Here is a 42,616-nt window from a genome sequence, read left to right as displayed (position 1 = left end):
GGAATAACGCTGCAAATATACACATTTTATGAGGGAATCCTGCAACTTTCCCACAAATTTTATAAAGGAGCGCCCACTTTTTAACTGATTTTAAAGGATGATATCCCTATCTTATGGGGACAGTATCAGTTTTGAAAACGGACATTAAAGGGGTAGGCTTCCACATTCCATAAGAAAAAGGGAGGGGATTTGCGGCAAGCATTCCCCGATATATTAAGGTGTAAATTTGCAGGATATGAGCTTGAACAAAAATACAAACAAAAAACATCGTAAAAGTTTAAAGACTACTAAAAGATTCTCTTTCGCTTGAAAATTCCTTTTAAAATGCCTATATTTGCAATGCCATTAGAAATGACGGCAGACATAATTAGGAAGCAACTATGCTTTGTTCCATCTGAGAACCTGGACAATTCACAGTACACAGGAACGACAGCTCTAATTGTTTGTCTAAATATGTATTCACGTATCCATCCCGCTTCTGTGGGATGGGTATCTCTATACATTCATTGATGCAAACAGGGGGATAATCCTTATACAAAGCAAGTATCCCCTTACTAATCATAAAAAATCACCCAGAAGAAGGTTTTCTCGAAACTTTTAGTTAACTTTGCAACCGAATTATCAACCCAGTCTGAGTAACATGGATTCATATTCTGGAATCATCATAGAAGAAAGCAGAAGGTCTGAGCAATTTTCAGACTTTACTCCCATACCTTGCAAAGGATTCAACATTCTTTGCAAGGCAAAGCGCTATGGCAGATGGTGGGTGCTCAAAGGCCTGAAGAAGCCATATCGCCAAGACGGAAACTACAAGAACCTGCTGCACAAAGAGTTCGATATTCTCATATCCCTGCAGCATCCCAACATCGTATCAGCCTACAGCATGGAAGAAATACCGGAAATGGGTACCTGTATCGTAATGGAATGGATAGATGGTATCACGCTGGAACACTGGAGCGGTAGGAAGGCTGAGGGAGAAGACATCTTCCTCCAGTTGCTTGATGCTGTGCATTACATCCACGCCAAGCAGATAGTACACAGAGACTTAAAACCTTCAAATATCATGATTACCCATAACGGAAATCATGTAAAGCTCATCGATTTCGGACTTTCAGATACCGATGACTTTACCATCCTCAAACAGCCTGCCGGCACACCGGGCTACATCTCACCTGAACAGATTGTATCCCAACAGGCAGACATCCGCAACGACATCTTCAGTATCGGTTGTATCCTGGAAAAGATACTTCCAGGCAAACCCTATACTGCCATCATCAAACGATGTAAGGCTCCCATAACCCAGCGATATGCCAATATTGACGAACTCAAAGCCGATTTCATAGCTCGCAGAAACAGCCATCTATCCGGTATCAAGCGTATCGCAATCGCAGCTTTGGCTTGTATCATCTTATTTGGTTTCATCAGTTATCCTTTACTGCATCACCAGGAGAGGAGCATAAACACCACCCCTGAACATACCGAAGCCAAGAAGGATACATCCATCCGCCAGCAAACCAAGAAGCCTGCCCCACTTTCCAATGGCCAGAAATCCTTGCAGCCAACAGCTACCGAGCCATCTTCTGCATCACAGGCACAAGCCGCCGAACTCCTATCCGAAGGCAAAAAGACTATCGACAAGATGTGGAAGGAATCCGGCATAGACACCATCCGGTCTGTTGTGAAAAAGAGCGAGGCATACTTTCAGTTTGTAAATAAGAGTAATGAATTCATCACAACGACTTATCCACAGACATTCTCTAAGGACATAGACGGCAAGAAGGCAGATATCATCTATGAACTGTCCTCTTATACCACTGAGAGATATGTGAAGCCAACCCTGTCGAGTTTTCAATCTTCCAAATAATGCTCTACGATGATGCCGTTCTTCTTACCTATGACGTAAGTAACCGGTTCATCATCTCCATGTTTCCAAGCATGGAGATAAGCAGGCTCATGATTGATAAAATGATGGCACTCAAAAGTATCATCTTTCGCCAATCTGGTATTTTCTGATGATACCACCTTGAAACTTCCGTTTCCCTGATACCTGATGATGCAGGTTCTGTCAGGCAGCCAGGAAAGTTTGAGCATCTGTCCCTCATAAAGAACATCGCATGAGATTTCCTTGCCTATAACCATCTGGCTCTGCTGCTCTCCCATCCCTTGCGACAATCCAAACTCCTCAAAGTCCGCATAACCGAGAAAATTCGCCAAAACATTCTTGGTAAACTTGCTGGCAGAAACCCCTTCGCTCACGTATCCCCAGAATCGTCGCAGCGTAGAGGCACTCACCCTTTGCTGGGTACGTTCCTCCACCTTTTCGCTCAACCAAGCGAAGTCGCGGGGCACAACCATCTTGCGTCCCACCATTTTTTCTATCATTTCACGTAATATCTGTTCCATGCTGCAAAGATACTGAAACAAATCCAACCAACACACAAAAAAGTCAATATTTCGACTAAAAACGCCCTATATTTTGAACTTGGAACGGAATGGAACGCTGAAAAAGCAGAAAAAACACCTATTTTTGCAAAAAAATCAGCTCACAATGAACAACTTTAGAAAAAAAATGGTATATTTGCAGTGCTGTTCTAAACAAGCAGCAGACATGTTAAGGAAACAACCATGCTTGGTTCGTACTGAGAATCTGGACAATTCATTGTACACAAGAACGAAGACAGAAGTTGTTCACCCAACCGTGTATTATTGTATCCATTCCGCTTCGGCGGGATGGGTATCAACATATACACATTGGTGTGAGCTGATTTTCATTCTTTGTGTACAGGTAGTCCAGAACCTTCAGAACAGAATGAAATTGGTTCGCACCTTTTTTGTGCCTAAGAATGAAATAACAAACAAGTAAATGATAAACATCATGGAAAGAACTAACATTTATATATCCGATACTGATGATAAGATAATGCTGAAAGTATTATCTAGTATAAGTAGTATTATCTTCAATGAAAAAAAATACGAGGATATCCTATTGAAAAGTTACCAGGAAATGGAAGAGCAATGTAATTGGGAGTATCCTGACGGTCCAACAGATAATGGATGTGCCGTTAAATATATTGATGCCCCACAAAATTACCAAGACTATAGTATCTTAGGATTTGACTTACCTACACTTATACGAACAGACCAAGATAAGCCTATATCAAATATTGTCATGGTAGTAAGCCAAGACCCAAGACGCACAGAACGGTATAAAGGAAAGCTGTCTTTGTCATCTTCTTTTGGCTTTCATGACAAAAGCTATCGTACCAATACTCGCAAGGGATTTATGACACCAGTCATATTTCAGGCTCTTGAAACAGCTCCTGGAACTGCGATTTATATGACAGATTGCAACAAACTGTTTACAACAGACAAGAGAGGCATTCTAAAGACTGAAACTCGAAAATATCAAGAAATTCTCCAGAAAGAGATAGAATTGGTAAAACCAAGTTGCATCATTTCTCACGGAAGAACTGCTAACGCAATTCTAAGCAAAATAGTGGGTTCTATAAACTGTGAACTCTATTATGTTCCTTACATAGGGAATTCCTACATGAAAAAAGAGAATCGTGAAAAGGCTATAACTGATTTTGTCCATGCATTCAAGAATAAGAACAACAAATAATTCACCAATAGTTCGTTAATAATTCAATAATGTGCTAAGCAGCTATACGCTGTAAGCACGAGAGATCTTTGAAAATCTTGCTAATTAAAGTTCGGTTCGGGGTGTACCCACTTGCTTTAAAAATTCGTTTCACCAGATAAATGTTGGTCATCAGTGACTTGAATGAAGACATAGAATATTCCATTCCCATCTCCTTCATAGTTACCTTGGCAACATTTAGTGATGTGAACGAAGCATTGAAAGCAAAATCGAGTTTCCACTTATCGCGAGCCTGGCAGTCCATAAGACCAGTATATCCTTTGGCGTCACGAAAGCAAAATTCGATCTGGAACCTGGTTCTATAATAAAGAAGTACCTCTTCACCCGAAAGTGAGGTGTCTGTAGAGAAGAATAGTTTCTTCTTGCCATTCGGCATCTGCCAGATGACAAGTCTAACTTTACACCTGAGTGCCTTGGAATAGGCTATCAAAGTATAAGCTGTTCCTTCTATATCTTTCATCTCCATCTTCTCCATTCGAGTGAGGTCAAGATTCTTCATATCAATCTTGCCATCCTTGGTCTTGGGGCGACCACGTTTTCCAGTACGTGGACCAGCATAGACATAAAAGAGACAAGCATTGTCACGAAAGCGGCTTATCAAAGAGAACCCTTCTTTCTTTATCCCATTAACAAATGTACTTGTAGAGAAGTAAGCATCTGCAACTATGAGGGTTGAGAGTTTGAGAAGTTCCTTGCGGTAACGCTTAATGACGCTGATATAGAAATCTACCATAGTCTTGTTTCTAAGACTCAGTTCTTTATTACTTAGCGACTGGTGGGCTCTTAACATCATGCAGTCTTTGGTATCAATATCAACGAGGCCAATACCCATGATTTCGAGACCATGTTTAACAGACTGTGCACATCCCGACCAAAAACGACCGATATGTGGAGTCTTCTTGCCAGCTTTGCTGATGTAGCTGGGATCAATGGCAATAGCCCATCTTCCCTGTTTAGCAAAGAAGCGCTTGGCAAGTGATACATTAAGTTTGAGCCAGTCAATGTTTTTCGACTTTTTTAAGCCGAATGCGTTGCGATAGGTTTGCTCAACATGCGAGCCATACCTCCCCATTTGGGTGAAATTTATCTTTCTTGGTATTACCATGAACAAAATTATCACCTCGATGAGTATTTTCTCGAAACTTTTTGTTAACTTTGCAGCCGAATCTTCAACTGCATCTTTAAAGATATCCATATATTGGTCAAGTCCTGTATTCATATAATTTTGCGTTTGTCGTGATTTGCAAAGTTACTGAAAATCAGCGACTTGACCAACTTTTTATAGTTAAGTTTTCATAAGCATTTCTTAATATAAGTTATTGATTTACAGACGATTAAATATTAATTTAACGCAGTATTGATTCACAAGAATATGAACTATAATAATAAAAATGAATACGGTTAACGAAATTTAGCATGAATATGCATTTTCGTAGGCACATAGAGGATCTTTAGGACTGATATCTCAGCCCCTAGCCGACAAGGCGTTCCTTCAGGCGGAGAGATGGTTTTATGGCTTTACAGACTTATATCCATCTATATATATTTTCTCCTGTGTAACAACAGCGAAGGCTTGTCTGATGAGTTTGTTGGCAACAGCGACAATAGCCACTTTTCCTGGCTTCCCATTTGACCGCAAGCGTTCAAAGCATGCTTTGCATTCTGTGTTGCACCGCAATGATGCCATAGCTCCAATATAAAGCTGACTACGCAGATAAGCATCTCCGTTACGATTAATGTGCCCTTTGACATTGACTGACGTACCAGACTGTTGGTAAGTAGGTGACAGCCCTAAATATCGGGTAAGTTGCTTAGCATTATCAAAGTAGGTGAATCCACCTGTGGCAATGATGAGTGCAGCTGCAAGGGTTGCTCCTATTCCTTTTATGGAAGTGAGTAAATCCATCTGCTTCTTGTATTCAATCTCTGCTAAGGAAGTTAGCTCTTCCTCCATTTCTTCGATTTGTTTCTCTAGAAACTTGATAGTCTTCTCCAAGACTTTCTTGCACTTGGAATCAATGAATGGCAGGATTTTAAGTGAACCTTCAAGGTTTCTGTTAGCGGTAAGCTGCTTCTTCAGTTGACGTAATACAGTGCGCTTTTGCTTGAGTAACAAAAGGGAATCACTACGGAGCTTAAATGGTGCTGGTTGCATTCTCTCACCATACAAGGCAATGAGGCGGGCATCTATCTCGTCTGTTTTGACAACAGAGAGCATGACACGTGCAAAGTTCTTTATCTTCAGAGGATTCTCCAGGCTGACAGTAAAGCCTGCCTTGGAGAGCAAATAGACAAGCAGCATACTGTAGTTGCCTGTTGCTTCCAACACACAATGGTTCTCTTCAGGAGAGATGGTTCGGATAAACTCTCGGATACCCTTTGTGGTATTCTTGAAAGTTTTGGTTTCACTGCTTTTGGCAGATGAATAAGCAACAACGAAGGTTGCTTTGCTGACGTCAATTCCTACGTAAGTCATAGTCATAATATTTATAATTAAACAAACATCGATACATCATGAGCTATCATTGCGAATACGGGGTCTATGCCCTTTGAACTATCCAGGTTCTGATGTAAGGGTGTGGGGACGGAACATATTCTACGGCTTGCAAAGCTAATGAAAACTCGGTCTTATTCCACACCCTGATGTTGAATTTCTATGCAAAGATAATAAAAAAAAGTAATATACAATGAAAAAATCTTTTATCATTATGCTCTTCTTTGCGATAGCATCGGGAGCTATAGAATAAAATGAAATTAATCTCGACAAGATATTCACGAAAGATAATCTGACTGAGTTGCCACAATTCACTGGCGGTAAAGCTTGCATTCATCCCATTTGCAATGGGAGGTTGATGATAATGGATTACTTTTAAAAACAATTTTATTAATTTTAAATATCATTAATTATGAAAAAGATTTCTGTTTTTTTTGCATTCATGCTAACATTGCTGTTCTCTGCATGTTCTTCTTCAATGTTCGACAAACTGGTAGAGGCATACGAAAGTTCGACCAAAGAACTCGCTTCTGCATCCAGCAACGATGACTGTGACAGAATACATGACGAGCTGATGGAAAAGTTATACAAGATTTCACAGGATTATCCTGATTGGGAAGAGATCATCCAAAAAGAGGGTGAAGACAGCGAAAATGTCAAAAAGGTCACCAAGGCATACAAAGCTTGGAACAATACCCTAGAAAGTGCCACCACCGACAACCATTACATGTTTATGACATACTGCAACATCCCTAATGCCATCGAGCAAATTACCGGAAAGGGAGCATCGAAGAAGACCGAGGAGACCAAAGAAAGCGAAGACACCTCTAACGATCTCTCTTCGTCATCTTCAGATACCAACATCGACGAGATGCTCGACTCCTACGAGGAATATGTCAACAAACTCTCAGACTTCTATGCTAAGTTGAAAGACATGGAACCAGGTTCTGAGGAGTATATGTCTACTCTCGGCGAAGCACAGGAGTTGGAAGGCAGCTATCAGGATTTGCTTGAAAAATGCAAAGATGCCAAAGGCAACTTTACCAGTGAGCAATTACAACGCTATGTCGAGATCACCAAAAAGTTGACCGAGGCAATGAAATAATATCCGACTATAGCAATATTACAACATTACTCATTCATACAACATCTTACATCAATACATAACATATGAAAAAGCTTTTATATTTATCCATGCTGGCCATAACTATTTTGGCCAGCTGTAACTCTAAAGAAAAAGAGGACAAGGCCTTTGCCCGTGTATCAACCTCGAACAATCCTCAGGAGATGAGAGCTTACCTTGACAATTACTTCGAGGAGGCATCTCCAGAACACCTTGTCAAGATTCGCAAGAACTTAAGAGTATGGGTAGACGATTCTACCGCCTATGCCAATATCTGCAAGACCAAAGATCTTGCCACCAAGATTTCTTTGGAGAATGAATACATGGAAAAGTTCAAAGATGGCGGCAACCATAAAACGGAGATTAGCAATATGCTTGCCAAGGACCAAAAGGCCAAAGAGGAGTTAGAACTCAAAGAGCAGAAAGCACAAGAAGAGTTGGAGCTACAAGCAGAAAGACAAGCCAAATACAAAGATTTTAAAGACAATGTAGTAGACTATATCTTTGGTTTTGGCAATGAACCAGTTTTTGTATATTGGGCATTTAGTGCTCCCGATATAAATGGCTGTGGAAAAGGTGTATTTATTAATAACCTTAAAAGTCTAAAAGAAAAGTTCACCTATAAACTTGCCGACAATGGAGATTTGCAAGTCAAAAGCAAGAACGGCTCTGCCAGCATCACTTTCCTGAATGACGGTTTGTATCGCGGACAAGATTATTTTAAGAGAATATACGCTCCTATTGATTATAAAAACTGTAAGAAATACTTCTAAAAGACATAGTATATTACAGCGTTATAAACAAAACATTTAGTGAATTTCGCACTTGCTTGTTGTATTTGCGAAAATAAAAACAAATTATAAATTTAACATTTAAAAATCATGGAAAAAGAAAAGATTAACCAGTTCATCATGATAAACGGAAAGTTTTTCCCAGAAATGATGATTGAAGATGTGAAAAAGAAACTTGAGTCACTTGACGAGAGCAAAGAGAGTATGCTGATGGCTACGGAATGGAAGAATCCTACAGTTGCATTTTTGTTCGCTTTCTTCCTTGGCGTTTTGGGTGTTGACCGTTTCTGGCTTGGCGAAACAGGTTTGGGTATCGCTAAATTCATTACTTGCGGAGGAGCAGGTATTTGGACACTTATCGACTGGTTTACAGCAATGAACCGTGCAAAGAAGTATAATTACAACAAATTGATGATGAATTTTTAAACATTAGATTTGAGGAAGAGCAAAATAGCTCTTCCTCAAAAACGAAAAGCAAGACAACAATGAATGACAAAATCAATATGCTATTAATGACATATAGCAAGTATTTTCCTGATGAAAGTATGATGATGATCCGGGACAGATTCGAAGCTATGGATGAATCCAAGACATCTATGCTGTATACATTAGGCTTAAAAGATCCAACTATGGCATTAATACTTTCCATTGTTGCTGGCGGATTAGGAATTGACAGATTTTATATCGGTGACACAGGTCTTGGAATAGCAAAACTGCTTACTTGTGGAGGTTGTGGAATCTGGACGATTATAGATTACTTTTTAATCATGAAAGTAACAAAGGAGAAGAACTTAGAAAAATTCATAACAGTCATGTAATGACTAGGCAAGAAGCTTTCACCCTATTGGGAGTTTATATATTGGGAATGGTGTGGATTATACTGAACAACATCTATGATATAAGTTTAGTGCTATGCCCTACTAAAATTCTCTTTGGTATTCCTTGCCCGGGTTGCGGAATGACTAGAGCCGTAAAGCTTTGTCTTGAAGGTGAGTTATTGGCAGCAGTACGGATGAATCCTAATATCATACTAGTTTGGATTATTCTTCCCATTGCTCCTTTCATCTTAATCACACAATTAGCAACAAATAAAGATTATATAGCAAGGATAAATGCCTGTTTAGATAAGAAGGTTTACCTCGTCATAATCCTAATCGCTGAAGGAAGCATATGGATATATAACATTGTCCGGCATATATAAGCGGATTTGACTGCATACTGCTTTATAAATATCGAATATAATAAAATAAAAAACTGAAAGATTATGAAAATCAAGAGTTTATTTATCATTGCCTGTGCAATGATGTTTACATTGTCCTTGTCAGCACAGACAAGAAAAGGTACTACAACCAAGAGACCAACTACTGCGTCAAAAAGACCTGCACAACAAACAGCTTCTAAGCCGATATTGGTGGACTTAGGTTTGCCAAGCGGTACCAAATGGGCTGATAGAAATATTGGTGCAACAAGCGTTACTTCTGTTGGTGGCTATTATTCGTATGGTGAAACTGCAACCAAACAGATTTATACGTCAGATACATACACATTCAAGTCTGACATTACAAATATTGCAGGAACAGAGTATGATGTTGCAACAAAAAAGTATGGCAAGGGATGGAGCATTCCTACCGCCGAACAGTGGAAAGAACTGTTTGAGAGCTGTACCCTTGACTATATGGTAATCAACAAACTATATGTTGCGAAATTTACAGGACCAAATGGCAAATCCATTTACCTTTACTTCCCGCCTAATGATATATATGCTAGGGTTGGTAACATGGAATTATCCAAAAAAGTTTCGGCTGGCCTTTTGGCATTTATAACGGAAAATGAGACTTTCGTTAATTTATCACAACTAGCACAATACAACGGAATGACCGTAAAAGCGACGGAGGCTATATATAGAACTGCCAACAAGGAATCCCTTGCTCAGATATTAGCAATAATATCCGTAGACAAAAACGGGAAGGTTAATCCGTCCCTAAAAAACGCAACCGTTCAGAATAGTGATCAAGCGATCTATGGCATTCTAGTGCGTCCTGTTTTTAATAGTCCGAAAACAGAAAGTACTGAGGATACAGAACAAGATGAAATAGAACTACCAGAATAAGAACAATATGAAAAGAATACATTATAATATCCTAATAATCTGTTTTGCGCTTTTTAGTTGTATGAATATAAAAGCGCAGAACGCTTCTTCTGTCAAGTCTGCCAAGACTGCTGAGCTCCATGCTTTGCTGAAAACAAAGAAATGGACAATCTCTGATATAGCGAGATTTATTCCATATGACATCTCAATGGTTGACGCTTCTTTCAATACATGGCTTAAGAGCAAAGAAATAGTTTTCTACAAGGAAGTCAATGGGCAAAAGAAATTGGTTCTTCCTGAAGAAGTAGACAATGATCTGAAGGCAGACTATAAAGACAAACTTGGAGTGGAAACTCCTGCCAATTACTTTTCAGAATGGAAGAACTTTTTTGCAAAACGTTGTTATGCTCACGGTACTGCAGAATATGTTCTGGCTAAATATCAAAACAAGGAGATAACTTTTAAGGAATGTATTGATAAACTGAAAAATGCAGAAGACCAAAAGAGTTATGTGTCTTATATGAAGAGTTTTGTCTTCTATGCTATGCAGCAAGAGCCTACAGCATGGGATGATCTTAATGGAGCATTGAAAGACGTTATTGCTAAAAATAAGAAGACCGGTACTTGTCTTGCTTTCATGCTTTGCAGAACCAATAGTGACCCTAAGCAATGGGTGTCAATTATCAAACAAGTTCCCAGACCTTCAAAATTCTATAATGGTAGTAGCGATGATTCGTTTAGAGAAGATGCCACTATAATGACCACTGCATTGAATAAAATTGAGCCTATTAATTACAAGGATGAATATGGAGGTTGCCTTTCTGGTATAAATCTTTATTTAGACGGAAGAGTTATTATGCGCCGTACTAATGCAAATATACCTATAGCCACTCTTCATTCTGTACAAGAAGAGACGGATTGTCTGTCTGCATACAAAGGTCAAGACTACACGTTCCTATATAATCCAAATGGAGAAAATCTTTATGGATTTTTACAGGAAAAAGGAGGATGCTATCTGAAGTTAAAACCAGTAAAACCTACGCTATGGAGTGCAAATACAAAACGTTTGTCCAGTGAGCAGTTCGAATTAGTGGCTGGTTATAAGCTCAATAGTGCAGGAGATGTTATTGGAGAGTCGTATATAGGAATGTCAAAGCAGCGATTGTCTGAAGAACTCAAAAAGCCTCTCATGGGTTATGAAGATCTAGTCAGTCTTGGTGCTCAGGCTTCTGAGTATAAGAGACAAGAAGAGATAAACAAGGCTGACAATGAGTATATGTATAAGGAGGTAACTCAGCTCAGAAAGAAATATGGAGACAAACCTGTTGATGCGATGATAAAAATAGAGCCTTATGTTGGAATGCCAGAAGGAATTTTGAATGATTATATTGGTACAATAAAAGGTATCAAAGTAAAATTGTTTGAAAGAGTGTATCATTCAGTATGGAACAAATACCAGCTCTGTGGATTGTTACGCAGCTTGGGTAACAATATTACTGTTTGGTGTCTCAACGGAGTGGTTGAACATGTTTATCACGACGGAAGATTATAAGTTCAGAGACCTGTTGCAAAATAAAATGGCAAAGAATATGGCTTATAACAGTTCATAGCTATATAGGAAATACACATCACATTCTATAATCAAGCGCCAATACTTTTTTAAAAGTATTGGCACTTTTTTTTGAAATTTTCCCTTCATATTACTATATTATAAAGGTATAACCAAAAAGAAAGAATAAAATGGCAAATAAAATGTCTATATGTATTATCAAATACACATATACTCAATATGTAGGGGTGGATATCGAAAAATATACTCGGGGACTATTCGAGTATGTGAAGGAAGCGTTTGGGGAGTTTCGACCACAAATGTCAGAACCTGGAACTATACCTGATATGCCAGACTATCTGGACATCGTGCTCTGCAAAAAGGACGGAAGTATCTTCTACGAGATGGATATCCAAAGACGTGCCATCAACATCCCGCTCGACTTTCAGATGGAAGGATTGGTCCTGGAAATCAATATCACCAACTGCAATGGTACTAAATTCAAGAAGAAACACCAATATCATCCCTTAAAGTATCGTAACGGAAAAGGGGAACTTAGACAACTCAGAATCCACAAAAATATAGTTAGAAGGGGAACTACAAAAAATCAGATAGAACCCGATGAAGATGGTCTCCCTGAACTTAGATCTCAGATTCTCAAGTTTCATAAATTCTTAAAATAACCATCCTATGACATACGAAGAATTCAAGCAATTGGCTGAGCATCCACAGCATCGGGATGTTCCTGCCATCTTCAAGCTCGAAGTTTTAGAAACAGAAGAGCTGGAGGAGAAAAAGCGTTCACATTATCCGAAATACAAGGTGAACACCTATTGTCCGCAAGCCTTCACCACAACTCTGGAGGAGGCTGAGAGACTGATGCACCAGGATGTCCTTTACCGCAAAAAGATGAAGGAGGAAGACGACTATCCGCTGGATACCTTCTGCTATTATATCTCGGAGATTCCAATGGGACTGTTGCACTACGACCGCGAATGTCTTTCTGAAAGAGTGTATGACGGTGAGGGAAAACTGATCGACCAGTCTTACTGCTGTTCGCGTTTCAGCATTTACTATCCCGGAGTCTGCGATTTGCCTGCATACAACCGTCATCCTGACGAGACCTTCCGAGGCAGAAACGCAAAACAGATCAGATTCCAGAAAGGTGACATCGTGGAAGTATATCGTGGCGATGAGGTAAAACTTGCCATCGTCGTCGGTACTCCGCTTACCACCGAATGGATCTGGGAGAGAAACCAGGCTGTCAAGGATAAAAGGGGATTGGATGAACTACCATACGATGAAACGGATGACAGCTATACCGTGATAGATGGTCCCGGCTATGAATACCACGACCAGGTTCCGTCGCTGTATGTCTTCGCCCTTCACTATCATGTGCCGCTCTATCTTCAGAGACGATTCAAGGGGTATTTGGAAAAGGCTGAGAAGAAGCAGAAAGAAGAGGAGGAGAAAGACAAGATCTTCCGCCAGGTCATGAATGCAGCATCCGCAACAAGGAACAGATAGAGAAGTCTGAAAAGTGCGGTTGCTTCAGCTGCTGCGAAATCTTCTCGCCATCCGAAATCACGGATTACTTCCCTGATGAGCCGCCTACAGCCGAATGTCCCTTCTGCCATACCGACTCCGTAATAGGTGATGCCTTCAGCTTCCCTATCACCAAGGATTTCTTGAAGAAAATGAAGAAGAGATGGTTCTAGGCGATTTTTCAACGTTTTTCACCGACCTGCCTCCTATCCATGGGGGCAGTATCAGTTTTGAAAACGGATATTAAAATACCATTTATCCAAAGAGATCATTCATCCTTACCTCACTATTCACCAATCCACTATGCATATTCTGCTTCACCCCATAAGTCGTGATGAAAGTATGCAACAATGCCTTCTTCGTCTTGGTCGCCACAGAGAAGGAAGACATCCTGTCACGCAGCCGCTGCTCATAGCTGGCATCTATCACAAACTCATCCTTGGCATATTTCATCTCACAGATATTGATAGCTCCATCAGCACGGTCTATCAGCATATCTATCTGACCTCCTCGCCATTCTGCACCAGTAGAATCTACAAAAGGACGGCAGGACCAGGAATAAACATTCGCCAAAACACCAGAAATACCCAATGCCTTCTTGATCTGTGGGATATGATGTAGGCATACCTGTTCGAAAGCATAACCGCTCCAGGCTGTTCTATTTCCCGAATTGCGCATGTTACTCCAGAAGTTCTTATCCTGCCCACTGTTATTTGCCACAAAACGGGTATAGAACAATGAGTATAAGTCAGTTAACTGATATAGGGCATCCCTTTCACTCTTTCCTATGGTAGCATATTTCCTGATAAAATCGCATTTCTTCAGATTCTCCAGGATTTCTGATAACTGTCCACCGCCTTTCAGTTTCAACTCCTCCATCAATTCCTTACGGGTCATCCCCTTCATTTTTTCAGAAAGCACCTCTACTATCTTGCGATAATGCTTGGAGTCATTAAAGAGAGAACGGAAGAGGAAATCGAATTCTCCACGTAATGGCGAATCCTGCGAGAAAAACAGTCTGTCGATGCACACATCTAACGGCACACCACGCTCCAGCATATCAAGATAATAAGGAATACCCCCCAATATCATATACACATCCAATACCTGCTGGCGGGTAAGAGCAAGGCCTTTCAATTCGTTTAAGAACAGTTCTGTCTCGCCCAGAGAGAATGGAGCCAGATAGATCTGCCGGGTAACGCGACCATACAATCCGCCCTTATCGCCTATAAACTTAGCCAACATCCATGTGGTGGAAGAACCACAGACGATAAGTTTCAGTTGAGGGACCATAGAAGCCCATGAATTCCAGAAATAACTGAAAGCTGCGATAAAATTGCTTTTGGGCGTATCCATCCAAGGCAACTCATCAAAGAACAGAACAATCGGTTCCTGCTGAGATAAGCCCGACAGATATTCACGCAAAGCAGCAAAAGCCTCAAACCAGGTTTTCAGCTTGGGCACTGTCTGCTTAGCATACTGCGCCAACGCCATCCGAAACTGCTCCAGCTGTACCGCACGGCTCACTTCATACATACCAATAAAGGAAAAGGCAAACTGGTCGTTGAACATTTTTCGAACCAGAAAAGTCTTTCCTACGCGCCTACGACCATAGATAGCTATCAGTTCTGCCTTGTTGCTTTTACAACGTTCCAGAATGAGTTTCTGCTCATATTCACGTCCTATTATTCCGTTTGCATCCATAACTTTCTGATTTTATTTCATTTATACTAAATTTTATCGGTGCAAAGATAAACAAAAAAAATGAAATCTGCAAGGATAGTACCGCCCTAACTACCTTTTTAACATAGTTAGGGCGCACCTATAAACGATAACACCGCCCTAACTACCTATTTTTATATAGTTAGGGCGGTGCTATCTACAAATATTACTTCTTTTCTTCCAGATGCTTCTTCACGGCATCCTCGATATCAGCCTTGTAATTCAAGCCGTAGAGGCGGTAGAGATCCTGCATGTGGAGCATTCGTGGGAAGAAGTTCTCCAGGTTTCGCTTGTCCTTGGCAGTCCACTGCACCTCAGAAAGGGCGGCAAGTCTTGGCAACAGCTCCCACTCCATCTTCTCGGCATCCTTTACCCACTCGGTCCAGATACAACCCTCGGCACCGATGATGTTCTGCTGCTCGGCAGGAGTCAGCTTATCAGAGCAAGGCTCCAGATCATATACCCGCTGGATGCTAGGAATACCCTCTATCTTGTTGATGCGAGGATTGCTGAAATAGAAATTGCTGATAGGAGCTACGATGGTAGGATGACCTTCACGGGCAGAACGGATGCTGGCATTCACACTGGTCCAACCGCAAACGGTGATGTCCTTGGATGGAGTTCCTTTCAGAATCTCATCCCAACCCATCATCTTTCTGCCACGGTTTCTGATCTGCTTCTCTATCTCACCCATAAACCAGGTCTGGAGCTGCTCTTCCTTTCTGTGCTTAGGAAGTTCCTGGATACCGAGATCTGCAATCTTCTTCTGACAGTTCCCGCAAACCTTCCAGCGGTTCTTTGGGCACTCATCGCCACCAATATGAATATACTCTGATGGGAAAATATCCATGATTTCATCCATCACGTCCTTGGCAAACTGAAGAGTCTGAGCCTTGCCGGCACACAACACATCCTCGAAAACACCAAAACGGGTAGCTACCTCGTAAGGACCACCGGTACAGCCCAACTCAGGATAAGATGCCAGGGCTGCCAGCATGTGACCCGGCATATCCACCTCCGGAATCACGGTGATGTATCTGTCGGCAGCATACTTCACGATTTCGCGGGCTTCCTCCTGGGTATAATAACCTGATACAGGAACGCCATCAAACTCGTTCTTGTTGGTTGGCAGGATAGTCTCCTTACGCTTGGAACCGATCTGGGTAAGCATCGGATACTTCTTGATTTCAAGACGCCAGCCCTGATCCTCGGTAAGGTGCCAGTGGAAATAATTGATATTGTGCATCGCAAAGACATCAATCAACTTCTTGAGATAAGGTACGCTGAAATAATGACGGCCTACATCGATCATGAACGCACGATAAGCAAAGCGGGGAGCATCGGTAACCTCGGCAGCAGGAAGAGAAACGCTCTTCACATTCCGGGTGATAGGCAATGCCTTCATCACACTCTGGATGCCATAGAAGATACCTACATGAGAGGTGGCTGAAATGGTGATGCCATTCTTGTTGACCACGAGAGAATAAGCTTCAGATTTAGTATCGCCAGCATTCAGCGCCAGACGGATCTGACCCTTCGCCTGCTTGTCGGTAGTCTTTACCTCGATACCGGTTACCTCCTTGATATGAGATGCCAGGAACCCGGCATCCTTCTTCTGCTTCTCATCTCCAGCAGCATAATAGATTGTAGTTTTGGCTGTGATGCGGAAAGGAGCGCTACTCATCTCCTTGACTTGCTGAGGCAATGGAACAATCTGCCAACTGCCCATGTTCACATCCTTGGCTGATAATGAAAGGCTAGCCAAAAAAGCCATAGTTAGAATGATTCTTCGTATCATAATTTTGAATGAATAGGTTTTAAATCACTGCAAAATTACGATTTTATACCGAAAGTACGGCATAATTTGAAGAAAAGCATCCTTCACTATGGCTTTTTTAACCTATTTTGGGTCTGGAAACTGCCAGATGACGGTTTCTAGAACAGATTCACGATGCGGTCGATGTCAACCGAAAGTCCCACAGAGAAGGTGCGACCGGTGGTCATCGCCGAACTCCAATAATACTTCTCTGGTGTATAATCGAAGAGATTATCTACCGTGAAGTTCAGATTGACGGCATCCAGGAATCGCTGCTGAAGCGTGAACTTCCACAACTGATAACTGCTGTCATGCTTCTCGATGTTCGTATCAGGAGAGGACAGGTATCTGCCTGACAGAGCGGCATTGATGCGATAGAACGAACAGAGCTGACGATCGTAGTCGAGACGCCAGGTTGCAGAATGCGGACGAGGCTGGGAGAACTGGGAATCTACGCTTCTGCCACCTACATGGAGATAACTGTAGTCGAGTTTCACACCTAGACCCATATCCGAACGGTACTGGGCACTGAAGTCGATGCCGCTCACCTCTACTCCATCCTCATTGCAATAACGGGAAGCCACATCCGGCTGACCGGTTCCCGGGGTATAATCGGCATAATCCTCGGTAGTGATGCGCTTATCATACTTATTATAATAGCCCATCAGAGTAAGACTATACTGACCGGTAAAGAAGCCAGCACTCTTCACCCTGCCGGTATGCTCCAGCGCCAGGTTGAAGTTGTCGCTCTTCTCCGGCTTCAAATCCGGATTGCCATAAATCATCTGCATGCCCACCATATCAAAGTTCATATACATCTCCTTCAAGGTTGGGGCACGGAATCCGCCGGCATAGTTGGCACGGATGGAAAAGCCCTTCCACTTGGTCATCAGAGCCAGACGACCGGTAGTGGCATGCTGGCTGGATGCAGAGAAGTAATCATGACGAAAGCTAGCCACGATGTTCAACCACTGCAAAGGATTGTAATCGAACTGGGCGAAAGCATCGTATGAGTTCTGAGTCTTGGATCCATTGTTGGCAAACTGATAGGTGGTGAGATAATCGTTCAGGAAATCAGCACCTGCCGTCAATGTGTTCTTGCCGAAGATATGGGAATAGAGGGCACGGACGGTGTTCTGACGATTGGTATAATCGTGATCGTGAGTGCGCTCATTATTCACGAATCGGGTCTTGTCATACTGGTCGAAGCCGTATGAAATCTCCAGATTATCATTCTCCGAGAGATTCATCACGGTCTTCAGTCCGGCAGAATAATCCTTATAGTGATCATCGTAGTTGCTGCGATTGCTGATACGGGCGAAATAGCCGCCACGACCTATCAGTTTTATCTTATCAGAAAGCTTGTAGGTAAGACGCTCCTTCACATTGAAGGTCTCTCCACCATAAATATGGAGGATGTTGGATTCTGTATCGAAAGGACTGGTGAGCTGAACCTCATCCGATGTGGTGCGCTGGATGCTGGTCTGCGAATTCCATTTTCCGGCATTGAAGCTGAAGCTTCCACCGTGGCGCCACTCCTTGTTGAAGTCGTTGTAGCGGGTATTGACATTGGCAGTCCAAGGTTCGCTGTTTTCACGGGAGATGATGTTGATGACTCCGGCTACGGCATTGGCGCCATAGAGCGCCGAAGCTGCACCCTTTACTATCTCGATACGTCCTACATTATCCAAGTTCAGACGACTATAATCAACATTATCCATGGTTTCACCAGCCAATCGCTCACCATCTACGAGGAAGAGCACGGCGTTTCCACCGAAACCATTCATGTTGAGAGAAGTCTCCTGATTCATGGCATAGCCGAATTCCAGACCCGGCATCTGCTCGGTGAGGAGGTCCTGGATATTGGTAGCATCTGCAATCTTGATATCATTGGCGGAAATCAGACGGGTTACCACAGGAGCATCCTTCAAAGCCTTCGGAGTTCGGGTTGCGGTTACCACCACCTGATCGAGGGCTGTAGCATCCGGTTGAAGACGAAGGACATGCTGCTCACCTTTTCTCTCATCCGCTTTCAGTACGAAAGTCTGAGTCTGATAGCCCACAAAGCTCACCTTCACTCTCACCGCTCCCTCCTTGCTGTAAGGAATGCGGAAATATCCGTCTTCATCAGTTGTTACCCCACCCTTTGCATGCAAAATCTGGACGGTAGCACCCACCAGAGGTGCGCCCGAATCATCGAGCACTCTACCCACGATATCTCCCTGGGTTTCAGCTTTCAGATTCAGGCACAATCCGCAAAGGATCAGGAATAGTGCGAATATCTTTTGTTTCATCGAATTATATCAAAGTTTATCCTGAAACAATCCCTTTATTTTGTACAAACAAACTTAGCAATCATCGGCATAGGCATCTTGCCATACTGTATTGAGTAGTTGACAGTCAGCGTTTTGTCCTTCAAAGTACCCTGCAAGGTTACAGTGTAGTTCTTCTCAGCACCATTCACGGTAACAGTACCAGCATAATTTTCCTGAGCAAATGCATAAGCACCATTGGAACCAGAAACCTTTACTGCAGGAACCTCTAGAGCAGGAAGAGCCATCATGCCCTCGCCGCAAGCAGGTAAGGTAACCTTGACGGTAGCATCATCAATAGCCTCAATCTTCATAGTAACATTATCGTATGTAGAAGCCTCGCCCATTACGGTCATATCCAGAGAGCTGGTGTATGAACCGGCAATCTCCTTGGCAGCTGCCACAGTTTCATTATCATCATCACTGCTGCAAGAGTTGAATGCTACACACATAGAAACCAAAGCCAACATCATGGCCATCATTGTCTTAAACTTTTTCATTTTCTTATTTTTCTTTTAGTTACAATATTATTTATTCAAGTTCAGAAGTTAAAGAAGTTAAAGGAGTTATCGCTCCCTACGGTCGCTGAGGAGTTAAGACAATAGTCTTTTTGGCGTAGTTTTTAAGCAGCAAGACATACGCCTTAACTCCTTTAACTTCCTGATATACGGAAATTCAATTATTTATCTTCCGGAACATAGATGATTTCGCCATTCTCCAGCTGGTAAGCGATGCCCACCTTCTTTCCCTTGTTGCCAGATTTCTGGCTCTGGTCTTCAGAAGGAGTATAGCGATTGATCTTCTGTCCATCCTTGGTAATGATTTCCATATTCTCCTTGCCAGGGTTCTTCACCATCGTGAAGTTATCCTTGCTGAACATTTCCGTCATATTATAGCGCGAAACGAGGGCTACCATCAGGGCGAGGGCAAATACCATCGCCACATCGAAGAGGTTGCTCACTACGCTCATCGGATCATCATCCTCGCCATCATGTGCAAGCCTATTTCTGCGTCTCTGTCTCATAAATTATATGTCTTTAGTTTTTTACCTTTAAAAGCCTTTTTTACCTTTTTACTTTTTTACCTTTTTACCTTTAAAAGCCTTTTTGCTTTTCCTCCAAAAGGTCTGCCATAAATTCGAGGTTGCTCATATCCTCTGTGTACCAGCGGTTCTTGGTCTGCTTGGTTACGAAACCGATGGCTGCAGAAAACAATCCCACTACGGTGGTAGCGAAAGCCACCTGCATATTGTAAGCCATCGAAGCAATATCGCCGGTAGAAAGACCTACCAGGGCTGGACCCATCGGAATCAAGGTACCCATCAAACCGAGCATCGGACCCATCTTCAGGAGTGTAGAAGGAAGAGAAAGATCCTTCTCAACAAACTGGGCATACTGGTCGAGGATGCGGTTCACCTGCGCCTTACTCTGACGATTGTCCATGAGTTTCTTCATATAGGAAACGATGACAGCCTGCTTGTTCTTTGGCAAGCGATCGCCCAGGGTATCGATATTATCGAGCGTCAGGTTGTTCATCTGTTCACGAATCTCCGCACCCGACTTGCGTTTTACAAGATACTGTCCGAAGAAACCTCCGAGGAGCAGCAAGGCTCTGAGGAAGAAGAAAATCAACAAAATAATCACAGGAACCAGCATGCCTGTGGAAATCCAAAACAATACGTCTGATATGTAATTCATTATACTCTATATTTTTTAATTTGATAATTGTAAATTGCCCATCCGATTGCCATTCCCACGATGACGATGGCGATGACGCCGAAAAGCGAGAGGGCATCGAAACTGTTGAATCCTGCCACGGCTGTCCTGCCATTCACCGTACCGATGATGCCCATCAATCCGAGCAGCACCTCTACCAGGAAAAGCAGTTCCAAGCGGATTGGTCGCTCCGGCAAGAGCCATCTCAAACCATAGGTGAATACCGGAGTCAAGACCAGCAGCACTACCGCAAGCACCCATGCTACCACCTGGAACGATACGCCGGGAAGCAGGAAGATGGTCATCACCAGAACACTGAACAGCACAGGGAAAACCAGCAACCCCGGGAAATACTTCAGGAAGATGAAGAACACCCATTTGCGGCGGCTCACATGTTCTGAAGTCTTCAGATCTACGTGGTGCACACAGAAAAGCATCGTGAGTGCCACGTCGATACTCAGCAGCACCGCCATATCGAGCATCAGCTTCTGGTCAGCTATCCAAGCCGCAATCTGCGTCTTCGACTGCTCGATGGCGAATGGCCAGGTCATTCCCACGAAGAAAGCTACGAGCACCGAGATGATCATAATCTCCTTCACTCCGTGGAAGGTCTGCTTCAGCACAAAACTGAAGCAAACCAATATCATCATTACTAAAACTAATGTCTCCATTTTTGAAAGTGAAGAACGAAGAGTGAAGAGTGAAAAATCATATAGTCCTTTTGGCTATATTGTTATTCTTCATCACTCATAATTCTTCACCTATTTTTATTTATAAATACTATTGAATTCTTCACTCTTCGTTCTTCACTCTTCACTCTGACTCCGTCTGCGGCGAATGAGGATAGCCAACATCACGAATGCTACGATGACAATGACACCTACTACGATGCCGCTCACCACAGTGGTGGTCTTCTGAGCCTCCTCATTCAGCGTCTCCTTCTTCATCACCATACCCTTGTCGCTGCTATTCTTCGCAGCCTCAGCATCGCGGATCTGCTCTACATTCTGCTGATATTCCTTGGCAGAAGCAGCATCGGTCTTGCTGGCGATATAGTTGCGCAGCTTGGCATTGTCGCAAACGAAACCGGAGCATGAAGGCTTATACTTGTTCACGGTCTCGGTATGAAGCTTGGCAATGTCCTTGAGCTGCTGGGGAGTAGCCTTCCACATTCCCTTGCGGGCACTCTCCATCATCACGGCGGTCATCTCCATCAGCGCTGCCGGATTCTGCTTGTCAAAAAACTCCTTGGTTCCGAGATGGTACTTGTCCTTGACATATACATTATAGATCTCGTCCCACATCTCCTTGTCGATAGCCTTTGGCTTCATCACATTCCAGCCGTAGGTATTGGTTACGATTTCGGCGAATGTGCTGGCACTGCTGGCTCCACCCTTCATCTTCTCCTTGATATAGGCAGGATTGAAGATGGTGGTTCTGCCCTCGATGCCGATAGCCTCCTTCACCTCCTGCATTCTCATATTGCTATGGTTGCGATAGTCGGCGAGATAAGCATCCGGATCCTTACCGGTTACGTTGCGCACTGCGAGGTTCATTCCTCCCATAAACTCATATACGTGGTCGAGACTCAAGGCGCCCCAAGTGTTGCTCTGTCGTGGCTGAACTACCACATCAGTACGGGTCAGCGCTGCCTCGAAAGCAGCCTTACGAACGGTTTCCCAGTTCTTCTCATCACCATAGAAGGCACCCATATTGTTCATATAAACCTCGGCAATCTGACTCTCCTTATCCCAGCGGTCGCCTGCGGTTACCATCTCCTGGATACCGGTGCCATAGTTGCCGTTTACGCCTCCAAACACTCGATACATACTCACTTTGCGAGCCTCCTTTGGCGACATACCCTTCTCTACGAGCACTCTTTCGGATTCGGTAACACCGGCTTTCACCAGGTTGTCATACTTATCACCCTTGGCATTTGCCGCCATCTCTATCGCCTTGTTGATGAGGAAGAGACGGGATGCAGCCAGGTCGCGGAGCTGACCGGAAGTCTGAACCACGACATCGATGCGGGGACGGCCCAACTGCTTGGATGGGATGAGACGCAGATCGGTAACACGACCGAAGGCATCTCTTACCGGTTCTACACCGAGCATATAGAGAATCTGAGCGATGGTAGCGCCCTCTGTTTCGATAAACTCGCTACTCCAGAGCGTATAGCTCACCTTACGAGGATATTCACCCTTATGTCGCTCACAATACATCTTGATGGTATTGTCGCAAAGTTCCTTCGCCTTCTCCCAGGCATCCTCCGAAGGTGTATTCTCCACATTGATGGAGAAGAGATTCCTACCGGTAGGCAGGGTGTTCGGATTCACAATCAGATCACCACCAGGAGATGGAGCAGTAAAGCCGCCATTCAGGGCATTCATCAGAGAAGACATCTCGTTGAGCGGACTCTGACGGAGCGCCTCCGAATACTTGCCCACATTCTGCAAGGCATGCTCTACGGTAGTGATAGCCTGAGCCAGATGAATCTGCTGACGGGTATATTTTGGTGCCTTCGACATCATCATACCCTTATCTTTAGAAGATTTCTGAGATGCTTTGCCCTTGCCGGCTTTCGCCATCTTCACCTTCTTCAAATCCTCCTGATACCATTTCTGTCCCTTCTTGATGGCTTCCATCATCTTGTCAGGGAAGCGACCGGTCTGTTCCATCTTCTCAAAAGCCTCACGACTCATCTGCGGAATCTTCTTCTTGTGAGAAACCTTGGCAGCACGGAGCTCGCTTACCGTACGGTGGTCCACCCTCTTCGGCTTCGCCTCTTTCGCTCCACCCATCTGGTCTGCCATCTGCATCATCATCTGGATAGGATCCGGAGCTGCCTGCATCGCCTCAACCTTACGCGCCATCTGGAGTTCGGCAGGAGTGATTCCTACATAACGGCAGATGTATTCATCAGAAACCGAGGCTGAACCCAGAAGCTGGGTCACGGTATTGCGTGCCTTGCTCAGATAGAGACGGTCGAAAAGCTGCTTGTGCTTCTCCACACCCTCCTGGGCACGACCTTTCAGCTTATCTACTGCCAGCATTCCGTAGGCAATAGGATCTGTAGCCATCGCATAGACACTGGTGCGGACATCATCATTATCGTATGGCACACCGAGAGTATAGAGCTTGCCGGTAATCTTCTCGTTTGCCAACTCTTCTGCATAGTTCTCTACTCTCGCAATTTCATCTGCAGAATAAGGCTTGTTCATCTGCTTGGCATCGAGCCCCAGTTCACGGGCGATTCCCATCTTCACGGTCAGCGCCTTCACCTTGAGCGACTGTTCGGCAGATGCCTTCTTCTCGTATGACTGGATGGCATCGCTCAACTGCTTATAGGTCTGTCGCAACTCGCTCTCCTTGAAAGGAGGAGTGAGATAGCTCTGGGTCTGGGCATAGGTGCGGCGCTTGGCAATCATTGCCTCGCCCACATTGCCGATGGTATATATATAAAGATGTGGAACCACACCAATCAATCGGTCACTCCAGTCGTTGCTGCCGAGTGCCACCTGCTTTCTCGGGGTATATTCCAGCGAACCGTGGGTTCCGAAATGGATAAGTGCATCGGCACTGAAACCATAACGAGCCCAGAGATAAGAGGCAACATAGGTGTAAGGTGGTGCCTGGTCGGTGCCATGCACAATCTTGAAGGAGTCGCCTCCCACGCCTGCCATCACCTGTGGAAGCAATGCTACATTACCGAACTGCAGTCTTGCCACCGCCAGCTTACCGTCATCGGTAGCCATATATTTGCCAGGGAAGGAGCCATAGAGCTGGTTCATCTCCTTGATCATCTTCTTAGACAAAGCCTTTTGGGTCCATCCGGCAAACTGCTGGGCGGTAACCAGGGCTGGATGTCCAGACTTCAGGAACTGGGTATAAGCACCCTCGGCATAGGTTCCGAAGACGGCACCCTGAGCCTGGATCATCTTTGCCAGTTCCTGAGGATTGGCAGGCAACTTGCCTACATTGTATCCTTCATTCTTCAAGCGAACCAGGAGATTGTAGAGCGATGGAACCACTTCCATTCCCGAAGCGGTAAGTGCATTCTGACCCGGACCCTTGAAGTAGAAGATGGCGATGCGCTTGCTGCTGTTCTTCTTGTTCTTCAGATTCACATAGCCCTGCACGCTCTCCACGAAACTCTCCATTCTGTCAGGGATGCCGTAAACCTCCTGCAAGCCCTCCTTGTTGATGCGCTGTCCGAAAACCACGTATGGACGGATGGCACCATCAATCTCCGGAGTCACGATGCTCTGCGACATGAAACCGCCGTTCATTCCCTGCTTGTCGTTCTCCCAATCGGTGGTCAAGCGGTTGATATTAAGAGGTGAGAACAATGGAATATTCTTCTGCTTCAGGAACTCAACGAAGTAATCGCCCAGTCTGCCATGCGCCATATTCACTACGGCATTCGCCTGAATACTGTCGGCATGATGACCGGCGATAAAGCTCTGAAGCTTATTGATGCGATACACCATGAATCCCTTCTTTTCGAAAGCTTTTTCCATATCAGGAGCCGCACCCATAAAACCGGTAAGCAAGATGGTAGGAGCACCTTCTTTATATAAACCGTTCTTTGCCAGGAAGGCATTATATTCGCGGATGCTGTTGAAGCCCAGTTCATCACCCTTCTCATCTTTCGGGTCGAAATGAGTCAGGAGATAGTCTGGTCGCTCATCCACACGTTCCGGTTCTGGAGCCATGAACTTCTTTCCGTCGATAAACTTACGGATATAAGCGAGCATACTGTGATAATTCTTCTTGCTGCCGTTCTCGATGTACTGCATCAGATAATCGGCATCGAAGTTATCTACTGATACGATATTGTTGGCAGGGTTGGTAGCAGCATGAGTCAGGGTCGGCACCTTGTAGGAAGCCTCTTCCAACTGCTTGCGCTGGTTCTCGTCGATTCGAAGACCCATACCATTCACGATAATCATATCGTAATCATCCAGATGACCGAAATCATCGGTTGTGATTTCACTCAGTTTAATCATCGCATTATCGTTGGCATGCGAAATCTGTCCCAGCGCAATAGCCTGATAGTTGAGGAAAGCGATGCGGGTAGTACCCACCCAGGCAGAGTAAGCCTTCGCCAGACCTCCCAGAACAATCACGGACAACAAGGCCAGGAAGATGTGTTTCTTTTTAATCTTTCTGATTTTTCCTATTCCTTTTTTCATATCTATTCCTTTTTTCGGGGTGCAAAGGTAAGGGTTATTGAGAAATTACACAATACCGAGAAATTGTGATTTTCACATTTTTTATACTTACAAGTAGGTATCAGAGTGAAAGGTTCTGCTTACAATCTCCTAATAAATGAGTAGCTATTTCACGGTTTTACGGAATTAAGTTTGGTAGTTTCGTATAAAAACTGTAACTTTGCAACATAAATCAAACAGAAACTTTATAATAATGAAGAAACTGATTCTTAGCGCTGCTCTTCTGGCAGCATCTCTGGCATCCCAGGCCCAGCAAGGTCCATTGTGGATGCGCTACCCTGCCATCTCACCTGATGGCTCTACCATCGCTTTTGCCTATAAGGGCGATCTCTATTGCGTTCCTGCCAATGGTGGCGAGGCACGCCAGTTGACAACCAACGCAGCTTATGACTCTCAGCCTATCTGGAGCCCTGACGGCAAGAAGATTGCCTTCACTTCCAACCGCGAAGGCAGCCTGGATGTTTACGTCATCTCTACCAAGGGTGGTGCGCCAACCCGACTCACCACCAACAGCGGCAAGGAGACTCCTATCGCCTTCAAGGACAACGACCATGTACTCTTCTCTGCCAACATCATGCCTACAGCCCAGAGCAACCTCTTTGCATCTAACGAGTTTTCGCAGGTTTACGAGGTAAGCACAGAGGGCGGTCGTCCTAAGTTGTATTCCGTTCTTCCGATGGAGAACATCAGCATCAACAAGAACGGTCAGGTGCTCTATCACGACAAGAAGGGTTACGAGGATGCATGGCGCAAGCACCATACCTCACCTATCACCCGAGATATCTGGATGCTCGACAATGGAAAATATCAGAAGCTTACTACCTTCAAGGGCGAGGACCGCAACCCGGTATGGGCTGCCGACAACCAGAGCTTCTACTATCTCAGCGAGCAGGACGGTTCCTTCAACATATACCGCCGCAACATCGCAAGCGGAAAGGATACACAGATTACGCAGCAGCAGAAGAATCCTATACGATTCCTCACCTCTTCCGATAATGGTTTGCTCTGCTATGGTTTCGATGGCGAAATCTATACCGTAAAGGAAGGTGGACAGCCGCAGAAGGTCAACATCTCCATCACAACAGATAACGATGAACCAAGCCTCATCCGCAAGGTTCAGTCTTGGGGTGCTACCGAGATTGCGCTTTCTCCAGATGCCAAGGAGGTGGCTTTCGTGATGCACGGCGATGTATATGTTACCTCTACAGAATACAAGACTACCAAGCGAATCACCGATACTCCTCAGCAGGAGCGCAACCTGAGCTTTGCTCCTGATGGCAGAAGTCTGGTCTATGCTTCTGAGCGCAATGGTGTATGGCAGATTTTCCAGGCTAAGATCAAGAGCGAGAAAGAGAAGAACTTTACTTACTGCTCTGAGATAGAAGAGGAGCAGCTTACCAAGACCAATATTACTTCGCAGTATCCTGCCTACAGTCCTGACGGCAAGGAGGTGGCTTTCTATGAGAATCGTGCTACCCTCCGCATCATCAACCTGAAGTCGAAGGAAGTGCGCACCGTGCTCGATGGCAAGTACAACTATTCTTACTCTGATGGCGACATCTGGTTTGAATGGAGCCCAGACAGCAAGTGGCTCATGTGCAGCTACATCGGTAATGGCGGATGGAACAATACAGATATCGCCGTAGTAAAGGCTGACGGAAAGGAAGTTTACAATATTACCGACAGCGGATATAGCGACAGCAACGGTAAGTGGGTGCTCGACGGAAAGGCTATCCTCTTCGAGAGCGACCGTGCCGGTTATCGCAGTCACGGTTCATGGGGTGCTGAATACGACGCCTATCTCATGTTCCTCGACCTCGAAGCCTACGACCGCTTCCGCATGTCTAAGGAGGAACTCGAATTAGCCGAGGCCAACAAGGACGAGAAGGAGAAGAAGGCTGACGAGAAGGAGGAGAAGAAGAAGGAAAACAAGAAGAAGAAAGAGGAGAAGACCGGAAAGATTGAGGTGGATAAGGTGAAACCTCTCGAACTCGACTTCGAGAACTGCCGTGACCGTGTGGTACGTCTTACCGTCAACTCATCCAATATGGGTGATGCCATCATCGACAGCAAGGGAGAGAAGGTATATTACCAGGCTGCCTTTGAAGGTGGCTACGACCTCTGGTGCCACGACTTGAAGGAAGGCAGCACTACCCTGATGATGAAGGGTATCGGTGGCGGTGGCTTCGTTGCCGACAAGGATATCAAGAACCTCTTCCTCTGCAATGGCAGCAGCATCAAGAAGATTGACCTGGGCAGCAAGGCTACTACCAACATCGACTTTGAGGCTCCATTCAACTACAAGCCTGCCGAGGAGCGCCAGTATCTCTTCGACCATGTATGGCGCCAGGTGGCTGACAAGTTCTACGATCCAAAGATGCAGGGTGTGGACTGGGAGTACTATCGCAAGGTATATGAGAAGTTCTTACCTTATATTAATAATAACTTCGACTTCGCTGAGATGTTGAGCGAGATGCTGGGTGAGCTGAATGCCAGCCATACCGGTTGCCGCTATTATGCCAGTGGCGCTTCTCTTTCTACGGCAGCTCTCGGTGCTTTCTTCGATCCTAACTACGAGGGTGACGGCTTGAAGATTCAGGAAGTTATCAAGCGTGGTCCTTTCGCAGTGAAGAAGAATGAGGTTACTGCCGGCTGCATCATCGAGAAGATTGATGGCGAGGCTATCAAGGCAGGTAAGGATTACAACGCATTGCTCGATGGAAAGGCCGGCAAGAATGTACGTCTCACCATCAAGAACACCAAGGGCAAGACTTTCGACCTGACCATCAAGGCAATTTCTCAGGGTTATCAGCAGGAACTTCTCTACAAGCGCTGGGTGGATAGAAACCGTGCCATCGTGGATAGCGTTTCAAAGGGCAGAATCGCATACGTTCACGTCAAGGCGATGAACAGCGAGAGCTTCCGGACCGTATATAGCGAACTCTTGAGCGACAAGAACCGCAACAAGGATGCCGTAATCGTGGATGAGCGCCACAATGGTGGTGGCTGGTTGCACGACGACCTCTGCACTCTGCTCAGCGGAAAGCAGTATCAGGAGTTTGTGCCTCATGGAAAGGTTGTGGGCAAGGATCCATTCAACAAGTGGACCAAACCATCCTGCGTTCTGATCTGCGAGGACGACTACAGTAACGGTCATGGTTTCCCATGGGTATATAAGGAGTTGGGCATTGGTAAGCTGATTGGTACACCGGTAGCAGGTACAATGACCGCCGTATGGTGGGAGACCTTGATGGACCGCAGCCTGGTATTCGGTATTCCACAGGTAGGTTGCCGCGATATGCGTGGTACCTTCGGCGAGAACACCACCCTCTATCCAGACATCGAGGTATATAATTCTCCAGAGGATTACATCACCGGTCATGATACCCAGCTCATCAGAGCCGTAGAGGAAATGATGAAGAAGTAAGAAAAAGGAATTATTCCGTTAAAATAAGGGATTAAAACAGGAATTATTCCGAAAAATCATCTTATACGTCAAAAGAGCGTGATCGCCAAATGAGGCTATCACGCTCTTTCTTTATTAACATAATAATATTCCGAAGATAAAAGAAAAACTTAGCAAACTTTTTTCTTTCGCTCACAATAGCGTTCGCATTGGGCACAGATATCATATCCCAGCATGGCACCCAGGATGAAATCCTCTTCCGGCGTAAGCTGGCATAATGGTTTGGTGACTATCATGCGGATAGCATCCAGGCATTCCTTCTTACCAAAGAAGAGATTCAGACGGTCGTTGCCAACCGGCTGGATGATATAATCAATATTCTGACGTTCTAATCTTGTTATGGCAAAAGACTCATATTTCTTGTTGAAGGTGTAGAGCACCAGGCGGCGCACGCCCTTCTTATATTCATATATATGATTCATCAGAACCTTCAAATCTACTGGTGTTGCGATTTCCTGCTGCATACTATCCGAATTAATCAAGTTTAAAATCAAGAATCAGAGAATTCCATCATTCTCTAATTCTTGAAAGATATATTTTAGAAAAAATTATAACGCTGGTTTGATAGCCTCGAGCCATGCATCGATGCGCTCCTCTGTCTTGTCATCCTCATTCACCTCATCAAGTGCGAGTCCCAGGAACTTGTCGCCATCAATTGCCTCACTGTCATCATAGGTGTATCCATCCGTAGAAACACCAGGCAATACGGTAGCGCCAGCATCAACGGCAGCATCATAGAGTTCCTTCATGCCGCCACAGAATGTATCAGGGTAAGACTCGCTGTCGCCACAACCAAACAGGGCAACTGTCTTGCCAGCCAAGCCGGCACTCTTCAATGTCTTTACGCCATCATACCAGTCATCCTGCATCTCGCCGGCACCCCAGGTAGAAGTACCGAGAAGAAGATTCTCATGACTTGTGATAGTTGCATCATCGATGTTAGCTACATCTACAGCTTCCACGCCCAACTTAGAGGCGATGGTTTCGGCAATCGACTGGCATGAGCCAGTAGAAGAGCCATAAATTACGATTGTTGTTTTCATTTGTCTATCTTACTTTTAGTTACATTTATTTTCGGGTGCAAAGATACATCCTTTTTCCATCATTTGCAATACCTAAAAATGATGGTTTTGCAGAAATACCTAAATATGGGGATAGATAAAAAGTTTTAGGACGATTCATCCTAAAACTTTCTTAAATATAATAGTCTATATCTTGCCGATAAAGTATAAAAAAGCATAATTTCGGCAGAATATAATATACCATATCTTGCCGAAACCATTATTTTTTGTATTTTTGCACAAAATATCAAATACAAGAAAATAATAGGAAAGGAAGAAAATATGATTGTAGGAAGAAAAGAAGAAATAGCAGAACTTGATAAGCTGTACTATAGCGACCGCCCCGAATTCGTAGCAATATATGGACGTCGTCGTGTAGGAAAGACATTCCTTATCAAACAAGCACTGAAAGATCGTATCACCTTTCAGCATACAGGCGTGTCGCCTGTTGACCAAGATAACGACAGAAACAGACTGAAAACACAACTGGAAAGTTTCTATTATGCCCTTCTCAACCAAGGATTGGAAGGTTATAAGATGCCCAAGTCCTGGATGGAAGCATTCTTCTTGCTCGAACAGTTGCTACAAGACCAAGACAATGGCGAACGACAAGTCATCTTTATCGACGAACTTCCGTGGATGGATACCCCTCGTTCCGGATTTCTTCCTGCCTTCGAGAACTTCTGGAATGGCTGGTGTAGTGGCAGGGACAATATCATGCTTGTGGTTTGCGGTAGTGCTACTTCCTGGATTCTCAGTAATCTATCAAGAAGCAAAGGAGGACTCTACGGACGCTTGACAGCAGAAATCAAGCTCTCACCCTTCACTCTGAAAGAATGCGAAGAGTATTTCGAGCATGCTAACATCCAAATGAGTCAATACGACATCCTGCAAAGCTATATGGTCTTTGGAGGAATACCTTATTATATGGGGTACTTCCAAAAAGGGTTAAGCTTCGAGCAAAATGTAGATAAGATTCTTTTTGGCAATAGACCTAGACTGAAAGATGAGTTTAACAGGCTTTTTGCTGCAATCTTCAACAATCCGGAAGATAGCAAAAAGGTAGTACGTTTATTGGCAACCCGCCATTCCGGTTTCACTCGTGAAGAAATCAGCCAAGCCACAGGTCTCCCTCTGGGAGGAGGTTTGTCTAACACCCTTGCAGCTTTGGCTGAAAGTGATTTCATCACAAACTATTCGCCATACGGGATGCCCAAAAGTACAACATACTATAAACTGATTGACAACTTCTGTCTCTTTTGGCAGAAATACGTCGAACCCCATGGAAAGGAAACCGGTTTTGTTAGCGACAACATGACTTCTGATGTATTAAAAGCATGGCATGGAGTGGCCTTCGAAGAAGTTTGCTGGCAACATTTCCAGCAAATCAAGCAGGCTCTTGGAGTTGCTGGCGTAAAAACCTCGATCTCTGCATGGAACGTGAAAGGAACAGAGGAGAAAGAAGGCACCCAAATTGACCTGCTGATCATCAGAAACGACAATGTAGTAAACTTATGCGAGATGAAATTTGCCAGCGCTCCTTATACCATCAGCAAGGAAGAGGAACAGCGCTTGCGCCATCGCATAGAATCCCTAAAAGCAACGCTTTCTCCCAAGCAGTCCATTCATCTCACGATGATTACAACCTATGGGGTGGCGTATGGCAAGCATAGTGGAATAGTTCAAAAGGAAGTTAAAATGGAGGATTTGTTTAAATAAAACGCGTAGAATCCTGCAGGCAATGATGCCGGCAGGATTCTACGCGTTTTATCAACCTCAAGATGTCATTTATTTTATCACCCAATCCTCTATGCTCCGCTGGTCTTCCGAGAAGTTAACACCCACTTTCACTACCTTCCGTCCATCATCGGCAAAAGCCTTAGCATAATCCTTATCGCTGATTTGCGCCATGGCGATGTCGGCAGACTTCTTATATTTTAACTCAAAGATAAAGATACTCTTATCCGTCTTGAGCACAAGGTCTATTCTTCTATCCGAAGTGGTATGCTCCACCTTCACATCTTCGCCAAGCATAGTGAAGATGGTGAACATCACGGCTTGATAGTGACGCGCATTATTGTTGATAATCGTATATGGGAACTTATCATAGAATGCCTTCAAGTGAGGCATAAAGGCTCCCATATCGTCATTGATGAGCACATTCTTTTTATAAGCATATACGATTGCATCAAGTTCTCCTACCTCTGAAGGGGTATAATATTGGCAAAGGCTTTCCGAAAAGCCTTGTCTAACTTCTTGATTAGGAAAACTGAGGTAATACATACCCAACAGCTTGTCATATCCTTTAATCGTAAGATAGCCACTTTGGAAAAGGACTGGCACAGGGTCAGTAATAGTCTCAGTAGGAACATCGAAGCGTTTTGCTCTAGCCCAGATATCATTTAAGTCCATCATATCCAAATTCTTCTGCTGCATCAGTTCTATTAAGAACGTAGGCGTTCCAGATGTAAACCAATAGCTATTAAACTCCTTATCGTCCAGAGCATTGATAATGCTGTAAGGATTGAAGATATCCTCGCTATTGATACTGAAATGGTAGCCATCATAATGCTGCTTGAGTTGCTCTAAGGTCTCCTCATAAGTGAGTCCATTATGTTCAGCCATCTCCTCGATACCCTCACGGAAATACTGAGTCAATTCACTCTTGGTTATACCACAACAGCTACTGTATTCATCCTTCAACGTGAGAATCTTGAGATTATTCAACTCGCTAAAGATGCTGAGCTGGCTAAACTTGGAGATACCTGTGATGAATACAAAGCGAATATTTCCCTCTTGCTGCTTCAATGGGCTGAAGAAATCTCGCATAATGTTGCGGATAGTCTTCTGTAAGTCTTCGTCACTTACAGAATCATGCATAGGTGCGTCATATTCGTCGATGAGAACGACAACTTGTTTACCTGTTTGAGCAGTAGCTGCAAGCAAAATATCCCTAAAGCGAGCCCCAAAGCCTTCACGCTCAGATTCAGGAACTTCTATTCCATATTTCTGCTCTTCAACTTTAAGGATATTGTTTAATATGATTTTAGTATTCTCCAAACTATAATACTTACCACAGCTCAGATCCAGGTGGATGACAGGATATGCCGTCCACTCCTTCTCCATCTGTTCGATGGCAAGTCCCTTGAACAGTTCTTTCTTGCCCTCGAAGTAAGCCTGGAGGGTAGATACAAACAAGGATTTTCCGAATCGACGTGGGCGACTCAGAAAATGAAACTTGGCATAATGAGCCAACTGATAGACGATAGCCGTCTTGTCAGCATAGAAGTAATTCCCCTTCACGATTTCGGAGAACGTTTGTATTCCCAAAGGATATCTCTTTGATACCATAATCTTACCCTTAATAATCCAGGTACAAAGATACAGATAATATTTCAGAAAGCAAGCGTTTTTCTTATTATTAACAATAGTTACGAGCTATCTTACTAATAAAACAATGCTTATATTCCCCAACTTTTTGGGGAATATTTCCACATTCTTTCCCCATTTTCCACACCATCTATTTCTGGCATATTCTATATAAATACCTGATAATCAAGATATACCATTTTTACTCATCGATTTGGCACGCAGATTGCGACTATGAATAGCGGGTTCGACAACGAATCCACAAAGACAGTAAGTAACATTAAATAGTAACAATTTAAAAAAGATAAGATTATGAAGAAGTTTATGTTTGCAGCTATCGCAGCTATGGTAATGGTTTCAGTATGCAACGTTTTTGCATCAAGCAGAATGGTAGGTAACGCAGAGGTAGCACCAGTTGATACCGTAGCTCCAGAAGCACCTTCAGATACATTGGCAACAGGTACTTCTATCCAGCCACAGGCAGGTGTTGAGGATTCTACAAAGCAGGAGAATGCTACTGAGGCCACAACAGAGAATGCTACAGAGCAGCAGACAACTGCCGAGTAAAAGATAAAGAACAGTTCATTTTGCAGCGTTATTCATATAATAGAATTTAGTTTTTTAAAGGTAATTAGATTTATTCAGGTTACAATAGATATTGCATAGATAGAAATTACAAGGTAGACTTTTAGGTTCGTTTTTTGAAAGTGAATCCTGCTGGCAGTGATGCCGGCAGGATTCTGTGTTATTATGCTCTAAAACAAACCATTCCGTTTCATTAAATTCAATAATTCTTTATCAGAGATAGATTCCATTTCTGATTTATCATAAATGGTCAATAGTTCTATCAAACCATCCTCTTCATTCATGATTGCCACAAAGGAAATAACTCTGGCACCACCACTTTTTCCTTTACCTTTAGAAGCAATACTCATTCTTATTTTTCTTAACCCTTTACCCAAATCTACCCCTTGAAGAGGATTAGATTGAAGAGAATGCAAAAAATCTTCGTAATCTTGCTTGATAGACTTATAGCGCTTACTTAATTTCTTCAATCTACGGGCAAACTCAGGTGCAACCTCTATCCTATAACTCATTAAGCAAATCCTCCGCAGGAATAAAATCCATTTTTCCTTCGCGATGAAGCTTCAATTCCGTAAAAGCCTGATTGATACTAGCAAGGGCTTCTTCCTTAGCCTTTGCATTCTCCACGTCTCTTTTAGCTTGCGCCAATTTTTTAAGATAACGTGCTGCTTTTTCCAAATAGCTCTCGTCATTAGAAAGTACGCCCAAGCTATTATAAATATCAGTATTCAATTGCATTACATTCATTATCGAATCCTTTCTTTTAGCTAGTAATTATGCAAACGAGCAATATGAAAGTCAGCTTTAAAATTGCCGAATGCAGTCTATTTGGTGCAAAGATAAACAAAAAGCATGAAACTCACAAGAGATTTCGTACTTTTTATATGTTTTTATCGATACATTGCGTAGAATTCCTGCACCTTGTTATGGAGCATAGAAGCATAGAGAAGACCATTCCTCCATTCTTCAGGAATTTGGTCTATTCCAAATTTAGCACCCAGGATAGCCCCTGCTACTGCAGCATTGGTATCCGCATCTCCTCCTGATAAAACAATCTTCAGGATACCCTCTTTATACGAGGTTGCATGCCAATAAGCCCATAGGGCAGCCCCTAAAGTTCTGAGCGTATATCCCATACTCTTTTCATCATCCAGACACAAAGAATCCAGACCTTCATAATATGCCAAGTCTATAAATGGAACGATTCGTTCATCATATTGTTTGGCAATGCCAATCACCTCTTCATTATCCAATATCCTGTCTTCAAAGACAAGAGCATGTATGATAGAAGAAACGATAACGCAAGAGCCCACACAGCGAGGATCATAATGAGTTAGCTTACAGATATTCTCTGCATTATTAGCCACATTGTCCTTCATAAGCCCTACCACCGAAGTTCTCATGACGGCTCCATTAGCTGCAGCTTTTTTCTTTCCCATCTTCCAGATAATCTCTGCAGCCTTCTGTGGATTCGAAGTATAGTCGCCAAGAGCCATTACATTATAAGTATGCCGGCCAATTCCCATGCCTCCGTTCATCATCCATTCCTTAAACCTTCTGGCAATATCAAGAATATCTACCTTTTGACAAGCCACAAAAGAATCTAAGATGCATAGCATCATATCAGTATCATCTGTCCAGTCGCCTCTTTGCCAACGACGACGATGATCATCCTGCACGATTTGTGAATAATCCTCTATCCCATTAGGATAAAAACGACCCACCTCTTGCTTGGACATAAACTCCGTGCTCAGTCCCAAGGCATCTCCTATAGCTTGTCCAAAGATGGTACCGAGGAATCTTTCTTTTATAATTTCATTTTCCATATTTTTTCTATTCATACAACCAACCAATCGTAAAGTCATCCCTATCTGGCAATAGTGCTGTACCGATTACACAGCTCCACTTTTTTTAACGACATCACTTATTCCCTTTTATGCTCCTTCAGAAACAAATTAAACTCATTAAGAATCTGACGAAGATTATCATCAAGCACATTATTATATACACAACAAGCCAGTTCTTTTGGCATTTCCATTCCTCTTGTAGCAACAGCTATTCCTCCAGCCATACACGCCATAGTATCTGCATCACCGCCAAGAGAGATGGCATTACGGATAACAGAAGTATAACTATCTGCTTCGAGATATGAGATGATAGATTCAGGAACACTCGACTGACAACTAACCTTAAATCCATAATCGGGACGTATTTCTGCAAGAGTACGGTGAAGATTGTACCCTTCAAAATGAGCCTCAACGTAATCGCATATTTGCTTCTTGTCTTTTCCTTGACGAGCTAGGAAGATACAAGCAGCTATAGCCCGCGCCCCCTTTATCCCTTCAGGATGGTTATGAGTCACCTCTGCAGAAATCTTAGCAAGCTGTAAAGCCTCATCCAATGTCTTGGCATAAAAGCCACATGGACTTACTCGCATGGCAGAACCGTTGCCATAGCTGTTGTAAGGTTCCGTTTTCCTACTAATAATCCACCGCAAGAACTTCTTCCCATAGCCAACAAACATATACTTCCGTCCCAGTTCTTTCATACACTCCACGAGCTTCTCATGAGTATGTTCAGGATCAATCGTCAGCCATTTTGCAACAGCCAAGGTCATAACCGTATCATCCGTAAAACGAGGATCTTTGTATATATCGAAGTCCCCATGCTTTACCGGATGAAATTCATAAGCAGCCCCGAAGCAATCGCCAGCGATTGCTCCAATGATACCAGTTGTAGGAAAGGGCAACTCTGCCTTCCCCTTTGTCTCCTGCATCACCTCTTGTTTCCTTTTTTTACGAAGAAGTGCACTCCGTAAATCCGTTATTTTCTTTAGTAACATCATAATTGTAAATTCCTTTTATCTTCAACACATGTGGCGATAGCGCTATATCACAAATTCAACAAGCATTGTCAAATATCAAAAAGCGTCCTAAACACAAAGATTTCCACTCTAAAAGTGGATTTTATCAACAACCGACTTTTTGACTCATATACATGAGTATGATAATGATTATTCGAAAGACTTGGCTGACTTCATGCCACTGCGGCTACGAGAAAAAGGAATTTTGTAATGTCCCTTTAAAATTCTCGAAAGTTCTCCTAAATTTCTTTGAATATCTCCGAAAATCTTGTAGAATTTTAAAGATTTCTAGAAGATTTTCAGAGAATATGCAAGACAGGGTTAGCCGATGGCTTACCTCCTATGGATACTCATGGAGAAGATAATATTGTAATTCAAGTTCAAGCATAAATTAGTCTATAATACTTTCACTATTTTCGTTATGTTTTTGGGCATTCCTCAACACACATTCTTTACTTGTGTTTGCATAACAGTATACACAGAAATGACGGCAAGTGTTATACATTCCAATATCTTTGCTCACCATGCATCCACAAATTTTTCTTTGCCCAGTATCCTTAACCTTTCTTTCTTTCTTTGGGATAGGTGGAAGATTACCAAACATATCTCTTTCAGGCCATTTAAGGGTATGAAGATAGTAAACCAATTCTTCGTCATCAGCAAAAATACGTTTCATAAGTTCCCCATCAATACAACGATTATGCTCAATGCCGTAGGATTCAAGATCAATTTCTTCAGCACATGTCGCCATTTCAACATCCCAACCTTGTTCATGCCATGCTTCTCGAATTTTCTTAAGTCCTTGTACAATCTCAATTCTTTGGGCATAATTAGCTTCTGCATTCTCAACATCTTCCTTTGTGAAGAATCCAGTTTCCTTAACAAGGTTATTTTGAACCTTGCGATATGCTTTTACGTCAACAAAACTGAAAACCAATTTGTCCGTATAGCCTTTTAGCTTGTTTCCAACATGCCATATCCTTGTAAGTAATTCTCGCGGTCCGATAGTTGGAGTGATAATCAAAGGGTCAAATCTCCAGATAACCTTTTCTTTTCCAACCATATCAGACAATTGCTTGAATGTTTCAATACGTTCTTTTACAGAGGGCACATTTGGTTCAAATCCTTCCTTTGCATAGTCATTCAGTGTTACTTGAAAGTAATAATGAATACCCATTTCATCCAATATATGAAGATAAGGAATAATTGGTTTGGGATTCTTTGTCCAAAAAACAATGACCTTACATTTACTGAAAGAGATATACATTTTTTGCTGATTGAAAGGATTGTACCAAGCACAATAGCCCTTTGCCAAGCGGTTGAAAAACCACTTGGCATAAAAGGCTGGTATATCAGTAGAGCGACTGGCAGAGATGATGACAGGTGCAGTAGCTTCCACTCTTTCCCCTTTGTCATTTATAATATAAATTTTATCGAACATGGTAATATTCTTTCAGTTCTGTTTCTACAACATAGCTTAATCTTCCAACAAAGACTCCCCCTAAAGGTGTTGGTTTGCGGGCTGCACCACGACCTTCCTGATTACACAAATTGACAAAATAACGAATATGCTCTTTCATGTCATATTGATATTTTTTTCCAGTGTATTGCCAATTTTGCCCTAATCGTCTTATCACATTAGCAGGAAGTCCATCAAAACATTTCAAATTTGGAAGTCCGTATTCGCTTTCTACTGTTGTACTTTGTGGCATTTTGTTGACTTTCTGAATTTGAGAGTTGTTGTGAAGAAGTTTAACTATCTTTTTATAAGCAGCATCACTTGGCTTCAAAAAGTCATTTAGGATACAGAGAAAAGCTTCTGAATCTTGTCTCTTTGCTTCCAACTCTATGATTCGGTCTATTTTTGAAATAGTATCTTGACCACTTTTTCCTTTCGGAAGGTTAGGTCTAACTATAGCCATTATCTGATTTCTGAACTCCGTAGGGGTATAAAGGTTTGAATCATTCTCAAAGTTTGCTTCTTTCAATGCTTTGTAAGCATTGGTTCGTTTTCCAAGAATGTCATCGGCAATATACATAAATGCCTTTGGACTTTGAACAGCATCCTCCAATCGTGCTGTTTCTTCCACTACACTTATAACCTTTGCCTGTTTAGATGGTACAGACTCTACTTTATCGATATTCTGAATAACTTTAGAACCAATAGAACTTTGATGCAAAGTTGTTGGTGGTTCTTGGAGAATAGCATTGTTTATTTTAAAGCCAAACAGATACTCATATATCGTAAGCCAAACTTCTTTATAATATTCTTTATCACCATTTATCAGTGCAGAAGTAAATGTTTTTGGTAATGAGGCAAAACCTCTTGTTGCTCCATATAATCCAAAGGCAAGTTTATAGTTGCCAATGCCATTCTGAATCAAATAATCTTTTAGGCGATCTATGCTATCACCTTTTTGGCAAAATGCGGCAAAGGAAATAGGAACATCATTCTCAATGGCAAACAAATCAAAACTTGTGTTATCTTGGAAGTGGCTCAATAAAGAATTAACATACCCACGAATAGGAGAGTTTTGCCAACTTTCACCCATGATTTGCTGTAGGATATTTCCACCATTAAATGCAATGGCAAGTGGCTCTTCTATGCCATTGTCTTCTATGATTTTCTTATATTCTAAACACAACAAAGACAGCACAAGTTTTTCGTAAAACTCGTGCGTAAAAGATGGGTCTACTATATGAATGTGCTTGTTTGCACCAACTTGAATCAAGTTTGCCAAATGATTCTTCTCTCTCTTAGAAAGTTCGCTTGCCTCAACTTGCAGTACCGCTTTGTTCATTTTATCGAGAGCTATAGTATATGCATCTTGTGTTGCGTATTCTACACTTGTCCATAAATCATTTGCGTCATAGATAGAAGATAGATGTAACTTGTTGCAAAAATCATCATAGACGTTACTATATTTCAAAAAACGTATTGCTTCTTCTACACTAATCCCCAAAGGATTCTGCTTCAAAAAAGAAACGATTTTCGCTTGGTTTTGTAGTGCCGTCTCATCTTTCTCTTTAAAAATAGAGTTAAACCTCTTAATGTTTTCTACCAAAATTTCATCTTGCATCTCCGTAGGACGATGATCTGGTGAATTAATAACGGCAGCCAAGGTATTTCTTAAAACTTTTGCTATAGCTTTAAGTTCACCAATTTCTTTGCTAACCGACAAATTAGCACCAATCAAATAACAATACAAAAAACCCTTAAGGCGATCAATGTATGCATCGTCTATCTTGTTGGAAAAAGTAGCTGTTTTAGCTGGTGCATAAGTGGTATTCCACAAAAAATCAGTTTGATCTGTTTTCGAAAACAAATCACGAGCCTTATCCCAAAATCCTTTCGTTTCATTTCGCCAAATTTTGAGATTCGGAGAATAAAGTTTTGAAAACTTATTTTCAAGACTTTGCTCTGCTTTTGTCAATACACCCTGTCGTGCCTCATAACTATCAAAATAAAAAAAGCAATGAAATGGATTCAGATAAATAGTACTTGCACAAGTATATGTTTCAATTCCATTTTTGGAACCAGAAAGGTTAAATTCCGTCTGCTCATAATCATCAGTATCTATTTCTATAACCATAGGATAGTTTTCCAAGTCGGTATTGTCAACTTGAAATACTGGATATTTCGAGTACAAAGTAACAGCCATATCAAGGCTATTTGCCTCTACTGAATAATATCTTCTATTTCCAAAGCCTCTAGTTGCATAGTGTGCTTTAGGCGATATGGATTCTGTACTGAAGATATTATTGAAATTCAACGTACACGTTGGAATGAAAAGTTTCATAAGCGTTTCTTTTAAAGTTGCAATTTTGTTCCACTTGACAACGTCGTGTCATACAAATCCTTTGGCACGGCATCAAATAAACTTGATAAGTTACCAGAATGCATAATATATAAAGCTTCATACGAACGTGTTATTGCTACATATAAAGGATTTCTATCTTCTTCCCCTTCTACAGTACACTCTGGCAAAAACACATTTTCAAACTGCAATCCCTTAGAACTATGATAAGTCATTAATTTCGGATTGTCAGAATTAAAATCCAAGTCCATGAAACGACCATACTTGGCCTCGACATTCATGCCGTGGTTCTTAAAATAATTATATGCTCTTTCAACCTCTTCGTTATGGCGAAATAAAATGCCAACATCTTCCCTATTTCTGTTTTGTATCAAAGAAATAATAGCATCATATTGTGCTTCTATTGTTTGATATTGAAGAATCTTTGGTTTATCTTTACCTTCCTCTGTACATCGCTCTTCAAGTTCGTCATTCTCAGAATTGAGATATTGAGCAAGACGTGCAATTTTCTTTGGTAGACGATGATTAAATACCAAAGGTTCTACTGGATATTTTGTAAAGTACTGAATGTCTTCCATTGAAACTGTTACTTTTCCTTTCAAAAATTTATAAAGCTGTTGAGCAGTATCTCCATAGATAAGGAAAGCTTTTTTAGCCTTAGATTTTAAAATATCGATATCCTCACGAGAAAAATCTTGTGCTTCATCTAATATTATATAATCATAGCTTCCCATTTTCCAAGCACCACGGACAAATGATCCGTATGCGTCCTTTCCCCAACTAAAGCAAGCGTCATAATTGACAACATTTCCTGCAGGAAGTCCTACTTGCATAATACCATCATTCATATATTGTTTTAATGCCTTTGTATAAACAACATATAGAACACTCCCTTTATGCTCATCCAGTATCTGTTTTGCTTTCCAAAGTGCAAGTATAGACTTTCCGCTTCCTGCACAGCCTTTGACTATATAGGAATTATCAGTCTTCTTATTAATGATTTTTACTTGATAGTCATCAAGTTCCGAGTCTTTTACATAAAAACTTCTTTTTGCCATATTTTAATTATTTATGTTAAACGAATCAATTATAACTTCATTTTCTTTACTATTATTACAGAATGCCCCATCAATATTCTGTAGAAACCTTATCGGATTTATGATATAAGCTTTGTTGTTAGAAAAACCGTCTGACAGCAACTGCACTTTAAAGCTCTTATGGCATATAATTCGATAGCAAACACGACTTTCGTCATCTTTCTTCCGTAAATGGGTAACCCTAAATGTTTGTTACCTCAAATCCGCAACCTATAGGGTTTAGTGGGATTTTGCTTGCAAAGCGACAAAATTCATTTTATTGTACATATTTCTTGCACAACAGAAATGTCGCAGACACAAAATCCC

35 protein-coding genes are annotated in these 42,616 nt (G+C 42.6%); 14 read left to right on the top strand and 21 right to left on the bottom strand.

Translation table 11 applies throughout. From position 1 onward, the window contains the following. Window positions 1-640 precede the first annotated feature (640 nt). Window positions 641-1,864, top strand: coding sequence for a serine/threonine-protein kinase (locus ACTQ16_RS14110; protein WP_441937970.1), 1,224 nt, complete (start codon window positions 641-643; stop codon window positions 1,862-1,864). Here the strand turns inward: ACTQ16_RS14110 and ACTQ16_RS14105 are convergent. Continuing rightward, window positions 1,849-2,403 (bottom strand): hypothetical protein, encoded by a 555-nt coding sequence (locus tag ACTQ16_RS14105; RefSeq protein ID WP_441937968.1) that lies wholly within the window; start codon window positions 2,401-2,403, stop codon window positions 1,849-1,851. The genes ACTQ16_RS14110 and ACTQ16_RS14105 overlap by 16 nt on opposite strands. A 472-nt stretch (window positions 2,404-2,875) precedes the next feature. On the opposite strand from ACTQ16_RS14105, the gene ACTQ16_RS14100 reads away from it, so the two are divergent. Then, window positions 2,876-3,622, top strand: a complete 747-nt coding sequence (locus ACTQ16_RS14100; protein WP_287621927.1) for a hypothetical protein — start codon at window positions 2,876-2,878, stop codon at window positions 3,620-3,622. A 34-nt stretch (window positions 3,623-3,656) separates the two neighbouring features. Here the strand turns inward: ACTQ16_RS14100 and ACTQ16_RS14095 are convergent, their stop codons facing one another. Both ACTQ16_RS14095 and ACTQ16_RS14090 read right to left on the bottom strand, forming a co-directional pair. Further along, window positions 3,657-4,880 (bottom strand): transposase, encoded by a 1,224-nt coding sequence (locus ACTQ16_RS14095; protein WP_441937967.1) that lies wholly within the window; start codon window positions 4,878-4,880, stop codon window positions 3,657-3,659. Between the two features lie 291 nt (window positions 4,881-5,171). Then, window positions 5,172-6,137, bottom strand: coding sequence for an IS110 family transposase (locus ACTQ16_RS14090; RefSeq protein ID WP_153127740.1), 966 nt, complete (start codon window positions 6,135-6,137; stop codon window positions 5,172-5,174). A 430-nt stretch (window positions 6,138-6,567) separates the two neighbouring features. Here ACTQ16_RS14090 and ACTQ16_RS14085 point away from each other — a divergent pair, with 430 nt between their 5' ends. From ACTQ16_RS14085 to ACTQ16_RS14045, 9 genes are all read left to right on the top strand, one after another. Then, entirely contained in the window at window positions 6,568-7,260 is a 693-nt protein-coding gene (locus ACTQ16_RS14085) for a hypothetical protein (RefSeq protein WP_441937965.1), read from the top strand. A gap of 65 nt (window positions 7,261-7,325) precedes the next feature. Then, on the top strand, window positions 7,326-8,051 hold the full coding sequence (locus ACTQ16_RS14080; protein ID WP_254974978.1) for a hypothetical protein: 726 nt from the start codon (window positions 7,326-7,328) through the stop codon (window positions 8,049-8,051). Window positions 8,052-8,159: 108 nt separating this feature from the next. Further along, a complete protein-coding gene (locus ACTQ16_RS14075; RefSeq protein ID WP_441937963.1) occupies window positions 8,160-8,495 on the top strand; it encodes a TM2 domain-containing protein in 336 nt (111 codons plus the stop codon). A gap of 59 nt (window positions 8,496-8,554) precedes the next feature. Continuing rightward, on the top strand, window positions 8,555-8,887 hold the full coding sequence (locus tag ACTQ16_RS14070) for a TM2 domain-containing protein (RefSeq protein ID WP_117586583.1): 333 nt from the start codon (window positions 8,555-8,557) through the stop codon (window positions 8,885-8,887). Further along, window positions 8,887-9,270, top strand: a complete 384-nt coding sequence (locus ACTQ16_RS14065) for a DUF2752 domain-containing protein (RefSeq protein ID WP_441937962.1) — start codon at window positions 8,887-8,889, stop codon at window positions 9,268-9,270. Before ACTQ16_RS14070 ends, ACTQ16_RS14065 begins: the two co-directional genes overlap by 1 nt. 63 nt (window positions 9,271-9,333) lie before the next feature. Continuing rightward, a complete protein-coding gene (locus ACTQ16_RS14060; protein ID WP_441937960.1) occupies window positions 9,334-10,179 on the top strand; it encodes a hypothetical protein in 846 nt (281 codons plus the stop codon). 7 nt (window positions 10,180-10,186) lie between these two features. Beyond that, the gene (locus ACTQ16_RS14055) at window positions 10,187-11,710 is read left to right on the top strand and encodes a hypothetical protein (RefSeq protein ID WP_441937958.1); all 1,524 of its coding nucleotides are present in this window, start codon (window positions 10,187-10,189) and stop codon (window positions 11,708-11,710) included. A gap of 188 nt (window positions 11,711-11,898) precedes the next feature. Then, a complete protein-coding gene (locus tag ACTQ16_RS14050) occupies window positions 11,899-12,390 on the top strand; it encodes a hypothetical protein (protein ID WP_441937957.1) in 492 nt (163 codons plus the stop codon). Window positions 12,391-12,397: 7 nt separating this feature from the next. Next, window positions 12,398-13,234: a hypothetical protein gene (locus tag ACTQ16_RS14045; protein ID WP_441937956.1), complete on the top strand. Its 837-nt coding sequence runs from the start codon at window positions 12,398-12,400 to the stop codon at window positions 13,232-13,234. 273 nt (window positions 13,235-13,507) lie between these two features. On the opposite strand, the gene ACTQ16_RS14040 is transcribed toward ACTQ16_RS14045, so the two are convergent. The 8 genes from ACTQ16_RS14040 to ACTQ16_RS14005 all read right to left on the bottom strand — a co-directional run bounded on the left by ACTQ16_RS14040 (window position 13,508) and on the right by ACTQ16_RS14005 (window position 25,982). Beyond that, window positions 13,508-14,956: an AAA family ATPase gene (locus ACTQ16_RS14040; protein ID WP_441937954.1), complete on the bottom strand. Its 1,449-nt coding sequence runs from the start codon at window positions 14,954-14,956 to the stop codon at window positions 13,508-13,510. A 184-nt stretch (window positions 14,957-15,140) separates the two neighbouring features. Then, entirely contained in the window at window positions 15,141-16,772 is a 1,632-nt protein-coding gene (locus ACTQ16_RS14035) for a beta-N-acetylhexosaminidase (RefSeq protein WP_441937952.1), read from the bottom strand. 137 nt (window positions 16,773-16,909) lie between these two features. Continuing rightward, on the bottom strand, window positions 16,910-19,084 hold the full coding sequence (locus ACTQ16_RS14030) for a TonB-dependent receptor (protein ID WP_441937951.1): 2,175 nt from the start codon (window positions 19,082-19,084) through the stop codon (window positions 16,910-16,912). 35 nt (window positions 19,085-19,119) lie between these two features. Beyond that, window positions 19,120-19,602, bottom strand: a complete 483-nt coding sequence (locus tag ACTQ16_RS14025; RefSeq protein WP_441937949.1) for a calycin-like domain-containing protein — start codon at window positions 19,600-19,602, stop codon at window positions 19,120-19,122. Window positions 19,603-19,781: 179 nt separating this feature from the next. Beyond that, window positions 19,782-20,126, bottom strand: a complete 345-nt coding sequence (locus tag ACTQ16_RS14020) for a DUF2149 domain-containing protein (RefSeq protein ID WP_117729579.1) — start codon at window positions 20,124-20,126, stop codon at window positions 19,782-19,784. A 70-nt stretch (window positions 20,127-20,196) separates the two neighbouring features. After that, a complete protein-coding gene (locus ACTQ16_RS14015) occupies window positions 20,197-20,799 on the bottom strand; it encodes a MotA/TolQ/ExbB proton channel family protein (RefSeq protein WP_441937947.1) in 603 nt (200 codons plus the stop codon). Continuing rightward, window positions 20,799-21,488 (bottom strand): hypothetical protein, encoded by a 690-nt coding sequence (locus tag ACTQ16_RS14010; protein ID WP_441937945.1) that lies wholly within the window; start codon window positions 21,486-21,488, stop codon window positions 20,799-20,801. The genes ACTQ16_RS14015 and ACTQ16_RS14010 overlap by 1 nt, the downstream gene beginning before the upstream one ends. 135 nt (window positions 21,489-21,623) lie before the next feature. Further along, on the bottom strand, window positions 21,624-25,982 hold the full coding sequence (locus ACTQ16_RS14005) for a cobaltochelatase subunit CobN (RefSeq protein WP_441937972.1): 4,359 nt from the start codon (window positions 25,980-25,982) through the stop codon (window positions 21,624-21,626). Between the two features lie 262 nt (window positions 25,983-26,244). On the opposite strand from ACTQ16_RS14005, the gene ACTQ16_RS14000 reads away from it, so the two are divergent. After that, window positions 26,245-29,478, top strand: coding sequence for a S41 family peptidase (locus ACTQ16_RS14000; protein WP_441937943.1), 3,234 nt, complete (start codon window positions 26,245-26,247; stop codon window positions 29,476-29,478). Window positions 29,479-29,627: 149 nt separating this feature from the next. Here the strand turns inward: ACTQ16_RS14000 and ACTQ16_RS13995 are convergent, their stop codons facing one another. Beyond that, window positions 29,628-29,981, bottom strand: a complete 354-nt coding sequence (locus tag ACTQ16_RS13995; protein WP_153122062.1) for a DUF2023 family protein — start codon at window positions 29,979-29,981, stop codon at window positions 29,628-29,630. An 84-nt stretch (window positions 29,982-30,065) separates the two neighbouring features. Beyond that, window positions 30,066-30,560, bottom strand: a complete 495-nt coding sequence (gene fldA, locus ACTQ16_RS13990) for a flavodoxin FldA (protein ID WP_441933797.1) — start codon at window positions 30,558-30,560, stop codon at window positions 30,066-30,068. 300 nt (window positions 30,561-30,860) lie between these two features. On the opposite strand from fldA, the gene ACTQ16_RS13985 reads away from it, so the two are divergent. Then, window positions 30,861-32,297: an AAA family ATPase gene (locus ACTQ16_RS13985; RefSeq protein ID WP_441937942.1), complete on the top strand. Its 1,437-nt coding sequence runs from the start codon at window positions 30,861-30,863 to the stop codon at window positions 32,295-32,297. Between the two features lie 69 nt (window positions 32,298-32,366). Here ACTQ16_RS13985 and ACTQ16_RS13980 read toward each other — a convergent pair whose 3' ends face one another. Then, on the bottom strand, window positions 32,367-33,929 hold the full coding sequence (locus ACTQ16_RS13980; protein WP_441937940.1) for an AAA family ATPase: 1,563 nt from the start codon (window positions 33,927-33,929) through the stop codon (window positions 32,367-32,369). Window positions 33,930-34,259: 330 nt separating this feature from the next. On the opposite strand from ACTQ16_RS13980, the gene ACTQ16_RS13975 reads away from it, so the two are divergent. After that, entirely contained in the window at window positions 34,260-34,514 is a 255-nt protein-coding gene (locus ACTQ16_RS13975) for a hypothetical protein (protein WP_441937938.1), read from the top strand. Between the two features lie 188 nt (window positions 34,515-34,702). Here ACTQ16_RS13975 and ACTQ16_RS13970 read toward each other — a convergent pair whose 3' ends face one another. The 7 genes from ACTQ16_RS13970 to ACTQ16_RS13940 all read right to left on the bottom strand — a co-directional run bounded on the left by ACTQ16_RS13970 (window position 34,703) and on the right by ACTQ16_RS13940 (window position 42,271). Next, window positions 34,703-35,044, bottom strand: coding sequence for an addiction module toxin RelE (locus ACTQ16_RS13970; RefSeq protein ID WP_441937937.1), 342 nt, complete (start codon window positions 35,042-35,044; stop codon window positions 34,703-34,705). Further along, the gene (locus tag ACTQ16_RS13965) at window positions 35,034-35,279 is read right to left on the bottom strand and encodes a hypothetical protein (RefSeq protein ID WP_153127617.1); all 246 of its coding nucleotides are present in this window, start codon (window positions 35,277-35,279) and stop codon (window positions 35,034-35,036) included. The genes ACTQ16_RS13970 and ACTQ16_RS13965 overlap by 11 nt, the downstream gene beginning before the upstream one ends. A gap of 143 nt (window positions 35,280-35,422) precedes the next feature. Next, entirely contained in the window at window positions 35,423-36,358 is a 936-nt protein-coding gene (locus ACTQ16_RS13960; RefSeq protein ID WP_441937935.1) for an ADP-ribosylglycohydrolase family protein, read from the bottom strand. A gap of 98 nt (window positions 36,359-36,456) precedes the next feature. Continuing rightward, complete coding sequence (locus ACTQ16_RS13955) at window positions 36,457-37,308, bottom strand: ADP-ribosylglycohydrolase family protein (RefSeq protein ID WP_441937934.1); 852 nt, start codon at window positions 37,306-37,308, stop codon at window positions 36,457-36,459. A gap of 478 nt (window positions 37,309-37,786) precedes the next feature. Further along, a complete protein-coding gene (locus tag ACTQ16_RS13950; protein ID WP_441937933.1) occupies window positions 37,787-38,836 on the bottom strand; it encodes a DUF1848 domain-containing protein in 1,050 nt (349 codons plus the stop codon). Next, complete coding sequence (locus ACTQ16_RS13945) at window positions 38,826-41,195, bottom strand: hypothetical protein (RefSeq protein WP_441937932.1); 2,370 nt, start codon at window positions 41,193-41,195, stop codon at window positions 38,826-38,828. Before ACTQ16_RS13945 ends, ACTQ16_RS13950 begins: the two co-directional genes overlap by 11 nt. Window positions 41,196-41,206: 11 nt before the next feature. After that, window positions 41,207-42,271 (bottom strand): 3'-5' exonuclease, encoded by a 1,065-nt coding sequence (locus ACTQ16_RS13940; RefSeq protein WP_441937930.1) that lies wholly within the window; start codon window positions 42,269-42,271, stop codon window positions 41,207-41,209. Window positions 42,272-42,616: the final 345 nt, after the last annotated feature.

Origin of the sequence: Prevotella sp. LCP21S3_D2, assembly GCF_052118345.1 — a bacterium.
Classification (GTDB): Bacteria; Bacteroidota; Bacteroidia; order Bacteroidales; family Bacteroidaceae; genus Prevotella.
The sequence above is the reverse complement of the archived record's forward strand: the minus strand, read 5'-3'. Positions and strand labels throughout refer to the sequence as shown.

What these genes read in the sequence shown, in the direction of transcription:
- ACTQ16_RS14110 (WP_441937970.1), top strand. Translation starts at nt 641, where the DNA reads ATGGATTCATATTCTGGAATCATCATAGAAGAAAGCAGAAGGTCTGAG.
- ACTQ16_RS14105 (WP_441937968.1), bottom strand. Translation starts at nt 2,403, where the DNA reads ATGGAACAGATATTACGTGAAATGATAGAAAAAATGGTGGGACGCAAG.
- ACTQ16_RS14100 (WP_287621927.1), top strand. Translation starts at nt 2,876, where the DNA reads ATGGAAAGAACTAACATTTATATATCCGATACTGATGATAAGATAATG.
- ACTQ16_RS14095 (WP_441937967.1), bottom strand. Translation starts at nt 4,880, where the DNA reads ATGAATACAGGACTTGACCAATATATGGATATCTTTAAAGATGCAGTT.
- ACTQ16_RS14090 (WP_153127740.1), bottom strand. Translation starts at nt 6,137, where the DNA reads ATGACTTACGTAGGAATTGACGTCAGCAAAGCAACCTTCGTTGTTGCT.
- ACTQ16_RS14085 (WP_441937965.1), top strand. Translation starts at nt 6,568, where the DNA reads ATGAAAAAGATTTCTGTTTTTTTTGCATTCATGCTAACATTGCTGTTC.
- ACTQ16_RS14080 (WP_254974978.1), top strand. Translation starts at nt 7,326, where the DNA reads ATGAAAAAGCTTTTATATTTATCCATGCTGGCCATAACTATTTTGGCC.
- ACTQ16_RS14075 (WP_441937963.1), top strand. Translation starts at nt 8,160, where the DNA reads ATGGAAAAAGAAAAGATTAACCAGTTCATCATGATAAACGGAAAGTTT.
- ACTQ16_RS14070 (WP_117586583.1), top strand. Translation starts at nt 8,555, where the DNA reads ATGAATGACAAAATCAATATGCTATTAATGACATATAGCAAGTATTTT.
- ACTQ16_RS14065 (WP_441937962.1), top strand. Translation starts at nt 8,887, where the DNA reads ATGACTAGGCAAGAAGCTTTCACCCTATTGGGAGTTTATATATTGGGA.
- ACTQ16_RS14060 (WP_441937960.1), top strand. Translation starts at nt 9,334, where the DNA reads ATGAAAATCAAGAGTTTATTTATCATTGCCTGTGCAATGATGTTTACA.
- ACTQ16_RS14055 (WP_441937958.1), top strand. Translation starts at nt 10,187, where the DNA reads ATGAAAAGAATACATTATAATATCCTAATAATCTGTTTTGCGCTTTTT.
- ACTQ16_RS14050 (WP_441937957.1), top strand. Translation starts at nt 11,899, where the DNA reads ATGGCAAATAAAATGTCTATATGTATTATCAAATACACATATACTCAA.
- ACTQ16_RS14045 (WP_441937956.1), top strand. Translation starts at nt 12,398, where the DNA reads ATGACATACGAAGAATTCAAGCAATTGGCTGAGCATCCACAGCATCGG.
- ACTQ16_RS14040 (WP_441937954.1), bottom strand. Translation starts at nt 14,956, where the DNA reads ATGGATGCAAACGGAATAATAGGACGTGAATATGAGCAGAAACTCATT.
- ACTQ16_RS14035 (WP_441937952.1), bottom strand. Translation starts at nt 16,772, where the DNA reads ATGATACGAAGAATCATTCTAACTATGGCTTTTTTGGCTAGCCTTTCA.
- ACTQ16_RS14030 (WP_441937951.1), bottom strand. Translation starts at nt 19,084, where the DNA reads ATGAAACAAAAGATATTCGCACTATTCCTGATCCTTTGCGGATTGTGC.
- ACTQ16_RS14025 (WP_441937949.1), bottom strand. Translation starts at nt 19,602, where the DNA reads ATGAAAAAGTTTAAGACAATGATGGCCATGATGTTGGCTTTGGTTTCT.
- ACTQ16_RS14020 (WP_117729579.1), bottom strand. Translation starts at nt 20,126, where the DNA reads ATGAGACAGAGACGCAGAAATAGGCTTGCACATGATGGCGAGGATGAT.
- ACTQ16_RS14015 (WP_441937947.1), bottom strand. Translation starts at nt 20,799, where the DNA reads ATGAATTACATATCAGACGTATTGTTTTGGATTTCCACAGGCATGCTG.
- ACTQ16_RS14010 (WP_441937945.1), bottom strand. Translation starts at nt 21,488, where the DNA reads ATGGAGACATTAGTTTTAGTAATGATGATATTGGTTTGCTTCAGTTTT.
- ACTQ16_RS14000 (WP_441937943.1), top strand. Translation starts at nt 26,245, where the DNA reads ATGAAGAAACTGATTCTTAGCGCTGCTCTTCTGGCAGCATCTCTGGCA.
- ACTQ16_RS13995 (WP_153122062.1), bottom strand. Translation starts at nt 29,981, where the DNA reads ATGCAGCAGGAAATCGCAACACCAGTAGATTTGAAGGTTCTGATGAAT.
- fldA (WP_441933797.1), bottom strand. Translation starts at nt 30,560, where the DNA reads ATGAAAACAACAATCGTAATTTATGGCTCTTCTACTGGCTCATGCCAG.
- ACTQ16_RS13985 (WP_441937942.1), top strand. Translation starts at nt 30,861, where the DNA reads ATGATTGTAGGAAGAAAAGAAGAAATAGCAGAACTTGATAAGCTGTAC.
- ACTQ16_RS13980 (WP_441937940.1), bottom strand. Translation starts at nt 33,929, where the DNA reads ATGGTATCAAAGAGATATCCTTTGGGAATACAAACGTTCTCCGAAATC.
- ACTQ16_RS13975 (WP_441937938.1), top strand. Translation starts at nt 34,260, where the DNA reads ATGAAGAAGTTTATGTTTGCAGCTATCGCAGCTATGGTAATGGTTTCA.
- ACTQ16_RS13970 (WP_441937937.1), bottom strand. Translation starts at nt 35,044, where the DNA reads ATGAGTTATAGGATAGAGGTTGCACCTGAGTTTGCCCGTAGATTGAAG.
- ACTQ16_RS13965 (WP_153127617.1), bottom strand. Translation starts at nt 35,279, where the DNA reads ATGAATGTAATGCAATTGAATACTGATATTTATAATAGCTTGGGCGTA.
- ACTQ16_RS13960 (WP_441937935.1), bottom strand. Translation starts at nt 36,358, where the DNA reads ATGGAAAATGAAATTATAAAAGAAAGATTCCTCGGTACCATCTTTGGA.
- ACTQ16_RS13955 (WP_441937934.1), bottom strand. Translation starts at nt 37,308, where the DNA reads ATGCAGGAGACAAAGGGGAAGGCAGAGTTGCCCTTTCCTACAACTGGT.
- ACTQ16_RS13950 (WP_441937933.1), bottom strand. Translation starts at nt 38,836, where the DNA reads ATGTTCGATAAAATTTATATTATAAATGACAAAGGGGAAAGAGTGGAA.
- ACTQ16_RS13945 (WP_441937932.1), bottom strand. Translation starts at nt 41,195, where the DNA reads ATGAAACTTTTCATTCCAACGTGTACGTTGAATTTCAATAATATCTTC.
- ACTQ16_RS13940 (WP_441937930.1), bottom strand. Translation starts at nt 42,271, where the DNA reads ATGGCAAAAAGAAGTTTTTATGTAAAAGACTCGGAACTTGATGACTAT.